Here is a 56739-nt window from a genome sequence, read left to right on the forward strand (position 1 = left end):
ACCGCGGGCAAGTGGCCGCCCCATGCGCCGCTTGCAAAGGAAATGTCCGAATGGCAAATCGCCACTGCATCCAGCGTGACCTCGACCTCGCCCATGCCGGGTGGTGCAATCAGGATGTCTTCGATGACCAGAGGTTCGCCGAAGGCCCGGCATACGGCTGCTTTGATGGTTTGCATGTGTTTTCCCGCTCCCTAACGGGATCACGGTGACCCGTCCCGGCGGGACCTGCAAGGTGGAAACCGTCACGGATGTGTCGTTGTTCTGCCAAAGTGGGGTAGACGCAAAAGAATCCACCTATTGATAAGCATTGTGTGGGTCATCGGTTCAGTGTGCGACAACCAAACAGATCGGCGCACGGCGTATCGGGGTCGGGACATCGACGGTGGCTGGCTACATTCGTTGCGAGATCTGGTGCATCAACCCGGCAAGATGCTCAGGATGCGAAAAAAACGGCGAGTGAGAGCTGTCTATCGTAAGGTGCATATCAGGGTCCGCGCAGCCCGCCATCTCGGCCTGATATTCGGTCGGAACGATTCGGTCATCGGTAGTTCTGATGTACCCTTTTGGAACGCGCGCGAAGTTATCTCCGACGTCTAGGGGGGTAGTCTGCGGTGCAATCGCCTGGGGGCACAGGCGCGCGAATGCATAGGCAACCACCTCGCGCGCGCAGTCGTGATAAAGCAGGTCGTGCACCTGATCCGGTACCACCGAATACGACAACCCGTCGCCGGATACTTCGACGGCATTTCCGATCAGTTGGCGTGGGGCTCGTTTGCGCATTTCGACCATAGATAGCCCGGATTTCGGAACATAGGCACTTAGATAAATCACACCTCGCATGGCGTTCGGGTCGGTCTCGGCAGCCGCACTTACGGGATATCCACCCCACGAGTGCCCTAAGATGATGGTCTTTGGTGTCGAAGCCTTTAGCACGGCATCTCTGCACGTTCCAAGGGTGACATCGCGGATAGGCGTCGGGTCCGAGCCGTGGCTTGGCATATCGATGGCGCGGGCGGTATGTCCGAAAGTGGTCAGTTCCGGGATCAGATCGCGCCAGCACCAGGCACCGTGCCAAGAGCCATGTACAAGCAAGAAATCTGCCAACAATCCCTCCTTCAAATATGTCCGATCTCGGTCAGAAAATCACCAATCAATTGGGCAAAGTCCTGAGGGCGCTCGACGCAGGGCAGGTGGCCTGCCTTTCGGATCAGCGCAAAGCGTGAACCAGGGATCAGATCGACCGTTTCGCGCACCAGATCGGGCGGGGTTGAGCCGTCTTCGCTGCCCGCAATCCCCAAGGTCGGCAGGCGCAATCCGCTGGTTGGCGTATAGAAATCGGTGCCCGAGATTGCAGCGCAGCAGCCCAGATAGCCTTCGACCGGTTGTCGGACCATCATGTTGCGCCAAAGCGTCATCTCGGCGCTGGCGCGAAATGATTTCGAGAACCACCGATCCATGGTGGCATCCGCCAGTGCCTCGATCCCGCCGGTACGGACAGCATCCATACGCTGCTGCCACATCTTGGGAGTGCCGATCTTGGCGGCCGTATTCGACAGCACCAGCGCGCGGATCTGATCCATACGCTTGACCGCCAGGCCCTGCGCAATCATGCCACTGACGGACAGACCCACGAATACGCAATCCTTGACCTCTAGATAATCCAGCAATTGCTCGGCGTCGCGCACCAGATTTCCCATGGAATAGGGCGCTGAGGGTGCTGATGACAATCCGTGCCCGCGTTTGTCGTACCTAATGATGCGCAGGCCTTTGGGCAGTAGCGGCAATATCGGGTCCCACAGCCGCATATCTGTGCCCAGTGAATTAGCAAACACGATGGGGGCGCCAGCGTCGTCGCCATCAATTCGGTAATGTATCCGAACATCTTTGAGGTCAGCGATATGCATGTTTAGCGTCCCCGTCTGCTCAGGGTTTCCGTTAAAACGACTACAACCGGATTTTGCACCGGCTGTAAGCGATTGTCAGGTAAGGAATTCCAACGCCCGTTCAAAGATCTGCGGATCCACGTTGCCGCCCGAGGCGACTACGATCACCGCATTCCCATCAATCTGATCCTTGCGAAACAGGGCAGAGGCCAGCGAAACCGCTCCTCCGGGTTCCAGCACGATCTTCAGACGCAGAAACGCAAAGGCCATGGCGCGTAGGGATTCCTGTTCAGATACCGACAGACCAGGGCCGCAAAGCCGCTGCAGGATGGGAAAGGTTATCTGCCCCGGCTGTGGCGTCAGGATTGCGTCGCAGATGTTTCCCGAAGTAGCGTCGTTGCTTTGGATCGTCCCGCTTGCCAGCGAGCGTTTCACGTCTTCGAACCCTTCAGGCTCGCATGGACGAGGGCGCAGACCGGGCGCGTGACGCTCTAACGCCAGCGCGATACCAGATGTCAGCCCGCCGCCGCCACAGCAGATCAGAACGTCACCTTCGGTCACGCCCAGCGCCCGTGCCTGACGCGCCAGCTCCAGTCCCGTTGTTCCCTGGCCAGCGATCACTTGCGGTTCGTCATAAGGCCTGATCAAGGTCAAACCGCGCTCGGCAGCCAATGCCTCGCCGATGTCTTCGCGGCTTTCGCTGGCGCGGTCATAAAGGACGACCTCACCGCCCAGCGCGCGGGTGTTTTCAATCTTCAGCTTCGGCGCATCCGAGGGCATGACGATGACGGACGAGACTCCATGTTGAGCCGCTGCATAGGCAACACCCTGTGCGTGATTGCCCGAGGAATAGGCGATGACGCCCCGGTTGCGCGCCGCTTCATCCAATGCCGAAATAGCTGACCACGCGCCGCGAAATTTGAAACTGCCGGTGTGTTGCAGGCATTCGGGTTTGATCAGCACGCGGCGACCCGCGATTTCATCCAGGAAAGGCGATGACAGAAGCGGCGTCTCGCGCACGTGACCTTTCAGCCGCTCGGCGGCGGCTTCGATCATGTCTATGTTGCTCATTTGGCGTCCAGTATCTTGCGGATCAGGTCTAGGGATTGAGGCTCGTTCAGGAACGGGACATGTCCTCGGCCCGGCACTTCGGTCGAGATCAATTCGGGGTGGTGTGCGTGCATCATTTGCACTGTGGCAGCGCTTAAAAGGTCAGAGTTTGCGCCGCGGATCACACCGGTGGGGATCGTGCTCAGGGCGTCGAACAAAGGCCACAGGTCCGGTGCCGGGGTGATGGCGGCCTGCTCGATCAACGCTTGTCGCAATGCGGGGTCATAGCGCAACTCCAGCCCGGTTCCGGTCTGGATGTATTGATGTTCTACCTGCTGTTTCCAGACGTCCTGAGCGATGCCCGGGAACTGAGGTGCCATCATCGCGTGCAGGACCTGCGCAGCCTCATCATAGGATTGTGAACTTGGGGGATTGCCGACATAGTCCATAATCTTGGCAATGCCACCGGGTTCGATCACCGGGCCAACGTCGTTCAGGATAACACCTGCCAGCCGGTCAGGATGGCTGGCGGCCAGCGCCATGGCGACCAGCCCCCCGCGTGATGTGCCCAACAGGGTCACTTTCTTCAAGCCCAGTTGATCCAGCAGTTCAACCGCATCCTGTCCTTCGCGCAGGATGTTGTAATTCATGTAGTTCGCATCAAAATCGGACTTGCCGCGCCCGCGATAATCCATCGCAATCATACGAAGATCACTCATATGTGGCGCAAGAAATGAAAAGTCGCGGCAGTTGCGCGTCAAGCCAGCCAAGCAAAGCAGAGGATGGCCCGTGCCGGTATCTTCATAGTACAGGCGTTTGCCGTCCGAGGTGGTGAAATATGCCATCAAAGCCCTGCCAATTGAGGGATCGTCGTCAGGTCTGGCAGCACATGTGCAGGTTTCCACGGCAGACGGTCCATTGGTTCGCCAGCGCGGTTGACCCAAGCTGTGACAAATCCATAGCCACTGGCCCCGGCAGCGTCCCACCCGTTTGAGCTGACGAACAGCACTTCATCGCGCGCGCAGCCGAAGCGGTTCTGCACCAGATCGTATACGCTGGCATGGGGTTTGAAGACCCCCACGCTTTCGACCGACAGAACATCATCCAGCACATCACCGATCGCGGCAGACTGCACCGCCCCGTTCAGCATCGGGGGTGAACCGTTGGACAGGATGGCGGTCTGCAACCCACCGGCCTTCAGCGCCTTCAACATATCGGGGACCTCGGGATAGGCCTGCAACTCCCAATACAAATCGAGCAGACGCTGCCGAAGGGTGTTATCCCCCTGAAGGCCTACCGCTTCCAAGGCCCAATCCAGCCCATCTTGCGTGACATCCCAAAAGTCACAATGCGCATCAGCGACAGCACGCAACCAAGTATATTGCAGTTGCTTTAAACGCCAGTGATTGGCCAACTCGGGCCATTTATCAGCCAACGTTTCGAACTCCGGTTCCGCTGCGGCCTGCCTTGCGGCGGCGGCCACGTCAAACAGAGTGCCATAAGCGTCGAATATACACGTGGTGATAGCCATCCGATCCTCCCCTGATCGGGCGCAGGTAATCACAACCGGTTCCGGGGTTAAAGAGGGCAGGGTTTACAATGCTGTGTCAGCCTCTAGGCTGCGCCGTTCATTTCTTTTCAGGCCGGAGGCCATCATGACCGCAATCAAACAAGGCGACACGGTTCGCATCCACTACACCGGAACTCTGCTGGACGGCAAAGTCTTCGACAGTTCCGAGGGGCGCGATCCGTTGGAGTTTGCGGTTGGTTCCGGGCAGATCATACCCGGTCTGGACGCTGCCCTGCCGGGCATGGAGATTGGCGAGAAGAAGCGTGTCGAGATCGATTGCGTTGACGCCTATGGCCCGATCAATCCGGGCATGCGGCAGCAGATCCCGCGTGAAGGCATCCCGGATGACATTCCGCTTGAACCGGGCACGCAGTTACAGATGCAAACTCCTGACGGTCAGGCATTGCCAGTGACTGTCGTCGAGGTAGATGAGGCGACAGTGACCTTGGATGCAAATCATCCACTAGCGGGGCAAGATCTGGTCTTCGATATCGAAATCGTTTCGATCAACTGATGCTGATTGGATCAAAGGCCCGGGATATGTGACAACAACGGCTCAATCGCATCGCGCACGGGCGGTTGGGTCAGAAACACAAAGGCAATCAGCAGCGATGTGAGAATCAGCAGCAAAAGACGCGCACGTCCGCTTCCTGATTTGCGTTTCAAAGCTGGCGAGCGCGTGTTGCTCGCAAGGATCTGTTCAAGTTTGCTCATATCGTAATCCCTGCGGGGCAAAGATGTTCAAATCTTGGCAGCCGCAGGGAAAGATATGGTCACATGGCCTCTGGCTGGGGCATGCCCAGAATATGATACCCGCCATCGACGCGGATGATCTCACCCGAAGTATAGCTGCCGGCGTCGGACGCAAGATACACGGCGGTGCCTCCGACGGCCTCCAGCGTGGCATTCGAACGCATAGGTGCGTTCTGGTCGCAGAACTTGTAGGTCTTGCGTGCACCACCAATAGCCGCACCTGCCAATGTTTTCATCGGGCCGGGCGAGATGGCGTTCACGCGAATACCCTCGGGGCCCAGATCGTTCGCCAGATAGCGCGTCGCCGATTCCAGCGCAGCCTTGGCGACGCCCATGACATTGTAGTTTGGTACAACCTTGTTCGACCCCTGATAGGTCAGGGTCAACAACGTGCCGCCATTGTCCTTCATCAGCGGATAAGCGCGACGGGCAACTTCGATGAACGAATAGGCCGACACATCCAGCGAGTGTTTGAAGTTTGCCCGCGTGGTGTTCAAGAATCGACCGGTCAGTTCGGACTTGTCCGAATAAGCGATAGCGTGGACAACAAAATCTATTGTTGGCCAGCGGGCGGACAACTCGCCAAACGCGCGATCCAGTGAATCATCATCGGTCACATCCGCATCGACCATGAAGTCGCTGCCCAAGCTTTGGGCCAGCGGTTCGAGCCGTTTGCCAAATGCCTCGCCCTGATAGGTGAAAGCCAGCTCAGCGCCCGCTTCGTGCATGGCTTTGGCGATGCCCCACGCGATAGAGCGGTCATTAGCCACGCCCATGATCAGGCCGCGTTTACCCTTGAGAATATCCGACATCTTGTTCACCCGTTATACTTCGACAGAACCATGGATCCGTTGGTGCCGCCAAAGCCGAAGCTATTGGTCATCACGCTGTCCAAGCCTGCGTTTTCAACCACTTGAGTTGCAATTTCACCGGGCAGGATGCCGTCGGCAAGTGTGTCGACATTGATCGACGGAGTAATGAAATCATGTTCCAGCATGAGCAGGCAGAAGATCGCCTCAAGCGCCCCCGCTGCGCCTTGCGCGTGACCGGTCATCGATTTTGTCGATGAAATCGGAGGCACACTGCCTTCACCAAAGATACGGCGTACGGCTTCGACTTCTCCGACGTCGCCCACTGGGGTCGAGGTGCCGTGGGCATTGATATAGCCGACCTTGCGGCCTTCGGGCACGGTCGACAGCGCCAGACGCATCGCGCGCTCGCCGCCTTCGCCGGATGGTGCCACCATGTCGTGCCCATCAGATGTCGCGGCATAGCCGGTTACTTCGGCATAGATTTTCGCACCGCGCGCCAGCGCATGCTCGAGGTCTTCCAGAACCACGATGCCGCCACCGCCGGAAATCACAAATCCGTCGCGGTTCTGATCGAATGCGCGCGAGGCTTTATCAGGTGTGTCGTTGTACTTGGACGACATCGCACCCATCGCGTCGAACAGGCAGGACAGGGTCCAGTCCAGCTCTTCTCCTCCACCTGCGAACATCACATCCTGCTTTCCCAGCATGATCTGTTCAGCCGCATTGCCGATGCAGTGCAGCGAGGTCGAGCAGGCCGACGTGATCGAGTAGTTGATACCTTTGATTTTGAACGCGGTCGCCAAGTTCGCAGAAATCGTCGAACACATGCACTTTGGCACTGCAAACGGGCCGATCCGTTTGGTTGCGCCGGTTTTCAGCACGGTTTGGTGCGCAGTCAACATCGCGCTGGTCGATGGTCCACCCGAACCTGCCACCAGACCTGTGCGCGGATTGACCACCTGATCTTCGGTCAGCCCGGCGTCCGCGATGGCCTGATTCATCGCGATATGGGCATAGGCAGCACCCGGACCCATGAACCGCAGGGTCCGCTTGTCCACGTGATCGGCCACATCGATTTTCAGCGAACCGGCGATCTGGCTGCGAAAGCCGTGCTCGACCATCTGTTCGCTTGCTACGATGCCGGATTTGCCTGCTTTGAGCGAGGCGAGCACCTCTTCGGCATTGTTCCCGATCGAGGACACAACCCCCAGACCGGTGACGACTACTCGACGCATGTGCGTACTCCTTATTGCGGCCGGTCAGGCTCAGGCGTCTGACAGAACGACCTTCATATCCTTGACGTCGTATATCAATTCGCCATCGGCTTCGACGATGCCATCTGCCACACCCATGGTCAGGCGGCGCGTCTGGATCGCCTTTTTGAAATCAATCTTATAGGTCAGCATCTTCCGGTCCGGGCGCACCATGCCGGTCAACTTGACCTCTCCGACGCCAACGGCCATGCCACGTCCTTGCCAGCCGCGCCAGCCGAGGTTGAAGCCGGTCAGTTGCCACAAACCGTCCAGGCCCAGACAGCCGGGCATGATCGGATTGCCAGGGAAATGGCAGTCAAAGAACCAAAGCTCAGGTGTGATATCGAATTCGGCCAGCACATGACCCTTGCCATGCGCTCCACCGTCGCCGGAAATCTCGGTAATGCGGTCCATCATCAACATCGGCGGAGCCGGCAACTGCGCGTTGCCAGGGCCAAATAGTTCGCCGCGGGCGCATTTCAGCAGATCGTCCTTGTCAAAACTGCTCGGGAATTGGGCCATTCTGCCGCCTCTCCTGCCTGGGTCCGTTTATTACATCTGGCCTCGTCTATCACCCGTATGCAAGGTCCTGCAAGACCAGCACTCCATATCTTGTTGTGACTACAATATTCTTTGCGAATGAATTTCATTTGAAATTGCAGGCAGGGCGCACTTATATTAAGGGCAGCAAAACACAGGTATCGGATTCATGACACCTCAGAGCCGTGAGATCGCTGCAAATTGGTTGGTTGACGCAGGTTTGCGCCCCACGCGCCAAAGGGTTGCTTTGGCCGAATTGCTTGTGGGCGACGGTCTGCATCGTCATGTGACAGCGGAAAGCCTGTTTGAATCCGCAAAAGCCAAAGGTGACGCGGTTTCGCTGGCGACCGTATACAACACATTGCGGGCGTTTTGCGATGCCGGGGTGCTTCAAGAGATCACTGTTGACGGGTCCAAAAGCTATTTCGACACCAACACGCATGACCATCCGCATTTCTATTGGGAAGACGAAAGCCGTCTGAGCGATGCACCATCCGATCAATTGGTAATCCAACAATTGCCGGAAGCTCCTGAAGGCGTCGAAATCGCATCGGTCGATGTGGTGATCCGCCTGCGGAAGAAGTAACCTCTAATCCTTAAATAACAACGTAACCAACGCATGCTCAGCCTGCGTGATCAGCGGATCAGTCGGCCCCGTGCCATGCCGTGCCAATACAACAGATTCGGTTGCATCTGGATCGGTGATCGGCAGGCTTATCACGCGGACCTGATCATAGCTGAAGCCGTTTTTAGGGCTGGTATAGCTTATCCCGATGCCTTCCCCATGAGCGGCCAGACTGCGCGAAAGCTCCAATGATTCCGCTCGGTGCGAGATTGTGGGGTTCAAACCTTTGCGTCTGAAAAGCGCGAGTACATGCTGTGCAGACAAACCCTCTTTAGACAGAATCAGTGGATATGACGCTAGCTCGGTCAGGGTGAGCTGATTGGCCGCCGCCAGTGTATGATCAGGTGAAAGCAGTGCGTGTGGGGTGCTGTCGAACAACTTCTTGCAGGAAAAACCGGCATCCATGCCGAGGTCATAGGTGAGTGCAAAATCGTATCTGCCATCGATCAAGCCGGAAATCAGGCCTTCGAACGTCTCAACCCCGTGTGTCAGGGCGACGTCGGGCAAAGCTTCTTGCAGGCGGTGCAGAGATTGGGCCAGAAGAAAGGGTGCCAGATCGACAAAGCATCCCAGGCGCAATCGGCGTTCGCCGGTTATCGGCTGCTTTGACTGTTCCAAAAGCGCAGCTCGCTTCAACAAGGCCTCGGCCTCTTCGATGAATTTGCGGCCCTGCGGGGTCAGCGCCATCGCGGCACCCCGTCTTCGCGCAAACAGTGGATATCCCAAACGTGATTCGACCCGGGTCAGCGCATTGGACAAGGCAGGTTGCGAGACATTTAGGCGTTGTGCCGCAGCAGACAGGCTGCCATGCCGACCGATGGCGCAAACATATTCGTATTGGCGCAGAGTGAGGTATAACATAGAGTTAATACCTAAATTGAAAGATATGATTTGAACAGATGTCTTATTCATGCGCAGATCGGGCGACAAATCTAAGGAGACCGCAATGACTCACCCTCTTGTTTCTCAGGCCATGATCGACAACTTCCAGACGGACGGCGTTGTGTTGGTTAAAGGCCTGTTCGCCGATCATATTGAAACCCTACGGGCCGGGGTTGCCGCGAATATGGCCGAGCCGGGTCCTTATGCTTCGGAGAACAGGAAAGATGGCGAAACCGGCCGTTTTTTTGACGACTATTGCAACTGGTCCCGTATCCCGCAGTTTCGTGAAGTGATCGAAAAATCTCCTGCTGCTGAAGTAGCGGCCGACCTCATGCAGTCGCAATCTGTGCAGATGTTCCATGACCATGTTCTGGTGAAGGAACCCGGAACCTCGATGGCAACGCCGTGGCATCAGGATGGGCCATACTATTTTGTGGATGGTCAACAGAATATCAGCTTCTGGTCACCGTTGGATCCGGTGAAACAAGCGACCTTGCGCTGCGTTGCCGGTTCGCACCGCTGGGAAAAAGAAGTGCTACCTACCCGCTGGGTCTCGGAAGAAGGTTTCTTCCCTGACGAGGGCCAGTACATGCCGATTCCGGACCCAGATGCCGAAAGGATGAAGATTGTAGAATTTGAAATGGAGCCCGGTGATGCAGTGGCCTTCAACTATCGCACGCTACACGGGGCCCGAGGCAATACTTCCGATAGCCGACGCAGGGCATTTTCGCTGCGATTGGTTGGTGATGATGCACGTTATGTCGAGCGTCCAGGCCGGACTTCGCCGCCATTTCCGGGACATGAAATGGTGCCTGGGCAAAGGCTGCGCGAGGACTGGTTCCCAGTTCTGCTACAGCGTTAGAACCTAGAACCACTGGCCCGATTCGATCAGGCCCAGATCCAGCAATTGGCGCGAATCCCACTCGAACGGAGTTGAGTGGTTCCAGCAGAAGTTGGAGATATCAAACGTCGATCCGGCGTTCGTCTTCAATGCTTTGGCCGCCCGGAACGAACAGATCGCGGCGGTCAGGTTGTTGTGCCACGGGCAGGCATAGGTGTTGTATTCCGGCTCATTGAAAGTGTGATCAGGCAGAAGTCTCAGATCGGGTTTTGCTTTGAACAGCGAAATCCGATCGATCCGGCGTCGTTCATACGGGATATGATCTTCGAACCGCCAGCGCAGACCACCGGACATATCCAGTTGCCGCTCTAGCGGCTTGCCAGATGCGTCATGCCGCGTGTGGGCGTAGTATCCGGTCTTGTCCAGCATTGCGTGATCGGGGGCCACTCCGTTTGGATAGGCCGTCAGATCATTCGCATAAAGATCGATCACATGGGTCAGCATGGCCTGGCGCCGTTCTTCAGAATGGAAGGCCAGTAACTCTCCGACCGAGCGGGTCTCGCAGAAAGGGTAGAACAGATATTCAGAGTTGTAGCAGTAGTATACCCATGCACCCTGAGCCGCCTGAATGATCCGATTGACGGCCTCAAATACGACGGTTCTCGGCGCGCAGGTCATCGTCACTCGATGAACCCTTTCCTCCAGCGCTTCATCCAGCGTGAATTCCTGGGGCAGGAATGTGATCACGGATTTGAACCCCAGCTTCAAATGATGGTGCAGCGTCCCTTCTAGCTCGACATTATCTTCGGCAAATATCAGTGCCACGGGTCCCTCGCTCAGGATCGACCGATCGGATTTCAGAAGATGATCAAGGGATTCGTACTGCATCGTTGGTTTCGTTGCCGCCTTGCTGGAAATTCCCGCCAAATTCGGGTAATTGCGCCAGCATTGCAAGCGGCGTTCGATACGTATAGACGACGCCGACCCAGCGACTGCAAAGGCCAACCCATGTCTGAACCGAAAAAGCTGTTTATCAAGACCTATGGCTGTCAGATGAACGTCTATGACAGCGAACGCATGGCCGAAGCGCTGGGCGGACAGGGCTATGTCGAGACCAAATCGCCCGATGATGCGGATATGATCCTGCTCAATACCTGCCACATTCGAGAAAAGGCAGCTGAGAAAGTCTATTCCGAACTGGGCCGTTTCAAGGGCCTCAAGGCGGAAAAGCCGGACCTTAAAATCGGTGTCGCAGGTTGCGTCGCTCAGGCCGAAGGCGAGGAAATCATCCGCCGCCAGCCGCTTGTCGATCTGGTGGTGGGGCCACAAAGCTATCATCGCCTGCCCGAGATGGAGGCGAAGACGCGCGCGGGTGAAAAGGCGCTGGATACCGAGTTCCCCGAAGAAGACAAATTCGAAAAGCTCAAGAACCGCCCCAAGGCCAAGCGCGGACCGACGGCATTTCTGACCGTGCAGGAGGGGTGTGACAAGTTCTGTGCCTTCTGCGTTGTGCCCTATACACGCGGGGCCGAGGTCAGCCGCCCGGCAGATCGCATCCTGCGTGAGGCCCGCGATCTGGTTGAACGCGGTGTGCGTGAGATCACGCTGCTGGGGCAGAACGTCAATGCCTATCACGGGGCTGGACCGGACGGAGACATGACCCTTGCCGGTCTGATCTGGGAATTGAACAAGGTCGACGGGCTAGAGCGCATACGCTTTACCACCTCGCACCCGAACGACATGGATGATGCGCTGATCGAAGCGCATGGCACCTGTGAGAAGTTGATGCCATATCTGCATTTGCCGGTGCAGTCGGGGTCGGACAAAATCCTAAAGCGGATGAACCGCAGCCACACGGCTGAAAGCTATCTCCGATTGATCGAGCGTATCCGAGAAGCGCGCCCCGATATTCTGATGTCCGGCGATTTCATCGTGGGCTTCCCGGAAGAAACGGAAGAGGATTTTCAGGCTACTCTGGATTTGGTCGAAGAGGTCAAATACGGCTACGCCTATTCCTTCAAATACTCGACGCGACCCGGCACACCTGCAGCAGAACGGCCACAGGTCGAGGCCGAAGTGGCGGATGAACGCCTGCAGCGCTTGCAAGGGTTGATCACTCGCCACCAGCGCGAGATTCAGGACTCGATGGTCGGAAAGACAGTTAATGTCCTGTTTGAAAAGCCTGGGCGGCAACCGGGCCAGATGGTTGGAAAATCCGAGTATCTGCATGCGGTTCACGTCGCTGACGCTGATATCGCGAGCGGCGACTTACGTAAGGTAAGGATAAAATCGTCTGGCGCGAACTCGCTGGGTGGTGCGTTGGTCTGATCCCTTGTGGCTGGCCCGCAAAGGGTTTTCGCCTTGAAATTTAACCCTTGATTTATGGCTTGGAACTATGTTCCGAGGAAGGCTAGATTTTTCTGGGCCGAATTTTGGGTGTCGACAAACGCACCGACCCCGCCTGACGGCCCGCCTTTGCGGAGGGTACGAGTAGTGAGCTGGATACGTTTTCCGAGTGTAAACCTTTCCCGTGTTTTGTCGGCGACTGTCGTGTTTCTATCTTGCGCTGCCCCGACTTTGGCCGGCGATGTCGTCGGGGAAGTCACTGAGCCCGACGTAATCTCGTCTCAGCGTTTCGCGCGCGACGTCAATGCGTTCTATCTGGGGGTCAGCGCCGGACATGCCTCGGGCGGTTCGGACGAGTTTGGCCTGCGCGTGAACGACGGAGACACGTTTGCTGCGGGCGACCTTAAGCCAAGCGGAAATTTCGCAGGTTTTCGCGGTGGCTGGCGCGGCATTCTGCCAGCCAGAGGTGGGCGCGACTATGTGTATGGGCTGGAAGTCGGCTATGACTTTGGCACGCTCGATGACATCACCTCGTCCCGATCCGGTGGGGCAGAGGTCAGCGGCAGATCCGCGATCTCGGATGTATTGTCCATCCGCCTGCGGAACGGGCTTACCAACCGCAGCGGCAGTGTCCTCTATTTCGTGACTGTGGGTTATGTCCGCGGCGATATCACCACGTCAGGCTCACTAACTGATGCAAGCGGGACAAGCCGATTTGAGAGCGAGGACCGCCGACAAGGTTTCTCGGCCAGCTTGGGCGCTGAACACAAACTGAACGAAAATTGGTCGATCACCGGCGAGATCGAGTATCTGCAGTTCGAATCAAAAACGGTCGAACTGGGTCCGTCATTCTCGACCAAATCGACGCCAAGCTATCGCGGACTGCGGATCGGGTTGAACTATACATTCTGATATCCGCGCGATTGGCGTTTAAAGTTGGCTGTTTCAGCGTTCATCGGCGCATTTGTCATGAGGTGTGCAAATTTTGAAACTGCCGCTTGCGTCTACCTCTACAGTTTGTCTACGCTCAAGATGAAACGCCAAGACAGGAGAACGGATTGGCCATCGGTGCCCTGACCCCACCGCAAGATGACATGCCCCAGCGTGAGGCGCTTGTTGAATTCCCCGACAACAGATTATTGATCGATTTATGCGGTGAATATGACCGCAACCTGACCGATATCGAACAGAAGCTCTCGGTGCAGATTGTGCGACGCGGCAATCAGCTTGTCGTGCTGGGCGACGAGGATTCGCAAAAGCAGGCGATTGAGGTTCTACAGGCCCTCTATACAAGGCTCGAAGGTGGGCGTGATGTGGAAGCCGCAGATGTCGACCGCGAGTTGCGCATGGGCAATTCCGAGGTCGGAACTGGCACGCGCGATGGTGACCAGCTTGAGATGTTCAAGGGTGGCACGGTCGAGATCAAGACACGCAAAAAACTGGTCGAGCCGCGCACCGACGCCCAGAAGGCCTATGTGCAGTCGCTGTTCAACAACGAACTGGCCTTTGGCATTGGACCCGCGGGCACCGGCAAAACCTATCTGGCCGTTGCGGTCGGGGTGTCCATGTTCATTGGCGGGCACGTTGACCGCATCATTCTCAGCCGTCCGGCGGTCGAGGCCGGTGAAAAGCTCGGTTACCTGCCCGGTGACATGAAGGATAAGGTCGATCCCTACATGCAGCCGCTTTATGACGCGCTGAATGATTTCCTGCCCGGAAAACAACTTGCCAAGCTGATCGAAGAAAAGCGGATCGAGATTGCTCCGCTTGCCTTCATGCGCGGTCGTACGCTGGCAAATGCATTTGTGGTGCTGGACGAGGCGCAGAATGCCACAACGATGCAGATGAAGATGTTCCTGACCCGGCTTGGTGAAGGTAGTCGGATGGTTATCACCGGCGACCGGTCTCAGGTTGACCTGCCGCGCGGTGTGCAATCGGGTCTCAAGGATGCCGAACGGTTGCTGAAAACGATCCCGAATATCAGCTTCAACTATTTCACCTCGAAAGATGTCGTCCGCCATCCGCTTGTCGCCGCCATTATCGAGGCGTATGAGGCCGATGCGGGGCGCGAAACCGGATAACTTTCAAGGCGCCGATTGAAGCTGGGCTCGGAGCCAAAGGTATGAATCTGGAAATCACGCTTGAGGATGATCGCTGGCGCGGGCTGGAGCCTTTGGCCACGCGCGCAATTGCTGCTGTTCTGGAGTATTGCGATCTTGAGGCGGATCAATGCGAAATCAGCTTGCTGGGCTGCGATGATGCACGGATCGCTGAATTGAATGCTGAATTTCGTGAAAAATCCACGCCGACCAACGTCCTCAGCTGGCCTGCCGAAGAACTGGCCCCGGATCGGGCGGGAGACACTCCGCCGGCTCCGCAACCTGACTTTACTGGCGAAATCGTGCTGGGCGACATTGCGATCTCGTATGACACCTGCGCGCGCGAAGCAGCTGAAGCCGGCAAAAGCACCGACGATCACGTGACGCATCTGATCGTTCACGGTACACTACATTTGCTGGGGTATGATCACATTCGTGACCTCGACGCCACTTTGATGGAAAGGGTCGAGGTCGAGATACTTGGCAAACTGGGTATAGATGACCCATATAATGTATGACATGGGCACCTTTGCCCGATCATTTGGAACAGGATAATGGGCGAAACAGACGGCAGTTCTAGGGCGGCGCATGGCGCGCATTCTCAGAACAGCAGCAATGACAGCGACGAAAGAGGCGGGCTTTTTTCTCGACTCATCGACGTATTTTCTTCTCAGGGCGAAGAGACCAGCCAGCTAAACGGGGCAGAGGTCGTCAGCGCTCAGCCAAGGGGCATGATCAACCTGCGCAGAATGCGGGTCGAAGATGTTGCGATCCCAACAGCCGAAATCGTATCGGTCCCCTCGACAACCCCGAAAGACGAACTTGTCCAGATTTTCCGCGACAGCGGCTTGTCACGCATTCCTGTTTACGACGGCACGTTGGATACGCCCTTGGGGTTTGTGCATCTCAGGGACTTTGCGCTGACCCATGGCTTTAACGGCAATTCCTCCGAGTTCGATCTGAGGTCGATGCTGCGGACATTGCTGTTCGTGCCACCATCGATGCCAATTGGCGTTTTGCTGACCAAGATGCAGACAGAACGTCGCCATATGGCTCTGGTGATCGATGAATACGGTGGAGTCGATGGTTTGCTGACTATCGAAGATCTGATTGAACAGGTTGTCGGAGAAATCGCCGACGAACATGATGCCGACGAAGATCAACTATGGATACAAGAGAAACCCGGCTGCTACGTGGTTCAGGCGCGTGTACCACTTGAAGAGTTCGAGGCCGAGATTGGCCGCTCTCTGACCAGCCACGAAGATGTAGACGAAGAAGAGATCGACACATTGGGCGGTTTGGTCTTCATGCTCTCGGGGCGGGTTCCGGCGCGTGGTGAGGTTGTATGCCACCCCGAAGGGCCCGAGTTCGAGGTCATTGACGCAGACCCGCGCCGCATAAAACGGTTGCGTGTCATGCTGCCGGATATTGTTGCATGAACCCTGCCGAGGGGTGGCCCTTTTGGCTGCGGTTGGTGCTGGCGGCGCTGTTGGGTGTCGCAGCGGCCAGTGGTCAGGCACCATTGGGATATTGGCCAATAAGCTTGCTGTCGCTGGTGCTGATAGCGCCGTTGTATCTGAGCACTGAGACAAATCGCCGAGCGGGTTTGCTGGGTTGGGTCTTTGCAACGGGCTATTTTGCGCACGCATTAAGCTGGATAATCGAGCCGTTTCTGGTTGATGTCCAACGCCATGCGTGGATGGCCCCTTTTGCACTGATCTTCTTGTCAGGCGGGTTGGCCTTGTTCTGGGCGTTGGCCTTCGGAGTTTCGAAACGCATCGGTGGAGCGCCCGTCTTGCAGGGGGCATTGCTGTCTGTAACGCTGGCGCTGGTCGAGTTTGCGCGTGGCTACATTCTGACCGGATTTCCTTGGGCAGGCATCGCGCAGATTTGGGTGGATACGCCATTTGCCCAGACTCTGTCACTTGTCGGCCCTTATGGATTGGGAGCGCTGACACTGCTTGCCACAGTGCCATTGGGCGCAGCCTTGTTCAGCAATCGGACCCGAAGCGGCATCGTTGTACCGATCGCGTTGACCGCAGGCTGTGCGGCCTTGGCTTTGCTCTATGCAGCGAACCGACCTCCTGTCATGCCCTCTGGTCATATCGTGCGGCTGATTCAACCCAATGCACCCCAGGACCAGAAATGGGATCCTGCCTATGCGTCAGTGTTTTTCGCACGCCAACTTGAATTCACAGCGGCCGAGCCCCGCCCGGACCTAATCGTCTGGCCGGAAACCTCGGTCCCGGCATGGTTGGGCAGCGCGCAGCCCTATCTTTCAGCAATTGGCGAAGCTGCACAGGGCACCCCGGTAGTCCTGGGCATTCAGCGTGCCGATGGGCAGCAGATCTATAACTCGATGATCTATCTAAATGAGGAGGGTCAGCAAGACGGGCTATACGATAAACATCACTTGGTGCCCTTTGGGGAATATGTGCCATTTGGTGAAGTGATGGCAAGGTTCGGCATCTACGGGATGGCCGCAACCACAGGGAATGGCTTTAGCGCGGGACTGGGTGCCGCATTGATGGATGTAGGCGTGCTTGGCAAGGCGCTGCCGCTGATCTGCTACGAGGCGGTATTCACGCAGGATATTTTATCCGCGCCGGATCGTGCGGATTTTCTTTTGCAGATTACAAACGACGCTTGGTTCGGAACGCGTTCCGGCCCGTATCAGCACCTCGCCCAGGCGCAGATGCGTGCAATCGAACAAGGCCTGCCGATGTTGCGCTCGGCCAATACCGGAGTTTCGGCAATGATTGACCCAGCGGGGCAGATCACCGAGGCGCTGGCGCTTGGGCAGGCGGGGTTTATCGACGCCGAATTGCCGCGCCCACAAACTCCGACCGTTTATTCCCGAATTGGTGATAGTCCGGTATTAGTAGCTCTATTGGTGCTATTCGCGCTGCTATGGCGACACACCCGGCGCGTAAACGACCAAATTCCGATTGACCCTGTCAAACGCTAAGCGTATTCGGTCGCACGCCTGTCACAACGGCTTCCTGACGTGGTGGGGTAAACTTAATGGAGCACATTCATGTCCCGACAGAATTATACTTTTACTTCGGAGTCCGTTTCCGAAGGACACCCGGATAAGGTCTGCGATCGTATTTCCGATGCAGTACTAGACGCATTCTTGCGCGAAGAACCTGAGGCCCGCGTTGCATGCGAAACTTTTGCCACCACGGATCGCGTAGTAATCGGCGGTGAAGTGGGTCTGTCGGATCAGGACAAGTTGCATGATTATATGGCGCATATCGACGATATCGCGCGGGCATGTATCAAAGATATCGGCTACGAGCAGGACAAGTTTCACCACGAAACCGTCGAAGTGACTAACCTGTTGCACGAGCAGTCGGCCCATATCGCGCAAGGCGTGGATGCTGCCGATAACAAAGACGAAGGTGCAGGCGATCAGGGCATCATGTTCGGCTATGCCACGACCGAGACGCCAGCGCTTATGCCTGCACCGATCCAATACTCGCATGCTATCCTTCGCCGTCTCGCTGAAGTTCGCAAAAATGGCAGTGAACCCGCCCTTGGCCCGGATGCAAAATCACAGTTGTCTGTTATCTATCGCGACGGCACGCCAGTCGGTGTCAGCTCTATCGTGCTGTCGACGCAGCACATGGATGAGGCGCTGACCTCGGGTGATATTCGCGCCATTGTCGAGCCCTATATCCGTGAAACCCTCCCTGACGGCTGGCTGACCGCCGAAACCGAATGGCACGTGAATCCCACCGGCAAGTTCGTCATCGGCGGTCCGGATGGTGATGCGGGTCTGACCGGTCGCAAGATCATCGTCGACACTTATGGCGGTGCAGCACCTCACGGTGGTGGCGCATTCTCGGGCAAAGACCCAACCAAAGTGGACCGCTCGGCGGCTTATGCGGCGCGGTATCTGGCTAAAAATGTTGTGGCCGCAGGCATGGCTGAGCGCTGCACCATCCAGCTGAGCTATGCGATTGGTGTATCCAAACCGTTGTCGATCTACGCCGACACGCACGGAACCGGCCAGATTGCAGATGCAGTGATCGAAAGGGCGGTTGGGCAGGTGATGGACCTGACTCCGCGCGGAATTCGCCAACATCTGCAACTCAACAAGCCGATTTATCAGAGGACCGCTGCTTATGGCCACTTTGGTCGTGAACCCGATGCGGACGGCGGATTTAGCTGGGAGCGCACCGATCTGGTGGACGCGCTGAAACAGGCGGTCTGATCAACAATTAGAAAAACGCGCCGGTTTCGGCGCGTTTTTTGCAAGTCGGCGACCACTTGCAACAATTTCAGCCCCGCAGTAAGGGCTGCGCCATGAGTACAAAGACCCCACAACGCCCGCGCAGAAATTTTTATGGCCGCTTTAAGGGCAAAACCCTGAAGCCCAGTCAAAAGACTTATCTGTCGGAAGATCTTGCTGCCTTGTCCCCCGGTGCGGTGGATTGGGACGGTAATCCTGAACGCGATCCGCTTGATCTCGACGGTCTATTCAGAGGCAAGCCTGTTTGGCTTGAGGTCGGCTTTGGCGGCGGTGAGCATCTGGTGCATCAGGCTCAGCAAAACCCGGATATCGGCATCATCGGAGCCGAACCCTATATCAATGGTGTTGCGATGCTGTTGGGTAAAATCCGTCAGGCCGGTGTTGAAAACCTTGCCGTACATCCCGGGGACGCGCGAGACTTGTTCGACGTTTTGCCAGAAGCCAGCATATCGCGCGCTTTTCTGCTCTATCCCGATCCATGGCCCAAAACACGGCATCACCGCCGTCGGTTTGTCACACCTGAACACCTGGAGCCCTTGGCGCGCGCGTTAAAGCCAGGGTCGATCTTTCGCGTTGCCACAGACATCCCTGACTATGTGCGCCAAACGCTGGAAGAGGTGCCGCGGGCGGGCTTCGAATGGCTGGCCGAGCGCCCCGCCGACTGGCGTGAGCCGTGGGATGACTGGATTTCCACGCGCTACGAACAGAAGGCGCTGCGCGAAGGCCGTACACCCCATTACCTGACCTTCCGCCGCAAAGACTGATTGTCGCTGGACCAACCGGCCCCAATTCGCTAATCGGCCTGAGGACTGATAGCGAAAACAGGAGCCCCCATGTCCGGACACGGCACGCCCATCCCGATGACGTCGCAGCCTTGCGGCCCGCTGACAGGCACCGCAGAGGTGCCCGGGGACAAGTCGATCTCGCACCGGTCCCTGATCCTGGGGGCAATGGCTGTGGGAGAAACCAAGATATCGGGCCTGCTGGAAGGCGAGGACGTATTGGACACCGCTAAGGCCATGCGTGCCTTTGGAGCCGAAGTAACGGATCATGGCGGTGGCGAATGGTCGGTGCATGGCGTAGGCGTTGGTGGTTTTTCCGAACCAGATCAGGTAATCGATTGTGGCAATTCGGGCACTGGCGTGCGCCTGATCATGGGGGCGATGGCGACTTCTCCGATCACAGCGACCTTCACCGGAGATGCGAGCCTGAACAAACGTCCGATGGCGCGGGTCACCGATCCGCTGGCGCTGTTCGGAACGCAATCTGTCGGCCGAGACGGTGGACGTCTGCCGATGACCATTGTCGGAGCTGCGGACCCCACCCCGGTGCGCTATGAGGTGCCTGTGCCTTCGGCGCAGGTGAAATCCGCCGTTCTGCTGGCAGGGCTGAACGCTCCCGGCAAGACCATCGTGATCGAGAAGGAAGCGACCCGCGATCATTCCGAACGGATGCTTGCGGGCTTTGGTGCCGAAATCACGGTCGAGGACACGGATGAAGGGCGCGTTATCACGCTGACCGGTCGGCCCGAGCTGAAGCCACAAGTCATCGCCGTGCCGCGCGACCCGTCCAGTGCGGCCTTCCCCGTCTGTGCCGCACTGATCACACCGGGCTCGGACGTGTTGGTCCCCGGTATCGGCCTGAACCCGACCCGCGCAGGCCTGTTCACCACGCTGCGCGAAATGGGTGCCGATCTGAACTACGAAAACGAGCGCGAAGAAGGGGGTGAGCCGGTTGCCGATCTGCGTGCAAAATACTCGCCCAACATGAAGGGGATCAATGTCCCGCCCGCGCGCGCGGCGTCGATGATCGATGAATACCCGGTGCTGTCTGTTGTGGCCGCAAATGCGACGGGCACAACAATGATGGGCGGCGTGAAAGAACTGCGCGTCAAGGAAAGTGACCGGATCGACGCAATGGCCCGTGGCCTGCGCGCCAACGGTGTGACCGTGAACGAAGGTGACGAATGGTGGTCAGTCGACGGTCTCGGCATCGGCGGTGTGCCCGGTGGTGGGACCTGCGAAAGCTTCTTGGACCACCGCATTGCCATGTCGTTCATGGTCATGGGGATGGGGGCTAAAAAGGCGGTTTCGGTGGATGACGGCGGACCGATCGCAACGTCGTTCCCGATTTTTGAGCCTTTGATGGCCGCGCTCGGTGCCAAGGTCGAGCGTACATGAGATTCACCGTAGCTATCGACGGCCCTGCGGCGGCGGGCAAGGGGACGATTTCCAAGGGCGTTGCCGCGCATTTCGGGTTTGCGCATCTGGATACCGGTCTTCTCTATCGCGCGGTGGGGCGTCGTATGCTGCAAGGTGACGAACCGGTTGCAGCGGCAGGGTCCCTGACAGCAGAAGAATTGCAGCAGGGTGATCTGCGTACGGCTGAGATCGCACAGGCGGCCTCGAAAGTTGCGGTCATTCCTGAAGTCCGAAGCGCACTCGTTGATTTTCAGCGGGCGTTTGCCCGTCGCGCCGGAGGCGCCGTGCTGGACGGGCGCGATATTGGAACCGTGATTTGCCCAAACGCTGAGGTCAAACTGTTTGTCACCGCCAGTCCCGAAGTCCGGGCGGAACGGCGATATCTTGAGCTTTCGGCCAAAGGTTCGGACGTGTCACGCGAACAGGTGCTTGCGGATGTCAAAGAGCGTGACTCACGTGACGCGGATCGCAACACTGCGCCGATGAAACCTGCAGATGACGCCGTGCAGCTTGATACGTCAAACCTGAGCATTGAGGCCGCGCTGGCACGGGCGCTCGAAACAATTGAACAGAACCTGCCCGCAGCCTGAAGTGGATGCGGACAGGTGTCCGTTAACTACAATTCACCAACTGCGATGCTCTTGATGTTGGTCCACTGGTCATCTGCGGTTTTAGCGGTGCCGGTGACGTCTTTCAGGAAAGCAGCGCGGGTATCAGCATTCAGGAACAGATACAGCTTGCCGTCTGCGAACAGGTACTGATCCGGGTCGCCGTCGAACTTTTTGCCAACAGACACCCCGAACGAACAATAGCCACCGTGCTGGGGCAAGTAAGCCGCCGGATTGGCCTCGAACGCTTCAAGGTTTTCCGCGCTGGTGAAGTAATAGGATGCGCCGTCATAAGTCGCCGAATGATTGGCGAAGCCTTCGACCGGATTGCCATTGTTGACAAGCGCGACCAGATCGACGCCATGGGCTGCCAGGGGTGCACCAGCCGCCGACAGGCCTTTGGAGACGTTGATTTCGTCTGCGGCAAAAGCCGGAGCTGCCAGGGCCAGAGTTGCGGCTAATGCAGTAAGTGCGAGCGATTTCATAGTAGGGGTCCTTTCCATTTTTGGTTCAAGGCTCGGGTCCGCCCCAAGCCGATGTAACTAAGTTAGAAAAGGTTATTCGGACGGGTAATCGCAGATAGGTCATGAGATTTTGCAGATCGTCCAAAGATCAGAGCGTTTTGCAAAAACTGTTCACATAGCTTTGTTTGGCCACCTGTCCGATGGCCGCCTAAGCTTGTTGGACAACCGTAGGAGTGGCCCATGATCAGACTAGCCCTGTTTTTGTTCTTTCTTGCAGGTAGCGTAGCTGCGCAGCAATCAGACGCGCCGGTGCCCGAGGCCGAACCTCCGATGACTTACGAGCGTCTGGGAAAAATCATCTTCGCACTGGACCCCCAGGCGCAACCGATCGGGCCGGGGTTTGAGTTGACGATATCTGATGTGACGGTGCTGGTTGTCACCGATACCAATGCTGACCGCATGCGGGCGATGGTCGCGATCGGCAGTGCTGCGGATTTGTCGCCAGCCGATTTGCAACGGATGATGCAGGCAAATTTCGACAGCACGCTGGATGCGCGCTATGCGATCGCAAATGGCACCTTATGGGCTGCGTTCATTCACCCGCTTTCGCTGTTGCAAAGGGATCAGTTGATCTCGGGTCTGGCCCAGACTGTGAATATCGCCAACACCTATGGCACATTGTACACCGGTGGTGCGGCGGAATTCGGAGGGGGCGACAGCAATGATCTGCAGCGTGAGCTGATCGAAGAACTTCTGAAGAAGGGCGAGGAAATCTGACGCTTGTCCAAAGTAGGCGCATAGCCTGAATTCTGATGACGAATGTGCCTGCGACCATGGGTGTCATAGGCTCTAGCTGGATGCTTGAAAGCTGTTATAGTCTTCCCACAGCTAAATAAGGGAAAGCTGCTGTTAAATCCCCATCACTCAAAAAAAGGGGAGGCAGCTACAAAATCCCAAGCCAACAGGGACAAAAAATATGAATAATCGTTTGCGTAAGATCACCATCGTGGGTGGTGGTACGGCGGGTTGGATGACTGCGCTGATCCTGGACATGGTGTTCTCCCGCACGTCAGCACCCAAGGATCGCCCACGCATTTGCTTGATCGAAAGCCCCAACATCTCGACTGTGGGTGTCGGTGAAGCGACGGTGCCGCGTATGCCGGTCACGCTCCGTCAGGCGGGTATCTCAGAGCGGGATTTCTTCCACGAAACCAACGCATCGTTCAAGTTGGGAGTTAAGTTCTGCAATTGGAACAACGACGCCAAGGGCAATCGGATCGACTACGTAAACCCGTTTGCCCATGGTCAATTGCTGGAGGGGTTGGAGGCTGCCGAGTATTTTCTGCGTTTTGGTAACGGGGATCGGGATTTCACGCAGTCAATCTCACCGCATGATGATCTGGCCCGGTTGTGCAAGGGTGCGCGTCCTTTGGGTGCACCTGAATTCGAGCAGCGGTTCGGCTATGCTTATCATCTGGATGCCGTGAAGTTTGCGGGCATGCTAACAAAGGTCTGCGCCAAGCGCGGCGTAGAGCATATTCAAGACGAAGTGCAATCGGTCGAATTGGACGAGCAGGGCAATGTCAGTCACCTGATGTTAGAGCGCAAGGGACGCCATGACATTGAGATGGTCATAGATTGCACCGGCTTCCGGGGGTTGATCATCAATCAAGCGTTGGGCGAGCCGTTCATGGATTACTCGGACTACTTGCCCAACGACCGTGCCATGGCCTTGCAGATCGAGCACCCTAACCCCGAAAAGATCGAAAGCGTTACACGCTCGACCGCGCTTGGTGCGGGTTGGACGTGGCGTGTGCCGCTCTACAATCGTGTAGGTACGGGATATGTGTATTCATCCGCGCATCGGACCGATGATCAGGCGGCGGACGAATATCTTGACTGGTTGGGCGACAGCGGCAAGGGGCTGACACCGCGCGTGATCCCCATGCGTGTTGGTCGTGTCCGCAATGCCTGGGTTAAGAACTGCTTGGCGATCGGTTTGTCTGGTGGATTTATCGAACCGCTTGAAAGTACCGCGATCCACATGATCGATCACGCGATCCGCTGGTTTGCCGAGCATCTGCCGACCCGCGATATCGAGCCCGCGCTGCGCAACCGATATAACCGGCAGATGAACAAGCTTTATGACGAGGTACTGGATTTTATCTGCCTGCACTACCGGTTGGGTAACCGCACCGATGATCAATATTGGATCGACGCCCGCACCGAGATGAAGATTCCGGATCGGTTGGCCGAGAACCTTGAGCTGTGGCAGCATCGTCTGCCGATGGAACACGATATCGAGTTTGCGACGCTGTTCAATTTCCGCGTCTATCAGACGGTTCTTCTGGGCAAACAGGTGTATGATACGGGCTATGGCGAAGGTATCCGTGATCGTCTGCGACCGCTGAAGAAACCGATTTGGTTCCAGTGGTGGAAGGGGGCAAAAATGGACCTTGCGCAGATCCTCAAGACCATGCCGGATCACAAAACCCTGCTGCGAGATATCCGGGGCGAGTTGGAGAAGCCTGCCTTTGGCAAGGCCGCAATGGGGCAGCCGACTGTCGCAATGCCGGGCGCGAAACCGGCACCCGTGGTGATCGAGAACATGCCAAACCTCGCTGAGATTCAAAGCGGCAAGAAGGATCTGCAACTGTTCTAGCGCCGCATGGTATCATTCGGCAGAACTGACAAAGAAGGCCGGGGATCGGATCGCGTTTGCTTCGATGCCCGGACCCGATGTTCGGATTTTGTGGGATTGGCCAGTGTTTAAGGGCTTTGCTCTTGCACATGACACGGAATCCGCCTATACGCGCGCTGTCTGAACAAGGGCGGTTAACGTCCGGATGACGTATCTGAGCAGGGCCGGGTTACCTCGGCCCTTTGTGTTTGTTAGCTCGGGCGCGTTCTGGATCACGCATTCAGGCATCATGAAACAAGACCGGCGGAGACAACCGCTCGGCCAGCAAAAACGTTATGTAAAGGAAAACAACGCCACATGGCTAACGCATCCATGGAGGAATTCGAAGCCCTCCTGAATGAAAGCTTCGAAATGGACACGCCCGAAGAGGGTTCTGTTGTCAAAGGCAAGGTTCTGGCGATCGAAGCCGGCCAAGCCATCATCGACGTAGGCTACAAAATGGAAGGCCGCGTTGATCTGAAAGAATTCGCAAATCCCGGCGAAGCCCCTGAAATCGCTGTAGGCGACGAGGTCGAAGTGTACCTGCGCGCCGCAGAAAACGCCCGTGGCGAAGCCGTCATCTCGCGCGAGATGGCCCGCCGTGAAGAGGCATGGGACCGTCTGGAAAAAGCATATGCCGACGACCAGCGCGTCGAAGGTGCAATCTTTGGTCGCGTCAAAGGTGGCTTCACCGTCGATCTGGGTGGCGCAGTTGCGTTCCTGCCCGGCTCGCAGGTTGACGTTCGCCCCGTGCGCGACGCTGGCCCGCTGATGGGTCTGAAGCAGCCGTTCCAGATTCTGAAAATGGACCGCCGCCGTGGCAACATCGTTGTTTCGCGTCGCGCTATCCTGGAAGAATCGCGTGCCGAACAGCGTGCCGAAGTCATCGGCAACCTGTCCGAAGGTCAGACCGTCGAGGGTGTCGTCAAGAACATCACCGAATACGGTGCATTCGTTGATCTGGGCGGCGTTGACGGCCTGCTGCACGTCACCGACATGGCATGGCGCCGTGTGAACCACCCGTCCGAGATCCTGACGATCGGCGAAACCATCAAGGTTCAGGTCATCAAGATCAACAAAGAGACCCACCGCATCAGCCTGGGCATGAAGCAGCTGCAGGAAGATCCGTGGGATCTGGTTGCTGCGAAATACCCGCTGGGCTCGGTCCATCAGGGTCGCGTCACCAACATCACCGACTACGGCGCGTTCGTCGAGCTGGAAGCCGGTGTCGAAGGTCTGGTTCACGTGTCCGAGATGTCCTGGACCAAGAAAAACGTCCACCCCGGCAAGATCGTTTCGACCAGCCAGGAAGTCGACGTCATGGTTCTGGAAATCGACGGCGCCAAGCGTCGCGTGTCTCTGGGCCTGAAGCAGACCCAGCGCAACCCATGGGAAGTGTTTGCAGAAACGCACCCCGAGGGCACCGAGGTCGAAGGCGAAGTCAAGAACATCACCGAATTCGGTCTGTTCATTGGCCTCGAAGGCGACATCGACGGCATGGTTCACCTGTCCGACCTGTCCTGGGACGAGCGTGGCGAAGATGCGATCCAGAACTACCGCAAAGGCGACATGGTTTCGGCCGTCGTCTCGGAAGTTGACGTTGAGAAAGAGCGTATCTCGCTGTCGATCAAAGCCCTGGGCGGTGACAAGTTCGCTGAAGCCGTGGGCGGCGTGAAGCGTGGTTCGGTCATCACCGTCGAAGTGACCGCGATCGAAGATGGCGGCATCGAGGTCGAGTACGAAGGCATGAAGTCGTTCATCCGACGTTCGGACCTGTCGCGTGACCGTGCTGAGCAGCGCCCCGAGCGTTTCTCGGTCGGCGACAAGGTCGACGTCCGCGTCACCAACGTCGACAGCAAGACCCGCCGTCTGGGCCTGTCGATCAAGGCACGTGAGATCGCCGAAGAGAAAGAGGCCGTGGAACAGTACGGTTCTTCCGACTCGGGCGCGTCGCTGGGTGATATCCTGGGTGCAGCACTGAAGTCGGGCGACTAAGTCCGGGGCGTATCCCAAACATGAAATTCGGCCTCGCACCATGGTGCGGGGCCGTTTTTGTTGCGAATCAATATCTTCCAAATAGTCGGCTTAATTTGCCTATCGTTCGCGCATGAAGTGTGGAAATCAGGCCAACGGGCAAAAATTCGCGTGAGATTGTCGCAAAATGCCGCCTTTGCTGGCAGAGTATCCGTTCCCCCGATCCGGGTTTTTTCCTATACTGTCAGAACTATAGGCTTGTCACATCGTCCGCCTGGGAGGGTATTGCGTATGATCCGTTCAGAATTGATTCAGAAAATTGCCGACGAAAACCCGCATCTCTATCAACGCGACGTCGAGCGGATCGTGAATACCGTTTTTGAAGAAGTGACCGACGCCATGGCACGCGGCGACCGCGTAGAGCTGCGCGGTTTCGGCGCGTTTTCGGTGAAAAAGCGTGACGCACGTGTAGGCCGCAATCCCCGCACCGGTGAAACTGTGCAGGTTGAAGAAAAATGTGTTCCATTTTTCAAAACTGGCAAGTTGCTAAGGGACCGTTTGAACGGTAAAGCCTAGCCTCATGATGCGCTACATTCGTTATGCTTTTCTGGCTGCATTGGGGATCGTTCTGGTCTCGGTTTCGCTGGCCAATCGCCAAATTGTTGAACTTAAGCTTATGCCGGATGCTTTGTCCGAGTTGCTGGGGTTCAACCTGTCAACCTCCTTGCCGCTGTTTCTGGTCGTGCTGGGTGGGGTTGTTGCCGGCCTGGTCATCGGCTTCCTGTGGGAATGGCTGCGCGAGCATAAGCACCGCAAGGATGTGACCGTGAAGCAAGGCGAAGTGCGCAAACTTGAGCGTGAAGTTAAGAAGCTCAAGAAAAAGCAGAATGAAGGTCAGGATGATGTGCTGGCCATTCTGGATGAGGCAAGCTGAGGCCCTACGATGCCCGCTGATATCCGAGTTAAAATCTGCGGCCTGACCGCCCCTGACCACGTGCGCGCTGCTGTGGATGCGGGCGCGGGTTATGTTGGTTTTGTGTTTTTCCCCAAATCCCCGCGGCATGTTGAGCCCCAGACAGCTGCGACATTGGCACAGGAGGTGCCTGCGGGCGTCGCCAAGGTGGCGCTGACAGTGAATGCGACGGACGAGGATTTGGATCACATTCTTTCGATCGTGCCTCTGGATATGTTGCAACTGCATGGCAAAGAAAGTCCTGAGCGTGTGCAGCAAGTGCGAGACCACTTCGGCCTGCCAGTAATGAAGGCCATTGGTGTGGCCGAGGCCGAAGACCTCGCGGCCATCGATCTCTATTCAGATGTGGCGGATCAGCTGTTGATCGACGCAAAGCCACCGCGAAACGCGGAGCTGCCTGGTGGTAACGGTTTGTCTTTTGATTGGCGCCTGCTGGCAGGTCGTAAATACTGGCGTAGGCCATGGATGCTGGCCGGAGGTCTGACCCCTGACAATGTCGCAGAAGCGGTGCGAATGACCGGCGCACAGCAGGTGGATGTCTCATCCGGCGTCGAAAGCTCTCCGGGTGTCAAGGATGCCGGGCTGATCCGCGCCTTTATCGACGCGGCAAGTTGATCTGATACGCACGAACCTGCGTATCTCCTCAAAATGGGGGAGAGCATGCTGGCAGTGATCGGCGGAGTTTCACTTAAACGATGGTATCACGGGCCCGAGTTCTTCTGGCGCGCTCATCAGTCCTTGCGGCAGGCACGCGGTGACGCGCTGTGCCTGCATGCCGAGGTATTTGTGCGTCAAGGCTGTTATTTTTCATACACAGTCTGGCATGATGTCGAAGCTATGCTGACATTCGCACATTCCGGCCCTCATCGCCGTGTAGTACGCGCGTCGACCCGTCTGGCCGATATCAATGTGTTCTGTCAATTTCCCTGCATTGCTGTTCCAAGTCGAGTTCAGGCACTTCAGGTGTGGGAACAGCGCGCTCAGGCGGCGGAATGATACGTTTTGCGATGGCAAATCACTCCGTCACCTCCTATGAACATCGGGTACGACGAGGGAGACTTCCATGGCCAACGATCTTTTTAATTCCTTCATGTCCGGCCCCGATGAACAAGGCCGCTTTGGCATCTTCGGCGGGCGCTTTGTCAGCGAAACGCTGATGCCGCTGATCCTGTCACTGGAAGAGGAATATGACAAAGCCAAGGATGACCCCACATTTTGGGCCGAGATGGACGATCTGTGGGCAAACTACGTGGGTCGCCCTTCGCCGCTCTACTACGCGGAACGCCTGACCGAACATCTGGGCGGCGCAAAGATTTACTTGAAGCGTGACGAACTGAACCACACCGGCGCGCATAAGATCAACAATGTGCTGGGCCAGATCATTCTGGCGCGGCGCATGGGAAAGACCCGGATCATCGCCGAGACCGGGGCAGGGCAGCACGGCGTGGCCACAGCCACCGTCTGCGCCAAATTCGGCCTGAAGTGCATTGTCTACATGGGTGCCCATGATGTTCAGCGCCAGGCCCCGAACGTGTTCCGCATGCGCCTGCTGGGAGCCGAAGTGATCCCGGTGACATCCGGCAGGGGTACGCTGAAAGATGCGATGAACGACGCTCTGCGCGACTGGGTGACCAATGTGCGCGATACCTTTTACTGCATCGGCACCGTTGCTGGCCCGCATCCTTACCCGGCGATGGTACGCGACTTCCAGTCGATCATCGGCAAGGAAGCCAAGGAACAGATGCAAAAGGCCGAGGGCCGTCTGCCCGACACCATCATCGCCGCCATCGGAGGTGGTTCGAATGCGATGGGCCTGTTCTACCCGTTCCTCGACGACAAGGATGTGAATATCATCGGTGTTGAAGCGGGCGGCAAGGGCGTGAACGAGAAGATGGAGCATTGCGCCTCATTGACTGGAGGTCGTCCGGGCGTGCTGCACGGCAACCGCACCTATCTGCTGCAGGATGATGACGGGCAGATTCTCGAAGGCTATTCGATCTCGGCCGGTCTGGACTATCCGGGCATTGGCCCCGAGCATTCCTGGCTGCACGACATCGGTCGCGCGAACTACGTCTCGATCACGGATAAAGAAGCGCTTGAAGCGTTCCAGTTGTGCTGCGCCACCGAGGGAATCATCCCTGCGCTGGAGCCCTGCCATGCGCTGGCGCATGTTATGAAAATCGCGCCGGAATTGCCCAAGGACCACCTGATCTGCATGAATATGTGTGGCCGGGGGGATAAGGATGTGCAGACCGTCGCACGGTACCTGAACTTTGATATGTCGGATACCGAAGGTCGCGCAGCGGACTGATTAGGCCTAACAGGCTTTGCGCCTTTGAGGAACTGTGCCAGTTTGCATTGCATGTGCAGTGTTTCCTCAAAGGCCGGGCCCGACCGGCTTGATCAGAAATACGATCATGCCGCTCCGGGCTGGGCAGACAAGATGCGTCTGCTGGGGTATTTCGATGCCTATCTGGGTTTTCTGTCCTCGGACCCGCAGGTTGAATTGGGCCGTAACGCACTGGATATCGGGTGCGGTACGGGAGCCTTTGCCGAAGCACGCGCCGTGATCCGGCGCGAAGGGCATGTGACGCTTTTGGAACCTTCGGCCCGAATGCTACAACTGGCAGGGTCAGCGTTGCAACGGCGCGGAGGAAACGCCGAGACTGTCCAATCGCGCTTGGAAGAGTTCCATCCGGCATCCCGTTTTGACTGCCTGTTGGCTGCGCATGTTCTGGAGCATTGCGTTGATCCGATAGATGCTTTGCGCCGCATGCGCGATCTGGCTGAACCGGGTGCAACGCTTTGGTTGGTTGTCAGCAAGCCACATTGGTGTAATGCGATCATCTGGTTCCAATGGCGGCACCGAACCTATCGACCGGATATTGTGGCGGAGATGCTCGCGCGTTCGGGCTGGGATCTGCAGGCCGAGCATGGCTTTCCAACCGGGCCGCCGTCGCGCACGTCTCGCGGATATCGGGCGATCGCCATCTAGTGCTCGTCTTCAGCGCGCTGCATTTTTAGAATATGGAGAGGTACGATATCCAGCGCCCTCTGGTGCGTGGCTTCAAGGTGCACCTTGGGCGCGCATCCCTCGTCATGGGCTTGCAAAAAGCGCCCCGCACACAAGCACCAGCGATCACCAGGCTTGAGCCCAGGAAAATCGAATTCAGGCCGGGGTGTGCTCAGGTCATTTCCGACATATTTCGAATATGCCAGAAACTCTGCCGTCATCACGGCGCAGACCGTATGGCTTCCCTGATCCTCGGGGCAGGTGTTGCAGGCACCGTCGCGAAAGAAACCGGTTAATGGTTTGCGCGAACAGGGCGCGAGCACGCCGCCCAGAACATTGATGCTGTCTTGCTTCTGCATGATGGTATCTTACAGGCTTCGCGCAATTTTGCGGAATATTTCTATGTTCTGCTCACCGACACCGGGTTCGCGGAACTTTCGGTCTGCGCCCGTCGTGACAATCAGAACACCACGTGGCTGGTCGAAGTAAATGTACTGCCCATACACGCCCCGCGCCATGAATTCACCTTCGTGGGCACCGATCGGAATCCACCATTGATAGCCATACCCTATCTTGCCCGGTTCGGTCGGTGCGCTTGGCCAAGTAGCGGCGTCGATCCAATCCGCGGGTACAATCTGCCGTCCATCGCGTTCGCCATCCTGCAAAATCAACTGCCCGAACCGGGCAAAATCGCGCGTTGTGAAGTTGAGACCGCCCAACACAAATGCAACGCCTGCTCCATCGGTGATGTAATAACCTTCTCGCTCCAACCCCAGCGGTGCGATCACTTTCTCGGTCAGTAACTCTGCAACGCTGCGTCCTGTTGCCCCCCGGATGACCATTCCGATCACATGAGTATCGATCGACACATATTGCCATGTTTCACCCGGCGCGACGAAACTGTCCCTCAACGAAGCCGCGAAGTCGTCCAGTTCACCTCCCAGCGCCACGACGCGGCCCATGCGATTGATGTCGGAATTATAGTCCAGATAATCCTCGTCAAAGGTCACGCCGCTGGCCATGTTCAACACGTTGCGGATCGTGGCGGTCTCATAGGCGCTGCCCTTGAGGTCGGGTGCGTATTGCACAACCGGATCGTCGAGCGAATTGATCGCGCCTTCATCCAGCAAAATGCCGAACAAGGCAGACAAATAGCTTTTAGCAATTGACCAGGAGATCCTGCGATCATCCGGCCCGGTGTCCAGATAGTATTCTTCGAAACGAATTTCTCCGTCCTGCATCACCAACAGGGATGTTACCGAGCGATCTTCGATCCACTGGTCTGTTCCATCGGGAAGATCGAAGCCGGGCCCATACGGCAGCTCCCAGGTCGGGCCATTGCCACGCGGCAGAGTGACCGTCAGAAAGGGTTCGTCCATATTCGAAAAGTTGTGGACGATCTTTTCTTCTGAAAACAGCGAATTCACCGCCATCAGGCGTTGGATTTCCTCGCGTTTCCAAAATCCGACAACCGCCGCTGCCAATGCCAAGGTCAACAGGATACGCAGCAGCCATCTGAGCGCTGTTTTCATTCGACACCTCCCTTTGCCTCTGACATTGGACTTTGGCCTGAGGCTTTGCGCAAGCGCAACGTTGCGGAATGATTATCTGAATTTATCCAGCAGCTTTTGCATGGCCGAACGCTCATCGGGCGCTGAAACGGCTTCGGCGGCAGCTTTGGGGGGCGTATCAGGTTTAGTGGGCTGCTTCGATGATCTGAGTGGAGCAGTGCGCAAGGCCACCGCGTTCATGAATTTTCCGCCTTCATTATTGACCAGATAAGTGGCCCCGTCCGACACGCCGCGCAATACATCGTCCAGCCAGTCCGCATCGGCCTTGGCAAAGTCACTCAGAACATAGGGTGAGACCATCTCTTTCCGGCCCGGATGACCGATGCCCAGCCGTACGCGATCATAGGCTGGGCTGATATGGTCGTGGATCGAGCGCAACCCGTTGTGTCCCGCGTGGCCGCCACCTGCCTTTACGCGCACTTTGCCTGGGGCCAGATCCAGCTCATCATGAAAAACAGTCACATCGGTCGAATCGAGCTTATAGAACCGCATCGCCTCGCCGACGGATTGGCCGGACCTGTTCATGAAAGTCTGAGGTTTCACCAACAGCACTTTTTCGCCGCCCAGACGGCCTTCGGCAATTTCTGCCTGAAACTTGGATTTCCACGGGCCAAATCCATGATCCTCGGCAATCCGATCCAATGCCATGAAACCGATATTGTGTCGATTGCGGGCGTATTTGGTTCCTGGATTTCCCAAACCGACAAACAGTTTCATCGCATTGCCCTTTGCAGTCTCGCATCGCTCTCTCATTGCATGGTTTCAGGGATGGTTTCCAGCCCCGCACCCGCAAAAGAAAACGGGGCCCCGGATGGGGCCCCGTTTCAAATCCGGTACTGATCCGGATTTATTCTTCTTCTTCCTGGCCGATGACTTCAACTTCATCTGCGGCCACTTCTTCCTCTTCACCCTCTTCGTCGTCGCTGGTCGACAGACCGGTGGGTGCCGAGACGTTGGCGATCACGAAGTCACGATCGATGGTCGGCTTGGTGCCGTCGGGCAGGCTGACCGACGAAATGGTGGCAACATCGTTGATTTCCATTCCGGTCAGATCAACGGTGATCTTCTCAGGGATGTCGCCAGCAGTGCAGAGCAGCTCTACCTCAGGGCGAACAACGGTCAGAACGCCACCTTTCTTGATGCCGGGCGCAGCTTCTTCGTTGACGAATTCAACGGGGATGAACAGCGCGATCTTGGTGGTCCGACGCAGGCGCATCAGGTCCAGGTGGGTCGGCAGGTCTTTGACAACGTCACGCTGGACATCGCGGCAGATGACGCGCACGTCTTCGTGACCTTCGACTTTCAGGTTCCACAGGGTCGACTTGAACCGGCCTGCTTTCAGGCGCTTGAACAGTACGTTGAACGGGATCTGGATCGGCAGCGGCTCTTTATCGCCACCAAAAACAATGCCCGGAACCATGCCATCGCGGCGTGCTTGACGAGCGGCGCCCTTGCCTGTCCCCGTCCGTTCCAGAGCTACGAGATCAGGAATCTCTCCAGCCATGATAATTCTCCAATGTTAGGGCGGGCATCCTCCAAGGCTGTATGCCCGCGTGAAGCCGCGTCCTTAGCTTGATTCAGTTGGTTTGGAAAGGGCTTTTTGTAGCCCGAGAAATTTTGCGAGGCTCTGCCTCGCGCTCCGAGGTATTTACGGCCAGATGAAGGACGGATCCTCTGCTTCATCTGGCTGCAAGTACCTTGAACGAGACGCTCAATGGGCGGCCATGCGGCGTCTCCATCTACGTGGGAGGCGTTGGGTCAAGCCTGCCAGCGACCGCCAAAGTCTTCGGGGACCAGAAGATTGTGGCGCCCAAGATCGGCTACGTTACGTTCACCGCAAAGTGCCATCGTTGTATCGAGCTCTTTCTGGATCACTTCCAATGCCGTTGTCACGCCTTTCTGACCCATTGCACCCAGCCCATAGACAAAGGCGCGACCAATAAAGGTGCCCTTGGCCCCAAGCGCCAAAGCTTTCAGCACGTCTTGCCCTGAACGGATGCCGCTATCCAGATGCACTTCGACATCACTGCCGACGGCATCCACGATCTCGGGCAGAACCCGGATCGAACTGAGCGCGCCATCCAGCTGCCGTCCACCATGGTTTGAGACAACAATTGCATCTGCGCCCAGCTTGGCAGCCATTTTGGCATCCTCGGCATCGAGTATGCCCTTAAGGATCACCTTGCCGCCCCATTGTTCCATCAGCTTCTCGACTTTGCCCCAGTCGAGGCTGGGATCGAATTGCTCGGCGGTCCATGTGCCGAGCGAGCGTGTATCTGTGATGCTATCGACATGACCGACGATATTCCCGAATTCTCGGCGCTTGGCACCTAGCATCTCGATGCCCCAGGCCCATTTCATCATCAGGTTGGCGATGGTTTTGGGGGTCAGCTTTGGCGGCGCAGATAGGCCATTTTTCAGGTCCTTGTGTCGTTGGCCAAGGATTTGCAGATCAAGCGTAATGACAAGGGCCGAGCATTTCGCATCCTTCGCGCGCTGGATAAGTCGCCCGACATAGTCCTGATCTTTCATGGTGTAGAGCTGAAACCAGAAAGGGGCCGAAGTGTTTTCAGCGACATCTTCGATCGAATTGATCGACATGGTCGACAGTGTGAAGGGTACACCAAAGGCTTCGGCGGCTTTGGCCGCTTTGATCTCGCCATCCGCGTGTTGCATTCCTGTCAGACCTACCGGAGCCAATGCAACGGGCATGGATACATCCTGCCCGATCATCTGCGATGCGGTCGAGCGCCCTGTCATGTCTACGGCGACCCGTTGGCGCAGGCGGATATCTTCGAAATCCGACGTGTTCTCGCGGAAGGTTTGTTCGGTCCAGCTGCCGCTTTCTGCATAGTCAAAAAACATGCGCGGAACGCGACGCTCATAGATCCGTTTGAGGTCTTCGATATTGGTAATGACTGGCATTGATCAGGCTTTCGCAGGATTGGTTAAGTTTCTTTACCAATTATTTTGAAACACTGCAATGCCCGCTTGCTGCGGTTGGTTGCCGCGTGGTCAAAACAAAAAACACCGCAGTAGGCGGCGCGCCTACTGCGGTGAAGAACCATCTGAAAATGGAAAGAAATTGTTATGCGGAGTGTGCGCCATCTGACAGTGTTTTGACAAAATCCAGAACCTCGGTCACCGGTTTTCCGGAACCGATCTGGCTGACAATGGCAGATCCAACTACCGCGCCATCGGATACACTCGCGATGTTGCGAGACTTTTCTGGCGTATTGATCCCGAAACCGACGATCACGGGCAAATCAGTTGCAGCTTTGATCCGAGCGACCTCGGGTCCAACATCGGTTGCCTGCGCTTCGGCAGCACCGGTTATGCCGGTAATCGATACATAATACACAAAGCCGGATGTGTTTTGCAGTACGCGAGGCAAGCGTTGGTCATCGGTCGTCGGCGTCGCCAAGCGGATGAAGTTCAGCCCGGCAGCTTGCGCGGGCAGACAAAGCTCTTCGTCCTCTTCGGGGGGCAGGTCGACGACAATCAGCCCGTCGATCCCCGCTGATTTTGCATCTGCCAGGAATTTCTCGACACCTCGGCTGTAGATCGGATTGTAATATCCCATCAGCACGATCGGTGTGGTGTCATCGGATTCACGAAAGGCGCGGGCCAAATCCAGAGTGCGTTGCAATGTCATTCCACCATCCAACGCCCGTTGGCCAGCAGCCTGAATGGTCGGGCCATCGGCCATCGGATCGGTAAAGGGCAGGCCCAACTCGATGACGTCGACACCTGCGCCGGGCAAACCCTTCACGACCTCCAGCGATGTGTCGTAGTCGGGATCCCCGGCCATGACATAAGCTACAAATGCCTTTTTGCCCTGTTCCTTCAGGGCGGCGAATTTGGCGTCGATACGGGTCATCGGAAATCCTTGCACTCGGGTTTCGACCTGATGTGCAGAAACTTTCGCTGAAAATCAATCCCGCTTGGTGGGCTTGCGATCAGAAGGCGTAATGGTATCTCAACAAAAGTGCGTTTACACCTGGGTTGTCTTCCTGCGTGCTGGCGTTGGATATATGAGTGATAGCGGCAGACAGTTTGTTGCCGCTTTCCAGCGTATAGCCAAGGCCCAGTAAGCTGCGTATCTGAAAACTGCCGCCCAGATCATTCAGTTCGTTGGATTCACTATAGTATCCCGGCATGACACTGCCCTCGATGAACCAACGGTTCGCAAAAGTGTAAAGCCCGATCAGGCCCGCGCCAACATGCGTGTCACCGTCGGTATCAACAGACAGGGACGCACCCCAGGTGGCGCTGAAACGGGTCGCTTCGTAGAAAGAGCGATGCTGGTATTCCAGCGAAACAATTGCCTGATCTTCGCTCTCAGCGCTGGAATAATCTGCGTAGCCTGCTCCGAAAATGATGGATTGGGCTTGTGCTGCAGTAGCGGCTGTCAGCGCAAAAGCCAGAATAACAAGGGATTTCATTTTTACCTACTATGTCCGTCGTTCGTTGGTATTGGTTTTATTGAGGAATGTAGGTGCATGTTTTCAATGGACGCAAGAACACAAATCGATGTCGATTTTGTGATGTGGCAGAATAGACTCGCGGCAGTGTTCAGGCACTTTGCCTTGCGCATTGCACCGGACCTGCCTAGAAGCGGCGCTCGAATGGTATCAGGAGGCCGTCATGGGCTTTAAAATGGGAATCGTGGGTTTGCCGAATGTTGGCAAGTCGACTCTCTTCAACGCACTGACCAAAACTGCGGCAGCTCAGGCGGCGAATTTCCCGTTCTGCACCATCGAACCCAATGTGGGGGATGTCGCCGTTCCTGATGACCGGCTGGATAAACTGGCGGCGATTGCGTCCTCGAAACAGATCATCCCGACGCGCATGACCTTTGTGGATATCGCTGGTCTAGTGAAAGGGGCCTCGAATGGCGAGGGGCTGGGCAACCAGTTTCTGGCAAACATCCGCGAGACTGACGCGATTGCCCATGTGCTGCGTTGTTTCGAAGATGGTGACGTGACCCATGTGGATGGCCGCGTTGATCCGGTGGCCGATGCCGATACGATCGAGACCGAGCTGATGCTGGCCGATCTGGAAAGCATCGAAAAGCGTCGCGCCAATCTGGTGCGCAAGCTGAAGGGCAATGACAAAGAAGCGCAACAGCAGGACCGCCTGCTGGCCGAGGCGCAGGAGATGCTGGGAAACGGCAAGCCAGCGCGTCTGGTTGAAGTGTCTGATGAAGACGCCAAGGCATGGAAAATGCTGCAACTTCTGACCACCAAGCCGGTGCTTTATGTCTGCAACGTGTCCGAAGAAGAGGCCGCCGAAGGCAACGAGTACTCTGCCAAAGTCGCTGAGATGGCTGCCGCGCAAGGTAATGCTCATGTCATTATCAGTGCCAAGATCGAGGAAGAGATCAGCCTTCTGGAAGACGACGAGGCACAGATGTTCTTAGAGGAAATGGGTCTGGAAGAGCCCGGCCTCGACCGTCTGATCCGCGCGGGCTACGACTTGCTTAAGCTGGAAACCTATTTCACCGTCGGCCCGAAAGAGGCCCGGGCCTGGACCATCCGCACCGGCACCGCCGCACCACAGGCCGCAGGTGTCATCCACGGAGACTTTGAGAAGGGTTTCATCCGTGCCGAGACTATCGCCTATGACGACTACATCGCTGCCAATGGCGAACAAGGTGCCAAAGAGGCGGGTAAGATGCGGGCCGAAGGGAAAGGCTACATCGTCAAGGATGGCGATGTGATGCACTTTTTGTTCAACACCTGAGAAGCCACCAAAGCAGTCACTGCTCAGCTTATAACCTCGGATTTTCTGCGAAGAACGGGCCGATATCGGGTTGCTCGTGTGTGAATGCCATTGTCCACTTCATGTTGTGGTGGGCTACGTAGATATCCGCGCCAAAAGATGTGAAATCTGGATATGTTTCTGAGACGCAGCGATACGACCATTTGATATCTTCATCAAAGATAACATACGCGGCAGGCCACTGGTTCTTATAGGCATTTAAAGCGTCATCGCCCGCCCGCGCGATTTGAAACCCGTAACTGAAACCATGCCAGCGAAAGCGATTGTGAATCCAGGAACCGGTTGATTTCTTTACGTTCCCGGCGAATGTCTGATGCCAGCATTGAACAACCTCACCACCTTCTTTGGAATTGAGAGGATCAAAATCGACGCATTCACGCACCAAGAAGTCCTCAATTTGGTTTCTCGTAAGGTTCATGGAATAATTCGGTTCTATGTTGTTGTTAAACCGGCATATCGCGCGTTATGGCGAAGTGTCAAAACCGCTCAGGTGGCAAGATGCGATCCTGTTAGTTTCATTTGAGCTGGAACAGCAGTTCGGCAGGCTCAACCACCCGGGTATTGCATGTATCTGAAGCGCCGATCCTGTGGCAGCCAACAAATTGACGATGCTCGCATCTCACACATTTCTCTCGTGCAGAAATGTGGTTAGTTTGGATTTTGACCTGATACTTGAGACAGCTCTAGATGATCGAAATCCGCGACCTGCAATTGCTCAGCGCATTGGCGCGGCATCGTCATTTCGCCAAGGCAGCTGAGGAATGCGGGATTTCACAGCCTGCGTTCTCGATGCGAATCCGAAACCTGGAGGATCGGCTGGGTGTCTCCATCGTTCGCCGCGCAAACCGATTTCAGGGGCTAACCGAAGAGGGCGAGATGATTGTCCAGCGCGCGCGGCGCATTCTCGACGACACCAAGGCTTTGGAACAACAGGTGCTCGCTGCAAAGGGTGAGATCACCGGCACGCTTATTTTGGGTGTGATCCCAACAGCGATTGCCTTCACCGGGCGTCTCACGAAGCGGTTGCGCGATGCGCATCCACGTATCGTGACCCGGATTGAAACAATGTCTGCAACGGCCATTCAGCACCGGTTGGACGAAGGAAGTCTGGATGCAGGCATCACTTATGGCGACAGTATCGGTACCGATCTACGGCAAGTGCAGCGCTTGTACGAAGAAACTTATGTCCTATTGGTCCCCTCGCATATGACCGATGAGACAGGCCCGATCCCATGGGCCCGCGTGGCCGAGTTTCCCCTGAGCCTGCTGGAACCACAGATGCAGAACCGGCGGATTCTGGATCGGATATTCGCCGAACAGGGCTTGCACCCGGATATTGTGGCCGAGACCAGCGGATTCACTGCCTCGATGGTCATGGCACGCGAGGGGCTAGCGGCCACCGTGATTCCACGCGTGCTGGTGCGGGCGCTGGGCGACCTGAAGGACACAAGGGTGCTGTCCCTGATCGAACCCGTGGTGAGCAAGCCGATTTGTCTGGCCACGCTCACTCGTGACCCGGAATTACCCACGGTCGCGGCCTTGCGCACAGTGATGGCGTCTTTGCGGTGATAAACTGTCGTTATCGTGCGATTGAAATATGCGATTTGACGATATGCTAGTCTGATGAGACACGGGGCCTCAATCGGAGGGCATCATGGCACCATTAGACACCAAGCCATCAGGCGCGCCAAAGGGCGTCTGGAAGTCAGGTAAAGGCAAGGGGCGGCACACGCCCAAAGGCCGTCAATTCTCGGACGAGGCACAAGCGGAAATTGCACGACTGTTGGGTGACCGCCCGCGACGTCGCGACCTGCTGATTGAATTTCTGCATTTGATTCAGGACGCACACGGCCATATCAGCGCCGACCACATCGCCGCTCTGGCGGTTGAGATGCGGATCGGGCAGGCTGAGATTTACGAAACCGCAACCTTCTATGCCCATTTCGATGTAGTGAAAGAGGGTGAAACGCCTCCTCCGGCGTTGACGATCCGTGTGTGCGATTCGCTGTCCTGCGAAATGGCCGGTGCCCAGCAGCTGCAAAAAGCGCTGGAAGAGGGTTTGGATGCCTCGCAGGTCCGCGTTGTCCGTGCGCCCTGCATGGGACGCTGCGACACCGCTCCAGTGCTGGAGATCGGTCACAACCACATCGACCACGCGACCCCCGAAAAGGTGCAGGCCGCGATTGCGGCGAATGACACCCACGCCCATCTGCCCGATTACGAAGCCTTTGCGGTTTATGAAGCCAATGGCGGCTACGCCAAACTGAAAGAGCTGCGCGAGGGCGGCGATTGGGAGAAGGTGCAGGAAGACGTCCTGTCCTCGGGCCTGCGTGGTCTGGGCGGCGCTGGCTTCCCGTCGGGCAAGAAATGGGGCTTTGTTCGCATGAATGAAGGCCCGCGTTATCTGGCTGTCAACGGCGATGAGGGCGAGCCCGGCACATTCAAGGACCGCTACTATCTTGAGCGCACGCCGCATGTCTTCCTCGAAGGGATGCTGATCGCCGCTTGGGCCGTCGAGGCAGAGACCTGCTTTATCTATATGCGCGACGAATACCCGGCAGTTCTGGAAATCCTGCGTCGTGAGATTACCGCGCTCGAACAAGCCGGGATCGTCGAAGAAGGCTATATCGACCTGCGCCGTGGTGCTGGCGCTTACATCTGCGGCGAAGAATCCGCGATGATCGAGTCGATCGAAGGTAAGAAAGGCCTGCCGCGTCACCGCCCTCCGTTCGTGGCGCAGGTTGGGGTCTTTAACCGCCCGACCTTGGTGCACAATGTCGAGACGCTCTATTGGGTGACCAAAGTTTGCCGTGAAGGGCCTGAATGCCTTAACAGCACCGAAATGAACGGTCGCAAGGGTTTGCGTAGCTATTCGGTCTCGGGTCGTGTCGCAAAGCCGGGCGTTTACCTTCTGCCCGCTGGCTCGACCATTCTGGACGTGATCGAGGCTGCCGGAGGCATGGCCGGGGGCCAGACCTTCAAGGCTTATCAGCCGGGTGGTCCATCCTCGGGTCTGTTGCCTGCATCGATGGATGACATCCCGCTGGATTTCGACACGTTGCAACCGCACGGCACCTTCATCGGGTCCGCTGCGGTTGTGGTTCTGTCCGATCAGGACACCGCCCGCGATGCGGCACTGAACATGCTGCGCTTCTTCGAAGACGAAAGCTGCGGCCAGTGCACGCCCTGCCGTGCAGGCTGCGAAAAGGCGGTCAAGCTGATGCAAGCCGACAAATGGGATCAGGACCTGCTGAAAGACCTGTGTCAGGTCATGGGCGATGCCTCGATCTGCGGTCTGGGGCAGGCGGCCCCGAACCCGATCCGCCTGGTCATGAAACATTTCGCTGACGAAATCTGAGGGAGACAGCCATGCTTGATGCAAGCCCAAACAAGACCGTCACCTTCAACCTGAATGGCGAAGATGTCACCGTGCCCGAGGGCTGGACCATCTGGGAAGCGGCCAAGGGGCAGGGGTTCACCATCCCTCACCTGTGTCACAAGCCGCAACCCGGTTACAAACCCGACGGCAATTGCCGTGCCTGCATGGTCGAGGTAGAAGGCGAGCGCACGCTGGTCGCCTCATGCATCCGTCCGGCAGCCGACGGCATGGTGGTTAAGACCGACAGCGACCGGGCCGAGAAATCGCGCGCGATGGTCATGGAGCTGTTGGTCGCGGATCAGCCTGAGGAAGCGCACGACGCCTCCAGCCACTTCTGGGATATGGCCAAGCTGAACCATGTCAGCGACAGCCGTTTCCCGGCGAAAGAGGCCGAGAAAATCCCGCTGTTGGATGACAGCCACGTTGCGATGCGCGTCAATCTGGACGCCTGCATCAACTGCAACCTCTGCGTCCGGGCCTGCCGCGACGTGCAGGTCAACGACGTGATTGGTATGGCCGGTCGTGGCCACACAGCGCAGGTGGTGTTCGACCAGAACGACCCGATGGGTGCTTCGACCTGTGTGGCTTGTGGTGAATGCGTGCAGGCCTGCCCGACCGGTGCTTTGATGCCAGCAACCGTACTGGATGACCAGCAGCGAGGCGACAGCAAGGACTACGACTCGGAAACGGAAAGCGTCTGCCCGTTCTGCGGCGTGGGCTGTAAGGTTTCGCTCAAGGTCAAAGACGGCAAGGTGAAGTATGTCGAGGGCATCAACGGCCCTGCAAACGAAGGTCGTCTGTGCGTCAAAGGCCGCTTTGGCTTTGACTACATTCACCATCCGCATCGCCTGACCAAGCCGCTGATCCGTCGCGAGGATGCTCCAGCCAAGGGATTGAACGTCGATCCCGGCAACCTGGATACCCATTTCCGTGAAGCAACGTGGGAAGAGGCGATGGATTTGGCCGCGACCAAGCTGATGGACTTGCGCGACAAAGACCCGCGCAGCGTTGCAGGCTTCGGCTCGGCCAAGTGCACCAACGAAGAAGCCTATCTGTTCCAGAAGTTCATCCGTCAGGGCTTCCGCCACAACAACGTCGACCACTGCACCCGTCTGTGCCACGCGTCATCTGTTGCGGCCCTGATTGAGAATGTGGGCTCGGGTGCTGTGACCGCGACCTTCAACGAGATCGAAAACGCGGATGTGGCGATCATCATCGGGGCCAACCCGATTGAAAACCACCCTGTCGCTGCGACCTACTTCAAGCAGTTCACCAAACGTGGTGGCAAGCTGATAGTTATGGACCCGCGCGGCGTTGGGATGCGTAAGTTTGCTGATGAGATGCTTCAATTCCGTCCCGGTGCGGATGTTTCGATGCTGAACGCGATCATGAACGTGATCGTGGAAGAAGAGCTCTATGACAGCCAGTACATCCACCGCTGGACCGAAAACTGGGAAGCCGAAAAAGAACACCTGCGCCAGTTCACGCCTGAGGCTATGTCGCCGATCTGTGGCATCGAACCGGATCAACTGCGCCGAGTGGCGCGCACCTTTGCGCAAGCCAAGGCCGGTCTGATTTTCTGGGGTATGGGTGTCAGCCAGCACATCCATGGCACCGACAACTCGCGCTGCTTGATCTCGTTGGCTCTGATGACCGGCAATGTTGGTAAACCCGGTGCAGGTCTTCACCCTCTGCGCGGGCAGAACAACGTGCAAGGTGCCTCAGACGCGGGCCTGATCCCGATGTTCCTGCCGGACTATCAGTCCGTTACCGACGACGGCATTCGGGCCAAGTTCACCAACGTCTGGAATGACGACCGCGACTTCTCGAACGAGAAGGGGCTGACCGTCACCGAGATCATCGATCAGGCTTATGCGGGCAACATCAAGGGTATGTACATCCAGGGGGAAAACCCCGCCATGTCCGACCCCGATGTGAATCACGCGCGCGACGCACTGGCCAAGCTGGAACTGATGATCGTGCAGGATATCTTCCTGACCGAAACGGCGAACTATGCCGACATCATTCTGCCCGCCTCAGCGCTCTATGAGAAGAACGGCACCGTGTCGAACACCAACCGTCAGGTACAGCGTGTGCGACCTGCCGTTAACCCTCCGGGCGAAGCGCGTGAGGATTGGAAGATCACCGTTGAGCTGGCGCGGCGGATCGGTTTGAACTGGGACTATTCCGATGTTTCTCAGGTCTTTGCTGAGATGAAGCTGACGATGAATTCGCTCGACAACATCACGTGGGAGCGGCTTGAGACGGAGACGATCACTTACCCGTCACTGTCCGAGACAGACCCAGGTCAGGCGATTGTGTTCGGCGATGGTTTCCCACGTGCGGATGGTCGCGCCCGGTTCACGCCAGCCAGTGTCATCCCACCGGATGAGGCCCCGGATGATGAATACCCGATGATCGCCACCACTGGGCGCCAGCTGGAGCATTGGCATACCGGGTCGATGACCCGCCGGTCCAACGTTCTGGATGCCGTGGAACCTGAAGCGAACTGCTCGATGAACCCGCGTACATTGAAACTGATGGGAATTGAGCCGGGCGATATGATCCGTCTGACTACTCGCCGCGGTTCGATTGAAATCATGGTGCGGGCCGACCGGGCGATTGCTGAAGATATGGTGTTCATCCCGTTCGCCTATGTCGAGGCGGCGGCGAATATCCTGACCAACTCGGCCATCGATCCTTATGGCAAGATCCCCGAGTTCAAGTTCTCGGCAATTCGCGTCGAAAAGATCGCAGACGCCGTCGCGGCAGAATAGTCTTCAATCAACTGAAAAAAGGCGGCCCTTTGGGGTCGCCTGTATTTTCAGTAGTCGCGTTCGAAAAAGATACCCAAACCCGTCTCGCCCCGGCCATCCACCGTGCCGCGAACCGTGAAGCTGTCGGTGACGTCGAGGTTCAAGTTCACCTCGGTGTCACCTTCGGTATTGACGGTGAAATCGGTGTAGAGATTGTCGCTTAGATATGCGCCCGCACCAAGGCTGCCCCCACCGCCCTCAGTCGCGCCAAGGTCGATAGTGTCCAGGCCCGTGGCCTCGCGCACCCCTTTGGTAGTATCCCCGCCGGCGCCGCTGAGTTGGGCCAATGAGGCCGCCATCTGCGCAATGACAAACGGTGACAGTTCTGAGAACCGGTTGCCGAACAAGAGCATTGCAAGCGCTTCCTCGGTCGGGCGTTCAGGATCTGAGAAAACGTCGACCTCGGGTGAGTCCAGCGGCCCGGCGATCTCGATCGTTGCGGTGCCGTCCGAGGTGCTGGAGGACGATTCAAACTCGATATATGGCGTCAGGTCACCCTGCAGGGTGACCACACCCTTAGTAAGCGCAAGGCGGCGACCAAGGATATCGATATTACCGCGGATAAGCTCAATCTGGCCTGACGGCACAACAGAAGTTGTAGTTCCACCAATTTGTATGCGACCGCCCAGTTCCGCGTTCACGCCGCGTCCTCGGACAAAAACTGCCTTGGGTGCAAGCAATCCGATGTCGAGCGTCATGCGCGAGTTGCTTTTAGTCTCATCCTCGGTTTCCACCAGATTGGCGCGTTCCCGCGTTACGAAACCGGCACGGCTTTCGTTCAGGTGTTGGATCGTCGGAATTGGTGCTGCGCCGACTGCTCCTGCGGCGGCTGCAAGATTGATGTTGGTTTCGCCAAAGTTGATCTGCCCGGCCAGCGAACTGTTACCGGCCAATGCCCCGGTCAGGGCGACCTGACCGTTCAATGTGGTCTCATAGAGCAGCTTGTCTGTCAGCACGAGATTGTTGAGCGCTGTGGTTATCTGGGCGTTGAAGGGTGGCGTCAGATCAATCGGGCCGTTGACGGTAAACCCTCCGCCCGCTCGTAACCCACCCTGCAGTGCAATCGTGGCGCGGCTTTGCGCGATGTTTACGGAACCCCCGATGCCAGTGATTGTCTGTCCCACATCGGGCAAGGCCATCGACGCGCCGGATGTTGAAATCGTTCCGCTAAGCGCATCCAGCGCAGGTGCCCCTTTCAGGGCCAGGTCGAACCGGGCAGTACCGGCCAGATTGTTGGGAGAGATAAATGCATTGGCGATACCGATGTTGACACCGCCCTGCATCTTCAGGTCCGCTTCGCCGCTGGTTTCGTTAAAGGTCCCGGCAACTGTCGTATTGATATCGGCGGGGCCATTAGCCTTTGCGTCGATGGTCCACATCCCATCGTCGCGGCGGGCGGTACCACTGGCGGCGACGGTTCCGGGGAAATCGGGCACAAAACGTTCGACCCGATTCAGGCGGGCGTCAAAATTTAGATCCGCGGTGCCACCGGTTTCTACAGTTCCAGTTAAATTGGCGTACGAGCTATCTGGTCCCTGCAGGCGCGCATTGCCTTCCAAACCTGACCCTGTAGGGGCGACGTTGCCATCCAGCGTGAGCGGCCCGGACAATGTCGAAGATAGACGGCCGATGTCGTCCAGCATGGCCGAGAAATCGAGGCCACCGGCCTCCCGATCCAATCGGCCCGATGCATCTGCGGTCAGAGCGGTTCCGTTCAGACTGAAAGTGCGGATGTTCAGCCCCTGATCATCATTGGCGGCATCCACGTTCAGCGTGGTTCGTCCCTGTACCAACGCATCTACGGCTTGGATACCCGTGGCAAGGTCGTCGGCGCTCAGGTTGCCTTTGATATCAAAGGCCTTGCTGCTTTGCGCGGCCCGACCGGTGACGTCGGCATCAATCGACCCGGCCAGATCAAGCCCGGCGAGGCCGGAGAACAAAGACAGGTCGGGGGCGTTCAGCTTGGCGCTTCCATCCACCGTGATGTTTCCGGTGGGGTCATCGATGGTTGCGCCCACCTCGGCAGTAAGAGCAGCACTTTTGACCGTGGCGTTTCGAATAACGATTTGGTTGCCCGAATGCGCACCGTCCAGATTGATTGATGTCCGGCCTTTCAACAGCGGGTCGAACTCGCTCATCCCGGTTTCGATATTTGTTCCGATCACGCTGGCTTGGCCGTCGAATTCCAACGTCTGTACGGTGCCTTTGCCATCCAGCCGGGCCTGTAATGCGCCCGCCAGATCACGCTGTGCGATGCCTGAGAACACCGCCAGATCGGGGGCGTTCACGCTGGCCTGACCGTCAATTGTCAGATTGCCATTTGGCGTCGTGACCGTGCCGCTGGCCTGCGCTGTCAGAGCGTCGCCATTCACGGTGAAATCGCGAATTGTTACCCCATCGGTGTCGCGTTTGGCATCCAGAACGATTTCGGTTTCACCCGTGATCATTGGATCAATATCGTCACGCCCGGTCACCAGATCACGCCCATTCACCGTGACCTTGCCGTCAAAGCTGCGTTCCAGTGGCGAGCCCTTTCCAGCCACCTGGACCGAAGCCTCGCCACCAAGCTGAAGCTGTGCCAGGTCCGAGAACCGCGACAGGTCGGTCGCCTGCAGCAGTGCCGTGCCATCAACCTGCAACCCGGTCGCAAGCCCGCTGATCAACGCATCAGCGTCTAGAGTATAGTCGCTGCCGACCAGTTCGACCCCGGACAATTGCAATGTCTGGTCGCTGCCGTACTCGAACTGTCCATCCAGTGTGATCTGATTTCCGACGGCGGCATTCAGTGCGACATCTGTCAGATCAATGCCATCGAGCACAGCCTGCAGATCGCCATCGACCGACAGCCCGCTGGATTGATCTAGCGTGCCTTGCCCGCTGATCCGTGCATGATCGAGGTTCAGGTTGGGGGTTTCAATCTTGTTGGTCGTCAGGCTCAGGTCCCAGAGATTGCCATTCTCGGTATTGTACAAGGCCGAAATCTGAGCCGCGCCGATTGACGTATCGCCGCCGCTGACGGGCAGAACGACCTTGTCACCTTCCGGCGGTGTGATACGACCTTGCAGGGCGACCAGTTTCAGAACACCACCCGAAGCAAGGCTGAGTTCGCTTTTGAGGTCCAGCGCTTCCGAGGTAATCTCGATATCCGATATATCCAGCGCCCCGTCAGAATGGGTGCGCCCATCTACAAACAGCCGTGTGTCGGTACCGAAGAACGTGTCCATCTCTTCGGCCAGAAACGGCGTCAGGTCGCCTCCGACATCGGCAGTAAACGCGATTCCATCGGAGGCGTTGCCACTCTCTTCGGCTGTGCGCAGTCGTACCTGACCGGACACGCGAAGCTGCTGATCGCTGCTTAGACCGATATCAGCATTAAAATCCGTTATCGGCCCCGAGCCTTTTGCAGTCAGCTCAAGCGGCGGGGCATCGGGGATGGACAGGGCCGTTGCGATCAGACCGCCTGATGCTTCGGCTACGGTCAAGTCCAGATCGATCTGGCGGCTGTCGTTCTGAAAGCCTGCTTTCAGATCAATCGTGTCCCCGGCGCGGTCCAGTCGGTCGATATCCAGCGTAGTATCCAGTGTTCCATCAGCCAGCGATAGGTTGCCGTTCACAGCAAGCTCGGCAGCGACGCCGATCAGCGGCTCACCTAAAGAAAGGTCATCGACACGCAGCTCTCCGATTTCGATCGAAACCGGAAGCTCAGGTAGTTGGAAGGGTTGGGTTTCGGCTGAAGGGGGCGGTGCGTCCTTTGTTGTTGTACCGGGTGCGCGGGCGATATCGATTTCCTGCGCCGATAGTGTGTTGACCGAGAACCGACCGCGCAGCAGTGCCAATCGGTTCCAGTCCAATTCAGCGTTTTTAATGGTGAGCCAGACGCCGTCGTCATCGGCGACTGTGATTTCCTGAATCGTCGCACGCGAACTCAGCGCACCTTCAAGGCCGATCACCCGCACATTCTGATCATCACCGGACAGGGTATCTTGCAGAAACTGCTCGATCATGCTGCCGCCCTCGTCCTGAGCGGTCGCCGCGATGGGAACGGTGATCGCTGCTGAACTTAGCAACAGGGGATATACAACGCGACGCATCAAAAGGCTTGCCCGATCCCGAGGTAGAATTGCAGCCCGTCACCCGTATCGCCCTGAACCGGCACCGCAAGGTCAAAGCGCAAGGGCCCGAAGCCGCCCAGATCATAACGGATTCCAAGGCCCGCGCCAGAATGCTCTTCCGCGCCGCTGCCGATGAATGAGGACGTGTCGACCACACCGTAGTCATAAAACCCAACCAACGAGATTGCGTCAGTGACTTTGCCTCGGACCTCGGCTGAGAGCCCCAGAAAAGACTTGCCACCGGCGACACCATCCCCGACGGGGATACCTAGGCTTTCAAATGGCTGACCCCGTACTGTACCGGCACCACCCGAGAAGAACAGGAAATCTGGAGTCACACCATCTGCCGGAGGTCCGAGGACCGATCCCAACTGCACCCGGCCTGCCAACACCAGCCGACCGGCGGTGCCCAGATCGTTATAGGCGCGACCGTCAAAGAACATTCTCAGGCCGGTATCCGACCCGGAGAACCCGACAAAGGGCATGACTTGCGAGTCTAGATAATAACCGCGCGTAGCACTGACTTTGCTGTCGCGTTCATCCCACTCTGACCGGAACGGAAGAATGAAGTATCGAAACTTGCGCCCATCGCCATAGGCGTCATCCGCGTCCGACCATTGGAAACCTGCCGAGGCTTCGGCGTAGAGGCGGTCAGAGAATGTGCGGCGTGCACCATAGGCAAGCGAGGCGACGGTGACGTTGTAGTTTTCGGTATTGCGCCGTTCCAGCAGGGCGCTCCAGAATGTATTGTCGTCAGGGCCCAGACGATCAGGTTGATCCAGCCGCAGACCAATGCGTCCATCGATATCCTCGGCACCGCCGATATTGCGGATTGCCGCCTCGAACCGCAGCCTTTCGGCTCGCCGGAAAACGTTTCGATGGGTCCACGTAGCTGTAAGATCAACCCCGTCGCGCGAAGCAATCTCGGCCCCAAAGGTCAGGCGGCGCGGTGGCAGGTCTTCAAACGTAGCGTCGAAATCAAGCGTGCCATCCGGGTTGGGTTCTTCATGTTCCTTGAGCGAAACCGTAGCGAATGTGCCGGTGCGCCGCAGGCGGGTGCCAACCTTTTGGACCTGTTCAGGCGAATAAACCTCACCCGACGGGAAGCCTGCGACTTTCTCGATCGACCGATGGCGGACATTTGTATCGCCCTGAATGATCATTTTGCCGAACCGCAACCTTGGCCCCGGAGCCAGATCAATTGTCGCGTCCAGCCGTGCCTGCGCATGGCGCGCTATTACTTTCTGATCTTCCACTTCCGCCTTGGCATGGCCTGTATCGCGCCAGCCCTGCACCCCGGCCGAAGCCGCCTGTTGGATCGCTCCGGTGGTCGCGGTCTTACCCGTGGCGAACTCTTCGGGCAGTTCCGTGCCCGGTGCCAGCGGTTGCACGACAGCCGTTCCGAACTTGAACTTCCGTCCCGGTGTGACAAGGATAGTCGCCCGTTTGAATTGGGCTGGAACGTTCAGCGAATTGATTTTGGCGGCTTCCTGCCCGTCAAGCTTGATGCTGACGACGGGGCTGAAATAGCCTTCGTCGTACATGATCTGAACGATGGTGCGGTAGTCGGACAAAGCTGCCGACAGTATTTCCAGTGACGTATCAAGACCACGCGATTCCGAGGTGAAGATGGATGAAGTCTCTTCCAAGCGGTCGACCAGATCTTCAGATGCACCAGGGGCGGATAGGGTCGTTTCTAGCGCGGTAGCAAGATTGGGGGACAAGGCCACAAACGCACCAAAAAGCCAGCCTCTCAGATCGCTGCGCGGTCTGCTCCCTGTCATTGTATGGCTCCAACTGCCCCAAGTCGAAATCGCTATGGCCGCGAAACAAAACGAATGCGGCGTGTTGAATTCATTTAGAGCATCTGACGGCGCTTAGGGGAAGAACTAAACAAAGTTCAGGTGTTTTTATTGGCAAACTCGTGTGCCAATCCGCTACAGACCGGCATTTCGGAACCAGCGAACAATCGCATCCCGGTCTTCAGGTTCCATATAGGTCACGTTCGCGGGAGGCATGGCATGTGTGACGCCGGATTGCAGATAAATCTGTTGCGCGTTCTGAGCAATGTCAGCTTTTGTTTCCAGCAGGACACCTTTGGGTGCCCACAGGATGCCTTCCCAGACAGGCTCGCGCGCGTGGCACATAGAACAGCGACCCAGAACTATGTCCTGTGCTTCTTCAAAGCCATCCGCTGATGCGAATTTCTGTTCGTAGGGCGTTAGTTGCCGTGCTTCGGCCTCTTCCAACGGGTCGTTCATCGAAGCGGTCGACAACCACATGATGGTCATGAACAGCAAAGCCGTTACCAGCCAGGTCCAGGTTGGGTTTCCAGCGCGCGCGTGGCGGGTGTTGAAATAGTGCCGGATCGTGACACCCATCAGGAAGACCAGCGCGGCGATGATCCAATTGTACTCGGTCGCAAAAGCCAGCGGATAGTGGTTCGACAACATCAGAAACACGACCGGCAATGTCAGATAGTTGTTGTGGGTCGAACGCAGCTTGGCGATCTTGCCGTATTTCGGATCAGGTGTGCGCCCGTTCTTTAGGTCGTCCACCACAATGCGCTGGTTTGGCATGATGATGAAGAACACATTTGCGGTCATGATTGTGGCCGTGAAGGCCCCCAGATGCAGCATCATCGCGCGACCGGTGAAAATCTGGTTATATCCCCAGCCCATAATCACCAGCAGCACGAACAGAAGAACCATCAGCAATGTCGGACGCTCGCCCAATCCCGACTTGCAGAGAAAATCGTAGACCAGCCAACCGACAGTCAGCGAGGCAGCCGAGATCAATATGCCTTGCCATAGCGCCAGATCCGCCTTTTGGGCATCGATCAGATAGAGCTCTCCGCCTACCCAGTAGACAATCATCAGTAGCGCGGCACCGCTGAGCCATGTGGCGTAGCTTTCCCATTTAAACCAGGTCAGGTGGTCGGGCATACGTTCTGGAGCGACGAGATATTTCTGGATGTGATAGAATCCTCCGCCATGGACTTGCCATTCCTCGCCGTCCGCCGGTCCGGGGATATCGCGGTTCAAACCAAGATCCAGCGCGATGAAGTAGAAGGATGATCCGATCCAGGCAATCGCGGTGATAACGTGCAACCAGCGCACGCCAAAACCAATCCAATCCCAGAAAACGGCGAAGTCGTACATGCTTATGTCTCCGATTGCGTTGCGCCACACTAGGCAAACGGGCTTTTCTTCGGTATTCCCGTATATTGTCAAACTGTATCAAAAAAAACGATAAGATGTCCTATCTCGACAACATTCGAACCTTTGTCCGGGTCTATGACTTGGGCAGCATGTCAGCCGCCGGGCGGGATATGAGAATTTCACCTGCGGTGACGTCGGCGCGAATATCGCAGTTGGAGGATCATCTGGGAGTGCGCCTGTTTCAGCGCACAACCCGGAACCTGACACCAACGGAACAGGGGCGGGCGTTCTACCCCGGCGCGGTTGCGGTTCTGGATGCAGTTGATGAGGCAGAAGCCCAAGTCACGCATCTGACCGAAGCCCCCCGCGGGTCTCTGTTTGTTGCTGCGCCCTTGGGTGTCGGGCGCCGGTTATTGGCGCCTCATGTGCCTGATTTTCTGTCAGAATACCCTGAGATTGATGTGCGTCTAAGACTAACAGACCGCTCGGTTGATCTGACCACCGAAGGCTTGGATCTGGCTTTTTTCATCGGTCAGCCCGAAGACAGTACATTGCGCATTCGCAAGATTGCGGATTGCCAGCGTGTGCTATGTGCAGCCCCTGATTACGTGAGCCGATGTGGGATGCCAGAAGCTGGATCCGATCTGATTTCAGGCAAGCATGAATGCTTGAACCTGCGCTTCCCTGGCGCGGCAGAGTTTCAGTGGATGCTGGAAACTCCCGATGGCCCGAAACGATTTGCTGTCTCGGGCAGGTATGAATGTGACGATGGTGATGTTTTGACCGATTGGGCGCTGTCTGGGCAAGGTATTGCCATGAAACCCGTTTTTGAAGTGTCAGAGCATTTGAAGGCGGGGAGGCTGATCCCGGTGGCGATGAAGACGCCTCCGGTTCCCGTGCAAATGGCCTGCCTGTATACGCATCGCCGCCATCAGGACCCGAAGGCGCGGCTGTTTATGGATTTCATGATTGACCGGATCGGCAAAGTGGTTCGAAGCGCCGAAGTCTAGGACTAGCTGCCCCGGTAGGTCGAGTAGCCGTAGGGGGACAACAGCAGCGGAACGTGGTAGTGCGCGTCCGCATCGGACATGCCAAAGCGGATCGGCACCTGATCCAGAAACAGAGGATCATCGCCATCCTGACCTGTCGCGCGCAGGTAATCTCCGGCGAAGAATATCAGCTCATAAGTGCCGGTTTTAAAGTCGTCCTGCGGTAAGATCGGGCTATTGGTTCGGCCATCCGCGTTGGTTTCCATCTCGACCAGTTTACGGTGCGAGTTCCCTGACACTTTGTAGAGCGCGATTTTCAACCCCTCAGCGGGGCAGCCGCGCGCCGTGTCGAGAACGTGGGTTGTCAGATAGCCAGCCAAGGGTCTCTCCTATGTGTTTCTTTTGGTGTGCCACAGTCTGGGCCAAACCGCAAAATGGTTGAAATGCCGAAAGAACTGGAAACAGTGTTCGGATTGATTTGATAATCAATGGACCGTTTCTGCGGTAAAGCTGTCAAAACACCTAATCGGACTGGAAGACACTATGCAGCCGCCTCGTTACCCCCGCGATATGATCGGATACGGAGCCAACCCACCTGACGCCGCATGGCCCGGCGGTGCAAAACTGGCTGTGCAGATTGTGTTGAACTACGAAGAAGGTGGCGAAAACTGTGTTCTGCACGGGGACGCTGCGTCCGAGGCGTTCTTGTCCGAGATCGTTGGGGCGGCGCAGTGGCCGGGCCAGCGTCATTGGAACATGGAATCGATCTATGAATACGGCTCGCGGTCGGGGTTCTGGCGCCTGCATCGCTTGATGAAAGACCTACCGATCACCGTTTATGGTGTGGCTACCGCGTTAGCGCGTTCGCCAGATCAGGTTGCGGCGATGAAATCGGCAGGGTGGGAGATTGCCAGCCATGGCCTGAAATGGGTCGAGCACAAGGATATGCCCGAGGCGGAAGAACGGGCCCAGATCGCCGAAGCGATCCGTCTGCATGCCGAAGTCGTAGGGGATCGCCCGCGCGGCTGGTACACTGGGCGCTGTTCGGACAACACCGTGCGTCTGGTCGCCGAGGAAGGTGGCTTTGCTTATGTTGCCGATACCTATGCAGACGATCTACCCTACTGGATGCAAACCGGTGGTCGGGATCAGTTGATTGTTCCCTACACGCTGGATTGCAATGACATGCGCTTTGCGACGCCACAGGGGTTCAACGCCGGGGATCAGTTCTATTCGTATCTGAAAGACAGTTTCGACGCGCTTTATGCGGAAGGCGAGGCCGGTGCACCCAAGATGCTGTCGATCGGTTTGCACTGTCGCCTGATCGGGCGACCGGGACGCGTCATGGCGCTGAAACGGTTTCTGGATTACGCGCGTGGGTTCTCGGACGTGTGGTTCGCAACGCGATTGCAGATTGCCGAGCATTGGGCCGAAAAGCACCCGGCGGCTGAGCGTCCACAACCCTCGCAAATGGGCCGCGAAGAATTCGTCTCTGAGTATGGAGGTATCTTCGAGCATTCCGCTTGGATCGCCGAGCGCGCCTATGATCTGGAATTGGGCGCGGCGCATGACACGGCAGGCGGATTACACAATGCTTTGACCCGCATGTTCCGGTCCGCCTCAACCGAGGAACGGCTCGGTGTTTTGACAGCCCACCCTGATCTGGCAGGCAAACTGGCGCAGGCAAAGCGGCTGACACAGGAAAGTACGTCCGAGCAAGCCTCGGCAGGGCTTGATGCGCTGACGGATGAGGAACGCGCCACCTTCACCGAACTGAACCAGCGCTATACGGAAAAATTCGGCTTTCCGTTCATCATTGCCGTGCGGGACCACAACAAAGCCTCGATCCTGAGTGCGTTCCAGCGACGCATCGAACAGGATCGCGACACCGAATTCGCCGAGGCTTGCCGGCAGGTCGAACGGATTGCCGAGTTCCGCTTGCGGGATGTGCTGCCCTCATGACTCGGATTGTCGCTGAACCGATCTCGGCTGAGGCTTTCGCACCGTTTGGAGATCTGATCGATATCTCGGGCGAGCCCGACAAGATCATCAATCAGGGCCAATGCGGGCGGTATCACGACCGGGCTAAACTGGATTTCAGTGATGCCCGCGCGGGCATCAGCCTATTCAGCGCCAACTCGCGCGAGATGCCTTACCTGCTGGAGATGGTTGAGCGTCATCCGGATGGCAGCCAGGCTTTCATTCCAATGACCCACCAGCCCTTTCTGGTGGTCGTCGCCCCCGATGAAGGCGGGAAACCGGGTCAACCACGCGCATTCATCACACAAGCCGGGCAAGCCGTGAACTATCACCGTGGAACATGGCACGGCGTCTTAACGCCTTTACATGGGCCCGGCCTGTTTGCGGTTGTCGATCGCATCGGAGTCGGCCTGAATTTAGAAGAATACTGGTTCAGCACACCGTACGAGGTGGTCAACCGCTGAAACCAGAACCGAAGCCGCCGGAGAAGCGGTAAGAACCCCATTGGATCTTAGGGAGGACAATGAGATCATGGCTGAAACTTCGATAGGGACGCCCGAACAGCTTCGGGACCCGAACTTCACACCCGCCTTGCACAAGGCGATACCGCTGGGCATTCAGCACGTTTTGGCGATGTTCGTCTCGAACGTGACACCGGCCATCATCGTGGCGGGTGCTGCCGGTTTTGGATTTGGGTCGAACTCCCCGGATTTTCCCGAATTGCTGTACCTGATCCAGATGTCGATGCTGTTCGCTGGGCTGGCGACCCTGCTGCAGACTATCACGATTGGCCCGGTTGGAGCGGCTCTGCCGATTGTACAAGGAACGAGCTTTGCGTTTTTGCCCATCATGATCCCTCTGGTCGCCGGAAAAGGCGTGGATGCCTTAGGGGCGCTGTTTTGCGGTGTCTTGGTTGGCGGTTTGTTTCATGCCTTTCTTGGCCTCTTCATAGGCAAGATACGGTTTGCGCTTCCGCCGCTGGTCACTGGACTTGTCGTAACAATGATCGGTTTGGCGCTGGTCAAGGTCGGCATACAATACGCCGCTGGTGGTGTGCCTGCGATTGGAACTCCTGAGTATGGATCGCTGCTCAACTGGTCGGCTGCACTGGTTGTGGTTGTTGTGACGCTTGGCCTCAAGTTCTTTGCACGCGGTATGCTGTCGGTGTCTGCCGTACTGGTTGGTTTGGCCATCGGCTACGTCTATGCCCTGATGGTCGGGATGGTGACGTTCGAGGCCATTGGCACAAGTTGGTCACGCGCCTCAGCTTTTGCTCTGCCCGTACCGTTCAAATATGGGTTTGAGTTCTCTCTGGCCGCCGTGATCGGCTTTTGTCTGATGTCTTTTGTCTCGGCCATCGAGACCGTCGGAGACGTATCGGGTATCACCAAAGGTGGTGCAGGTCGCGAAGCAACCGACAAGGAAATCGCTGGCGCGACCTATGCCGATGGTTTCGGAACAGCGATTGCCGGTATGTTTGGCGGGTTTCCCAATACGTCCTTCAGCCAGAATGTCGGTTTGATTGCGATGACGGGCGTCATGAGCCGCCATGTCGTGACCTGTGGAGCTATCTTCCTGATCCTGTGTGGCCTTGTGCCAAAAGTCGGGGCAATTATCCGCACCGTGCCTATCGAAGTGCTGGGCGGTGGTGTGATCGTCATGTTCGGCATGGTGGTCGCGGCAGGTATCTCGATGCTGTCAGACGTGGATTGGAACCGTCGCAACATGGTGATCTTTGCGATTTCGCTGTCGATCGGTCTTGGGTTGCAACTGGAACCCGGCGCGGTTCAGCACCTACCTGATACACTTCGTATCCTGATGACCAGCGGCCTGCTGCCCGCAGCGCTGATCGCCATTGTACTGAATTTGGTCCTGCCAGAAGAATTGGCCGAAGAATCGACTGAAGAGGTTTCAGGGGGTATGGCCGGTCACGGGGCGGGTAGCCTACCTCACGATTGAAGTGTTGAAGTAATCCGCAGCGTGCTTCAGCGCTGCGGATTACCCGGTGTTTGCCATTAGGCGCGCGACATCCAGCATGCGGGCTGAAAACCCCCATTCATTGTCGTACCAGCCAAAAACCCTGATCTGCATCTCTCCAATCATGCGCGTCTCGGGCCCCGCC

56 protein-coding genes and 1 riboswitch (2 of these 57 only partly in view) are annotated in these 56739 nt (G+C 57.1%); of the genes, 30 read left to right on the forward strand and 26 right to left on the reverse strand.

Going from position 1 to position 56739, the window contains the following annotated elements:
- The 6 genes from I5192_RS01970 to I5192_RS01995 form a co-directional block, all read right to left on the reverse strand.
- Positions 1-176, reverse strand: partial view of a Zn-dependent alcohol dehydrogenase gene (locus I5192_RS01970; protein WP_223117634.1) — the 5' end (the start) only. 919 nt of this gene lie to the left of the window's left edge; 176 of the gene's 1095 nt are visible here — the first part of the coding sequence; it begins with the start codon at positions 174-176; the stop codon falls past the left edge of the window.
- Between the two features lie 214 nt (positions 177-390).
- Positions 391-1104, reverse strand: a complete 714-nt coding sequence (locus tag I5192_RS01975) for an alpha/beta fold hydrolase (RefSeq protein ID WP_170397608.1) — start codon at positions 1102-1104, stop codon at positions 391-393.
- Positions 1105-1115: 11 nt separating this feature from the next.
- Positions 1116-1904: a 3-oxoadipate enol-lactonase gene (gene pcaD, locus I5192_RS01980; RefSeq protein WP_223117635.1), complete on the reverse strand. Its 789-nt coding sequence runs from the start codon at positions 1902-1904 to the stop codon at positions 1116-1118.
- Positions 1905-1979: 75 nt separating this feature from the next.
- Complete coding sequence (locus tag I5192_RS01985; RefSeq protein WP_223117636.1) at positions 1980-2954, reverse strand: threonine/serine dehydratase; 975 nt, start codon at positions 2952-2954, stop codon at positions 1980-1982.
- Positions 2951-3778 carry an alpha/beta fold hydrolase gene (locus I5192_RS01990; protein WP_223117637.1) on the reverse strand — a complete coding sequence of 276 codons (828 nt, stop codon included), beginning with the start codon at positions 3776-3778 and terminating at the stop codon, positions 2951-2953. The genes I5192_RS01985 and I5192_RS01990 overlap by 4 nt, the downstream gene beginning before the upstream one ends.
- Complete coding sequence (locus I5192_RS01995) at positions 3778-4464, reverse strand: haloacid dehalogenase type II (RefSeq protein ID WP_223117638.1); 687 nt, start codon at positions 4462-4464, stop codon at positions 3778-3780. The genes I5192_RS01990 and I5192_RS01995 overlap by 1 nt, the downstream gene beginning before the upstream one ends.
- Positions 4465-4588: 124 nt before the next feature.
- Between I5192_RS01995 and I5192_RS02000 the strand changes: the two genes are divergently transcribed.
- The gene (locus I5192_RS02000) at positions 4589-5017 is read left to right on the forward strand and encodes a peptidylprolyl isomerase (protein WP_170397592.1); all 429 of its coding nucleotides are present in this window, start codon (positions 4589-4591) and stop codon (positions 5015-5017) included.
- A gap of 11 nt (positions 5018-5028) precedes the next feature.
- On the opposite strand, the gene I5192_RS02005 is transcribed toward I5192_RS02000, so the two are convergent.
- Genes I5192_RS02005 through fabA form a run of 4 tightly spaced genes read right to left on the reverse strand, consistent with a single transcriptional unit; the run spans position 5029 to position 7843 of the window.
- The gene (locus tag I5192_RS02005; RefSeq protein ID WP_170397589.1) at positions 5029-5217 is read right to left on the reverse strand and encodes a hypothetical protein; all 189 of its coding nucleotides are present in this window, start codon (positions 5215-5217) and stop codon (positions 5029-5031) included.
- 59 nt (positions 5218-5276) lie between these two features.
- Positions 5277-6068, reverse strand: coding sequence for an enoyl-ACP reductase (locus tag I5192_RS02010; protein ID WP_170397587.1), 792 nt, complete (start codon positions 6066-6068; stop codon positions 5277-5279).
- Positions 6069-6073: 5 nt separating this feature from the next.
- Complete coding sequence (gene fabB / locus I5192_RS02015; protein WP_170397584.1) at positions 6074-7303, reverse strand: beta-ketoacyl-ACP synthase I; 1230 nt, start codon at positions 7301-7303, stop codon at positions 6074-6076.
- A 30-nt stretch (positions 7304-7333) separates the two neighbouring features.
- The gene (gene fabA / locus I5192_RS02020; protein WP_170397581.1) at positions 7334-7843 is read right to left on the reverse strand and encodes a bifunctional 3-hydroxydecanoyl-ACP dehydratase/trans-2-decenoyl-ACP isomerase; all 510 of its coding nucleotides are present in this window, start codon (positions 7841-7843) and stop codon (positions 7334-7336) included.
- A 187-nt stretch (positions 7844-8030) separates the two neighbouring features.
- Between fabA and irrA the strand changes: the two genes are divergently transcribed.
- On the forward strand, positions 8031-8447 hold the full coding sequence (gene irrA / locus I5192_RS02025; protein ID WP_170397577.1) for an iron response transcriptional regulator IrrA: 417 nt from the start codon (positions 8031-8033) through the stop codon (positions 8445-8447).
- Positions 8448-8450: 3 nt separating this feature from the next.
- Here irrA and I5192_RS02030 read toward each other — a convergent pair whose 3' ends face one another.
- Positions 8451-9347 (reverse strand): LysR family transcriptional regulator, encoded by an 897-nt coding sequence (locus I5192_RS02030; RefSeq protein ID WP_170733299.1) that lies wholly within the window; start codon positions 9345-9347, stop codon positions 8451-8453.
- Between the two features lie 85 nt (positions 9348-9432).
- Between I5192_RS02030 and I5192_RS02035 the strand changes: the two genes are divergently transcribed.
- A complete protein-coding gene (locus I5192_RS02035; protein ID WP_223117640.1) occupies positions 9433-10230 on the forward strand; it encodes a phytanoyl-CoA dioxygenase family protein in 798 nt (265 codons plus the stop codon).
- A 3-nt stretch (positions 10231-10233) separates the two neighbouring features.
- On the opposite strand, the gene I5192_RS02040 is transcribed toward I5192_RS02035, so the two are convergent.
- Positions 10234-11097 (reverse strand): hypothetical protein, encoded by an 864-nt coding sequence (locus I5192_RS02040; protein ID WP_223117641.1) that lies wholly within the window; start codon positions 11095-11097, stop codon positions 10234-10236.
- A gap of 120 nt (positions 11098-11217) precedes the next feature.
- On the opposite strand from I5192_RS02040, the gene miaB reads away from it, so the two are divergent.
- The 10 genes from miaB to cmk all read left to right on the forward strand — a co-directional run bounded on the left by miaB (position 11218) and on the right by cmk (position 21703).
- Positions 11218-12537: a tRNA (N6-isopentenyl adenosine(37)-C2)-methylthiotransferase MiaB gene (miaB, locus tag I5192_RS02045; protein ID WP_223117642.1), complete on the forward strand. Its 1320-nt coding sequence runs from the start codon at positions 11218-11220 to the stop codon at positions 12535-12537.
- 165 nt (positions 12538-12702) lie between these two features.
- Positions 12703-13467, forward strand: a complete 765-nt coding sequence (locus I5192_RS02050; RefSeq protein ID WP_170511305.1) for an outer membrane protein — start codon at positions 12703-12705, stop codon at positions 13465-13467.
- Between the two features lie 146 nt (positions 13468-13613).
- Positions 13614-14636 (forward strand): PhoH family protein, encoded by a 1023-nt coding sequence (locus tag I5192_RS02055; protein ID WP_170404555.1) that lies wholly within the window; start codon positions 13614-13616, stop codon positions 14634-14636.
- Between the two features lie 41 nt (positions 14637-14677).
- Complete coding sequence (gene ybeY / locus I5192_RS02060) at positions 14678-15172, forward strand: rRNA maturation RNase YbeY (protein WP_170404552.1); 495 nt, start codon at positions 14678-14680, stop codon at positions 15170-15172.
- A 36-nt stretch (positions 15173-15208) separates the two neighbouring features.
- Positions 15209-16093 (forward strand): hemolysin family protein, encoded by an 885-nt coding sequence (locus tag I5192_RS02065; RefSeq protein WP_170397541.1) that lies wholly within the window; start codon positions 15209-15211, stop codon positions 16091-16093.
- Entirely contained in the window at positions 16090-17622 is a 1533-nt protein-coding gene (gene lnt, locus I5192_RS02070; RefSeq protein WP_223117643.1) for an apolipoprotein N-acyltransferase, read from the forward strand. Before I5192_RS02065 ends, lnt begins: the two co-directional genes overlap by 4 nt.
- 15 nt (positions 17623-17637) lie before the next feature.
- Positions 17638-17686, forward strand: a riboswitch (SAM-SAH riboswitch).
- A gap of 5 nt (positions 17687-17691) precedes the next feature.
- Complete coding sequence (metK, locus tag I5192_RS02075) at positions 17692-18873, forward strand: methionine adenosyltransferase (RefSeq protein WP_223117644.1); 1182 nt, start codon at positions 17692-17694, stop codon at positions 18871-18873.
- A 92-nt stretch (positions 18874-18965) separates the two neighbouring features.
- Positions 18966-19676 (forward strand): tRNA (guanosine(46)-N7)-methyltransferase TrmB, encoded by a 711-nt coding sequence (gene trmB, locus I5192_RS02080; RefSeq protein ID WP_170511477.1) that lies wholly within the window; start codon positions 18966-18968, stop codon positions 19674-19676.
- 69 nt (positions 19677-19745) lie between these two features.
- Positions 19746-21092, forward strand: a complete 1347-nt coding sequence (gene aroA / locus I5192_RS02085; RefSeq protein ID WP_223117645.1) for a 3-phosphoshikimate 1-carboxyvinyltransferase — start codon at positions 19746-19748, stop codon at positions 21090-21092.
- Positions 21089-21703 (forward strand): (d)CMP kinase, encoded by a 615-nt coding sequence (gene cmk / locus I5192_RS02090; RefSeq protein WP_170397526.1) that lies wholly within the window; start codon positions 21089-21091, stop codon positions 21701-21703. Before aroA ends, cmk begins: the two co-directional genes overlap by 4 nt.
- A gap of 26 nt (positions 21704-21729) precedes the next feature.
- On the opposite strand, the gene I5192_RS02095 is transcribed toward cmk, so the two are convergent.
- Positions 21730-22206, reverse strand: coding sequence for a YHS domain-containing (seleno)protein (locus I5192_RS02095; RefSeq protein WP_223117646.1), 477 nt, complete (start codon positions 22204-22206; stop codon positions 21730-21732).
- Between the two features lie 219 nt (positions 22207-22425).
- On the opposite strand from I5192_RS02095, the gene I5192_RS02100 reads away from it, so the two are divergent.
- The 9 genes from I5192_RS02100 (at position 22426) to I5192_RS02140 (ending at position 30807) form a co-directional block, all read left to right on the forward strand.
- Complete coding sequence (locus I5192_RS02100) at positions 22426-22962, forward strand: hypothetical protein (protein WP_223117647.1); 537 nt, start codon at positions 22426-22428, stop codon at positions 22960-22962.
- Between the two features lie 199 nt (positions 22963-23161).
- Positions 23162-24847: a tryptophan halogenase family protein gene (locus tag I5192_RS02105; RefSeq protein WP_223117648.1), complete on the forward strand. Its 1686-nt coding sequence runs from the start codon at positions 23162-23164 to the stop codon at positions 24845-24847.
- A gap of 336 nt (positions 24848-25183) precedes the next feature.
- Positions 25184-26860 carry a 30S ribosomal protein S1 gene (rpsA, locus tag I5192_RS02110; protein WP_039532111.1) on the forward strand — a complete coding sequence of 559 codons (1677 nt, stop codon included), beginning with the start codon at positions 25184-25186 and terminating at the stop codon, positions 26858-26860.
- Positions 26861-27130: 270 nt separating this feature from the next.
- The gene (gene ihfB / locus I5192_RS02115) at positions 27131-27415 is read left to right on the forward strand and encodes an integration host factor subunit beta (protein WP_050603110.1); all 285 of its coding nucleotides are present in this window, start codon (positions 27131-27133) and stop codon (positions 27413-27415) included.
- A gap of 7 nt (positions 27416-27422) precedes the next feature.
- Positions 27423-27773, forward strand: a complete 351-nt coding sequence (locus I5192_RS02120) for a LapA family protein (RefSeq protein WP_170397774.1) — start codon at positions 27423-27425, stop codon at positions 27771-27773.
- Positions 27774-27782: 9 nt separating this feature from the next.
- Positions 27783-28427: a phosphoribosylanthranilate isomerase gene (locus I5192_RS02125; RefSeq protein WP_170424387.1), complete on the forward strand. Its 645-nt coding sequence runs from the start codon at positions 27783-27785 to the stop codon at positions 28425-28427.
- Positions 28428-28472: 45 nt separating this feature from the next.
- On the forward strand, positions 28473-28808 hold the full coding sequence (locus tag I5192_RS02130; protein ID WP_170397511.1) for a hypothetical protein: 336 nt from the start codon (positions 28473-28475) through the stop codon (positions 28806-28808).
- Between the two features lie 67 nt (positions 28809-28875).
- Complete coding sequence (trpB, locus tag I5192_RS02135; RefSeq protein WP_170397508.1) at positions 28876-30123, forward strand: tryptophan synthase subunit beta; 1248 nt, start codon at positions 28876-28878, stop codon at positions 30121-30123.
- Between the two features lie 51 nt (positions 30124-30174).
- A complete protein-coding gene (locus I5192_RS02140; RefSeq protein ID WP_170397506.1) occupies positions 30175-30807 on the forward strand; it encodes a class I SAM-dependent methyltransferase in 633 nt (210 codons plus the stop codon).
- Here the strand turns inward: I5192_RS02140 and I5192_RS02145 are convergent.
- From I5192_RS02145 to I5192_RS02175, 7 genes are all read right to left on the reverse strand, one after another.
- Complete coding sequence (locus I5192_RS02145; RefSeq protein ID WP_170397502.1) at positions 30804-31184, reverse strand: DUF2237 family protein; 381 nt, start codon at positions 31182-31184, stop codon at positions 30804-30806. The genes I5192_RS02140 and I5192_RS02145 overlap by 4 nt on opposite strands.
- A gap of 9 nt (positions 31185-31193) precedes the next feature.
- Positions 31194-32357 carry a serine hydrolase gene (locus tag I5192_RS02150; protein ID WP_223117649.1) on the reverse strand — a complete coding sequence of 388 codons (1164 nt, stop codon included), beginning with the start codon at positions 32355-32357 and terminating at the stop codon, positions 31194-31196.
- 72 nt (positions 32358-32429) lie between these two features.
- On the reverse strand, positions 32430-33113 hold the full coding sequence (gene pth, locus I5192_RS02155; protein WP_223117650.1) for an aminoacyl-tRNA hydrolase: 684 nt from the start codon (positions 33111-33113) through the stop codon (positions 32430-32432).
- A 130-nt stretch (positions 33114-33243) separates the two neighbouring features.
- The gene (locus I5192_RS02160; RefSeq protein WP_223117651.1) at positions 33244-33900 is read right to left on the reverse strand and encodes a 50S ribosomal protein L25/general stress protein Ctc; all 657 of its coding nucleotides are present in this window, start codon (positions 33898-33900) and stop codon (positions 33244-33246) included.
- Positions 33901-34154: 254 nt separating this feature from the next.
- On the reverse strand, positions 34155-35321 hold the full coding sequence (locus I5192_RS02165; RefSeq protein WP_223117652.1) for an alpha-hydroxy acid oxidase: 1167 nt from the start codon (positions 35319-35321) through the stop codon (positions 34155-34157).
- A gap of 163 nt (positions 35322-35484) precedes the next feature.
- Positions 35485-36276, reverse strand: a complete 792-nt coding sequence (gene trpA / locus I5192_RS02170) for a tryptophan synthase subunit alpha (RefSeq protein ID WP_170511464.1) — start codon at positions 36274-36276, stop codon at positions 35485-35487.
- Between the two features lie 79 nt (positions 36277-36355).
- Positions 36356-36841, reverse strand: coding sequence for an acyloxyacyl hydrolase (locus I5192_RS02175; protein WP_170612063.1), 486 nt, complete (start codon positions 36839-36841; stop codon positions 36356-36358).
- Positions 36842-37043: 202 nt separating this feature from the next.
- Between I5192_RS02175 and ychF the strand changes: the two genes are divergently transcribed.
- Positions 37044-38141: a redox-regulated ATPase YchF gene (gene ychF, locus I5192_RS02180; RefSeq protein WP_223117653.1), complete on the forward strand. Its 1098-nt coding sequence runs from the start codon at positions 37044-37046 to the stop codon at positions 38139-38141.
- 28 nt (positions 38142-38169) lie between these two features.
- Here ychF and I5192_RS02185 read toward each other — a convergent pair whose 3' ends face one another.
- Positions 38170-38562: a DUF4275 family protein gene (locus tag I5192_RS02185; protein WP_255612130.1), complete on the reverse strand. Its 393-nt coding sequence runs from the start codon at positions 38560-38562 to the stop codon at positions 38170-38172.
- 305 nt (positions 38563-38867) lie between these two features.
- Here I5192_RS02185 and I5192_RS02190 point away from each other — a divergent pair, with 305 nt between their 5' ends.
- From I5192_RS02190 to fdhF, 3 genes are all read left to right on the forward strand, one after another.
- Positions 38868-39749 (forward strand): LysR family transcriptional regulator, encoded by an 882-nt coding sequence (locus tag I5192_RS02190; protein ID WP_170404498.1) that lies wholly within the window; start codon positions 38868-38870, stop codon positions 39747-39749.
- A gap of 85 nt (positions 39750-39834) precedes the next feature.
- Positions 39835-41538, forward strand: coding sequence for an NAD(P)H-dependent oxidoreductase subunit E (locus tag I5192_RS02195; protein ID WP_223117655.1), 1704 nt, complete (start codon positions 39835-39837; stop codon positions 41536-41538).
- Between the two features lie 11 nt (positions 41539-41549).
- The gene (gene fdhF / locus I5192_RS02200) at positions 41550-44336 is read left to right on the forward strand and encodes a formate dehydrogenase subunit alpha (RefSeq protein ID WP_223117656.1); all 2787 of its coding nucleotides are present in this window, start codon (positions 41550-41552) and stop codon (positions 44334-44336) included.
- A 47-nt stretch (positions 44337-44383) separates the two neighbouring features.
- Here fdhF and I5192_RS02205 read toward each other — a convergent pair whose 3' ends face one another.
- From I5192_RS02205 to I5192_RS02215, 3 genes are all read right to left on the reverse strand, one after another.
- Positions 44384-48466, reverse strand: a complete 4083-nt coding sequence (locus I5192_RS02205) for a translocation/assembly module TamB domain-containing protein (protein WP_223117657.1) — start codon at positions 48464-48466, stop codon at positions 44384-44386.
- Positions 48466-50271 carry an autotransporter assembly complex family protein gene (locus I5192_RS02210; RefSeq protein ID WP_170626495.1) on the reverse strand — a complete coding sequence of 602 codons (1806 nt, stop codon included), beginning with the start codon at positions 50269-50271 and terminating at the stop codon, positions 48466-48468. Before I5192_RS02210 ends, I5192_RS02205 begins: the two co-directional genes overlap by 1 nt.
- A 153-nt stretch (positions 50272-50424) precedes the next feature.
- Positions 50425-51648 carry a urate hydroxylase PuuD gene (locus I5192_RS02215; protein ID WP_170397471.1) on the reverse strand — a complete coding sequence of 408 codons (1224 nt, stop codon included), beginning with the start codon at positions 51646-51648 and terminating at the stop codon, positions 50425-50427.
- 95 nt (positions 51649-51743) lie between these two features.
- On the opposite strand from I5192_RS02215, the gene I5192_RS02220 reads away from it, so the two are divergent.
- Positions 51744-52658, forward strand: coding sequence for a LysR family transcriptional regulator (locus I5192_RS02220; protein ID WP_170511345.1), 915 nt, complete (start codon positions 51744-51746; stop codon positions 52656-52658).
- Positions 52659-52660: 2 nt separating this feature from the next.
- Here the strand turns inward: I5192_RS02220 and uraH are convergent, their stop codons facing one another.
- Positions 52661-53017 carry a hydroxyisourate hydrolase gene (gene uraH, locus I5192_RS02225; protein WP_170404478.1) on the reverse strand — a complete coding sequence of 119 codons (357 nt, stop codon included), beginning with the start codon at positions 53015-53017 and terminating at the stop codon, positions 52661-52663.
- Between the two features lie 163 nt (positions 53018-53180).
- Between uraH and puuE the strand changes: the two genes are divergently transcribed.
- The 3 genes from puuE (at position 53181) to I5192_RS02240 (ending at position 56576) form a co-directional block, all read left to right on the forward strand.
- On the forward strand, positions 53181-54599 hold the full coding sequence (gene puuE, locus I5192_RS02230) for an allantoinase PuuE (RefSeq protein WP_223117658.1): 1419 nt from the start codon (positions 53181-53183) through the stop codon (positions 54597-54599).
- Positions 54596-55081: an ureidoglycolate lyase gene (locus tag I5192_RS02235; protein WP_223117659.1), complete on the forward strand. Its 486-nt coding sequence runs from the start codon at positions 54596-54598 to the stop codon at positions 55079-55081. Before puuE ends, I5192_RS02235 begins: the two co-directional genes overlap by 4 nt.
- A gap of 67 nt (positions 55082-55148) precedes the next feature.
- Complete coding sequence (locus tag I5192_RS02240) at positions 55149-56576, forward strand: nucleobase:cation symporter-2 family protein (protein ID WP_170424357.1); 1428 nt, start codon at positions 55149-55151, stop codon at positions 56574-56576.
- 39 nt (positions 56577-56615) lie between these two features.
- On the opposite strand, the gene I5192_RS02245 is transcribed toward I5192_RS02240, so the two are convergent.
- Positions 56616-56739 carry the end of a type I glyceraldehyde-3-phosphate dehydrogenase gene (locus I5192_RS02245; RefSeq protein ID WP_223117660.1) on the reverse strand. The gene runs 866 nt beyond the window's last position, so 124 of the gene's 990 nt are visible here — the last part of the coding sequence; the start codon falls outside the window, past its right edge; it ends in the stop codon at positions 56616-56618.

It is taken from the genome of Ruegeria sp. SCSIO 43209, from assembly GCF_019904295.1.
Classification (GTDB): Bacteria; Pseudomonadota; Alphaproteobacteria; order Rhodobacterales; family Rhodobacteraceae; genus Ruegeria.

What these genes read in the sequence shown, in the direction of transcription:
- trpA (WP_170511464.1), bottom strand. Translation starts at nt 36,276, where the DNA reads ATGACCCGTATCGACGCCAAATTCGCCGCCCTGAAGGAACAGGGCAAA.
- irrA (WP_170397577.1), top strand. Translation starts at nt 8,031, where the DNA reads ATGACACCTCAGAGCCGTGAGATCGCTGCAAATTGGTTGGTTGACGCA.
- ychF (WP_223117653.1), top strand. Translation starts at nt 37,044, where the DNA reads ATGGGCTTTAAAATGGGAATCGTGGGTTTGCCGAATGTTGGCAAGTCG.
- I5192_RS02140 (WP_170397506.1), top strand. Translation starts at nt 30,175, where the DNA reads ATGTGCAGTGTTTCCTCAAAGGCCGGGCCCGACCGGCTTGATCAGAAA.
- I5192_RS02105 (WP_223117648.1), top strand. Translation starts at nt 23,162, where the DNA reads ATGAATAATCGTTTGCGTAAGATCACCATCGTGGGTGGTGGTACGGCG.
- pth (WP_223117650.1), bottom strand. Translation starts at nt 33,113, where the DNA reads ATGAAACTGTTTGTCGGTTTGGGAAATCCAGGAACCAAATACGCCCGC.
- I5192_RS02220 (WP_170511345.1), top strand. Translation starts at nt 51,744, where the DNA reads ATGTCCTATCTCGACAACATTCGAACCTTTGTCCGGGTCTATGACTTG.
- I5192_RS02160 (WP_223117651.1), bottom strand. Translation starts at nt 33,900, where the DNA reads ATGGCTGGAGAGATTCCTGATCTCGTAGCTCTGGAACGGACGGGGACA.
- ihfB (WP_050603110.1), top strand. Translation starts at nt 27,131, where the DNA reads ATGATCCGTTCAGAATTGATTCAGAAAATTGCCGACGAAAACCCGCAT.
- I5192_RS02010 (WP_170397587.1), bottom strand. Translation starts at nt 6,068, where the DNA reads ATGTCGGATATTCTCAAGGGTAAACGCGGCCTGATCATGGGCGTGGCT.
- I5192_RS02005 (WP_170397589.1), bottom strand. Translation starts at nt 5,217, where the DNA reads ATGAGCAAACTTGAACAGATCCTTGCGAGCAACACGCGCTCGCCAGCT.
- puuE (WP_223117658.1), top strand. Translation starts at nt 53,181, where the DNA reads ATGCAGCCGCCTCGTTACCCCCGCGATATGATCGGATACGGAGCCAAC.
- I5192_RS02125 (WP_170424387.1), top strand. Translation starts at nt 27,783, where the DNA reads ATGCCCGCTGATATCCGAGTTAAAATCTGCGGCCTGACCGCCCCTGAC.
- I5192_RS02130 (WP_170397511.1), top strand. Translation starts at nt 28,473, where the DNA reads ATGCTGGCAGTGATCGGCGGAGTTTCACTTAAACGATGGTATCACGGG.
- I5192_RS02195 (WP_223117655.1), top strand. Translation starts at nt 39,835, where the DNA reads ATGGCACCATTAGACACCAAGCCATCAGGCGCGCCAAAGGGCGTCTGG.
- I5192_RS02165 (WP_223117652.1), bottom strand. Translation starts at nt 35,321, where the DNA reads ATGCCAGTCATTACCAATATCGAAGACCTCAAACGGATCTATGAGCGT.
- ybeY (WP_170404552.1), top strand. Translation starts at nt 14,678, where the DNA reads ATGAATCTGGAAATCACGCTTGAGGATGATCGCTGGCGCGGGCTGGAG.
- I5192_RS01995 (WP_223117638.1), bottom strand. Translation starts at nt 4,464, where the DNA reads ATGGCTATCACCACGTGTATATTCGACGCTTATGGCACTCTGTTTGAC.
- I5192_RS02240 (WP_170424357.1), top strand. Translation starts at nt 55,149, where the DNA reads ATGGCTGAAACTTCGATAGGGACGCCCGAACAGCTTCGGGACCCGAAC.
- cmk (WP_170397526.1), top strand. Translation starts at nt 21,089, where the DNA reads ATGAGATTCACCGTAGCTATCGACGGCCCTGCGGCGGCGGGCAAGGGG.
- I5192_RS02035 (WP_223117640.1), top strand. Translation starts at nt 9,433, where the DNA reads ATGACTCACCCTCTTGTTTCTCAGGCCATGATCGACAACTTCCAGACG.
- I5192_RS02215 (WP_170397471.1), bottom strand. Translation starts at nt 51,648, where the DNA reads ATGTACGACTTCGCCGTTTTCTGGGATTGGATTGGTTTTGGCGTGCGC.
- I5192_RS02210 (WP_170626495.1), bottom strand. Translation starts at nt 50,271, where the DNA reads ATGACAGGGAGCAGACCGCGCAGCGATCTGAGAGGCTGGCTTTTTGGT.
- I5192_RS02150 (WP_223117649.1), bottom strand. Translation starts at nt 32,357, where the DNA reads ATGAAAACAGCGCTCAGATGGCTGCTGCGTATCCTGTTGACCTTGGCA.
- I5192_RS02100 (WP_223117647.1), top strand. Translation starts at nt 22,426, where the DNA reads ATGATCAGACTAGCCCTGTTTTTGTTCTTTCTTGCAGGTAGCGTAGCT.
- I5192_RS02235 (WP_223117659.1), top strand. Translation starts at nt 54,596, where the DNA reads ATGACTCGGATTGTCGCTGAACCGATCTCGGCTGAGGCTTTCGCACCG.
- fdhF (WP_223117656.1), top strand. Translation starts at nt 41,550, where the DNA reads ATGCTTGATGCAAGCCCAAACAAGACCGTCACCTTCAACCTGAATGGC.
- metK (WP_223117644.1), top strand. Translation starts at nt 17,692, where the DNA reads ATGTCCCGACAGAATTATACTTTTACTTCGGAGTCCGTTTCCGAAGGA.
- I5192_RS02030 (WP_170733299.1), bottom strand. Translation starts at nt 9,347, where the DNA reads ATGTTATACCTCACTCTGCGCCAATACGAATATGTTTGCGCCATCGGT.
- I5192_RS01985 (WP_223117636.1), bottom strand. Translation starts at nt 2,954, where the DNA reads ATGAGCAACATAGACATGATCGAAGCCGCCGCCGAGCGGCTGAAAGGT.
- trmB (WP_170511477.1), top strand. Translation starts at nt 18,966, where the DNA reads ATGAGTACAAAGACCCCACAACGCCCGCGCAGAAATTTTTATGGCCGC.
- I5192_RS02190 (WP_170404498.1), top strand. Translation starts at nt 38,868, where the DNA reads ATGATCGAAATCCGCGACCTGCAATTGCTCAGCGCATTGGCGCGGCAT.
- I5192_RS02205 (WP_223117657.1), bottom strand. Translation starts at nt 48,466, where the DNA reads ATGCGTCGCGTTGTATATCCCCTGTTGCTAAGTTCAGCAGCGATCACC.
- I5192_RS02095 (WP_223117646.1), bottom strand. Translation starts at nt 22,206, where the DNA reads ATGAAATCGCTCGCACTTACTGCATTAGCCGCAACTCTGGCCCTGGCA.
- rpsA (WP_039532111.1), top strand. Translation starts at nt 25,184, where the DNA reads ATGGCTAACGCATCCATGGAGGAATTCGAAGCCCTCCTGAATGAAAGC.
- I5192_RS01990 (WP_223117637.1), bottom strand. Translation starts at nt 3,778, where the DNA reads ATGGCATATTTCACCACCTCGGACGGCAAACGCCTGTACTATGAAGAT.
- trpB (WP_170397508.1), top strand. Translation starts at nt 28,876, where the DNA reads ATGGCCAACGATCTTTTTAATTCCTTCATGTCCGGCCCCGATGAACAA.
- aroA (WP_223117645.1), top strand. Translation starts at nt 19,746, where the DNA reads ATGTCCGGACACGGCACGCCCATCCCGATGACGTCGCAGCCTTGCGGC.
- I5192_RS02065 (WP_170397541.1), top strand. Translation starts at nt 15,209, where the DNA reads ATGGGCGAAACAGACGGCAGTTCTAGGGCGGCGCATGGCGCGCATTCT.
- fabA (WP_170397581.1), bottom strand. Translation starts at nt 7,843, where the DNA reads ATGGCCCAATTCCCGAGCAGTTTTGACAAGGACGATCTGCTGAAATGC.
- I5192_RS02145 (WP_170397502.1), bottom strand. Translation starts at nt 31,184, where the DNA reads ATGCAGAAGCAAGACAGCATCAATGTTCTGGGCGGCGTGCTCGCGCCC.
- I5192_RS02120 (WP_170397774.1), top strand. Translation starts at nt 27,423, where the DNA reads ATGCGCTACATTCGTTATGCTTTTCTGGCTGCATTGGGGATCGTTCTG.
- I5192_RS02175 (WP_170612063.1), bottom strand. Translation starts at nt 36,841, where the DNA reads ATGAAATCCCTTGTTATTCTGGCTTTTGCGCTGACAGCCGCTACTGCA.
- fabB (WP_170397584.1), bottom strand. Translation starts at nt 7,303, where the DNA reads ATGCGTCGAGTAGTCGTCACCGGTCTGGGGGTTGTGTCCTCGATCGGG.
- miaB (WP_223117642.1), top strand. Translation starts at nt 11,218, where the DNA reads ATGTCTGAACCGAAAAAGCTGTTTATCAAGACCTATGGCTGTCAGATG.
- I5192_RS02040 (WP_223117641.1), bottom strand. Translation starts at nt 11,097, where the DNA reads ATGCAGTACGAATCCCTTGATCATCTTCTGAAATCCGATCGGTCGATC.
- pcaD (WP_223117635.1), bottom strand. Translation starts at nt 1,904, where the DNA reads ATGCATATCGCTGACCTCAAAGATGTTCGGATACATTACCGAATTGAT.
- lnt (WP_223117643.1), top strand. Translation starts at nt 16,090, where the DNA reads ATGAACCCTGCCGAGGGGTGGCCCTTTTGGCTGCGGTTGGTGCTGGCG.
- I5192_RS02000 (WP_170397592.1), top strand. Translation starts at nt 4,589, where the DNA reads ATGACCGCAATCAAACAAGGCGACACGGTTCGCATCCACTACACCGGA.